This window comes from Arthrobacter crystallopoietes, assembly GCF_002849715.1.
Classification (GTDB): Bacteria; Actinomycetota; Actinomycetes; order Actinomycetales; family Micrococcaceae; genus Crystallibacter; species Crystallibacter crystallopoietes.
In genome coordinates, this window is sequence record NZ_CP018863.1 from 1927195 (window position 1) to 1984865 (window position 57671).

Consider the following 57671-nt stretch of genomic DNA (forward strand, 5'->3'; position numbering starts at 1 on the left):
CCGCATCACCGCCAAGACCGTGCAGGTCAAGGAGGGCGACCGGAAGAAGTTCGGACCGTTCGACCTGGAGTTCCTGGCCGTGAACCACTCCATTCCGGACGGCATGGCCGTGGCCATCCGCACCGGCGCCGGACTGGTGCTGGCCACGGGCGACTTCAAGATGGACCAGTTCCCGCTGGACGGCCGGATCACGGACCTGGCCGGCTTCGCGCGGCTGGGCGAGGAGGGCGTGGACCTGTTCCTGCCCGACTCCACCAACGCCGACGTCCCTGGTTTCCAGATTTCCGAGCAGGACCTGGCGCCGGCGATCGACGAGGTGTTCCGCACCGCTCCGCGCCGGATCATCGTCTCCAGCTTCGCGAGCCACATCCACCGCATCCAGCAGGTTATCGACGCCGCCCACTTGTACGGGCGGAAGGTGGCCTTTGTGGGCCGCTCGATGGTCCGCAACATGAAGACGGCCCGGGAGCTCGGCTACCTGAACGTGCCGCGCGGCATGTTGGTGGACTTCAAGGAACTGGACAAGATGGCGCCCACGAAGGCCGTGCTGATCTGCACCGGCTCGCAGGGCGAACCGATGGCGGCGCTGGCGCGCATGGCGAGCCAGGACCACATGATCGACCTGACCGAGGGCGACACCGTCCTGCTGGCCAGCTCGCTGATCCCGGGTAACGAGACCTCCATCTACCGGCTGATCAACGACCTGACCAAGCTCGGTGCCAACGTGGTGCACAAGGGCAACGCCAAGGTCCACGTCTCCGGCCACGCCAGCGCCGGCGAGCTGGTCTACTGCTACAACCTGGTGCGCCCGCGCAACGTAATGCCGGTGCACGGCGAGCACCGCCACCTGAAGGCCAACGCCGAGCTGGCTGTCCGCACGGGTGTGGACCCGAAGAAGGCCCTAGTGGTCGAGGACGGCACCACCATTGACTTGAAGGATGGCGTGGCCCGCGTGTCCGGTCAGGTCAAGGCGGACTACGTGTACGTGGAGAACATGATTGCCGGCGCCGCGACCGAGGAGTCGTTGCAGGACCGCATCCGGCTGGCCGAGGACGGCGCGGTTACCGTGTTGGCGATCGTCAATCCGGACACCGGGAAGCTGGAGGAGGACCCCGAGTTCTTCCCAGTCGGGTTTGCCCCGGCAGACGGCGAGCTGGACAAGGCCACCGGCATCATCGAGAAGACGCTAGCCGGAATCAAGGGCGACAGGACTGGCCCGGGCGCCGAAAAGGCGATCGCCGAGGCACTGTTGCGCTGGTCCGACCGCCAGCTGCGGCGCAAGCCCGTGGTCACCGTGGTGATCGTCGAGGCCTGATCTCTCAGAACATGTGAAAACGCCCGGCCGGGGTAACTCGGCCGGGCGTTTTTCGTGACGGGATGGCCGCCGGTCTGGACTACCTCTTGGAAGCCCGGTAGCCAGCCTTCTGCGCCGCCGACTGTGTGGAGAAGCAGATCTCGGGGGTCGTCCTGCTGTAGAACGCCCCGCTTGGGACGTGATAGATGCCGCTGGACTCGTTGCCCTTGATGGGAGCCCAGGATGGGCAAGTGGTACCCGAGGGAATCATCGAGGTCCGCTGCTTAACCCGGACGGATTTCTTGTAGGAACTTACAGACTTGTACTTACTGGTCGGAGTGACTTTGGCCCACCAAAGCCCTGTGCGCGAGGTCCGGACTTTCGTAGAGAATTGCCCCTTGTCGTTGCCTGTCACCGTTTTGACCTTGTACGCCTTGGCCGCGCCCGCGGGATCGAAATAGATCTCCACCCTCGGTTTCGCAGAGCGGATCCACTTGGTACCTGCCTTGCGCTGCACGCTTCCCTTAAGCGTGAAGTTCTGGCTCTTGTAAACGGACGTAGGGGCAGTAAAGCTGACGACCCGTGTTGCGGCCTTGGTCGCAGCTTCGGCTGGCGTGGCAACGAGGCTGACACCTCCGAAGGTCACTGCCATTGCTACAAAGAGCGCGCAGAGGCGCCTGAACTTATTCATTTTTCCCCCAACGGAAAGTTTGATGTAACGAACAATCAAAGGATAGCGGCAGCTGGCCCTGGATTGTGATGACAGTGATCCGGGCTGGCGCGACCAAGCGTTTCGCCCGCAGTTTCCACCTACCGCCGTTCGGACAGGCGCACGGCCAGCAGCCCGCCGACGCCGAAGGCCAGAGTTGCGGCGAGGACCAGGAGCAGCGGGGCAGACCAGCCGCCGGTGACCGAGTTCAGCCAACCGGCGAGGGGCGGTGCGCACGTGGCCGCCAGATACCCGCCGGACTGGATGCGGGCCGAGGCCGAAGCCGCCTCTTTGTCGCTGCGGGCGATGCGTGGGATGAGGGAGAAGATGGCGGTAAAGCCGCCGCCCTGGGCGATGCCGCCGATGATCGACCAGAGTACGTAGGCCTCCGGTGCGATGAGCAGCCCGATCGGCAGGGTGATCCAGCAGAGCCCGATCACCGCGACCGGAATCCACGTGCGGGTCCGGGCCGCCAGCAGCGGCACGCCGAACGCACCCGCGATGGCGGCAACTTGGAACAGCGAGGCCGTAGCACCTGAGGCAGCCAGGCCTAGTCCCCGCGTCTCGGACAGCAGCAGGGGCAGCCACGCGGTGGTGGCATAGTAGGCGGCGGACTGGCCGCAGAACGCCAGGATCAGCAGGCCGACAATCCGCCGGTTGTGGTTCCCGGCCATCGCCGCTCCGGGGCCGTCCGACGCTGGCTCCGCCGTCGTTCGCTTGGTTTGCGTCCCCTCGGTCATGGACTTCGCGGCAACCGCCCGGGCGCCGAACTGCCGCCGTCCCCACACCAGCCAGTAGGCCAGGCCCGCCGCGATCACCACGCCCCACGAAGCGATCGCCCACCGCCAGCCGAAGAGCGCCGCGAGCGGCGCGGTGCCGAGCAGGGTGGCCATCGAGCCGACGTTCATCGCGGCCGAGTACGCGCCGGTGACCGTCGAAACCTGCCGCCAGGACACGTCGCGCCGGATGATGACCGGCACCACGATATTGCCCAGCGTCATGGCGACGCCGATAAGCGCGGTGCCTGCCAGTACGACGACGGCGGGGCCGGCCGAGCGGATAATTGTTCCGGCCAGCACGCCGGCCAGGCACAGGACGACCGTTGCCTCCGGGCCGAAGCGGCGGATGGTGCGGGTAGCCAGCGGGGTGGCCAGGGCGAAGAGCAGCACCGGCAGCCCGGTGAGCAGGCCGGCGCCGATGGCGTTGAGGCCGGTGCCGGCCTGGATGTCGCCGATCACCGCCGTCGGGGCGATGATCGGGGCGCGCAGGCTCAGGGCCAGGACCACAATCCCGGTGATCACCCAGGGCAGGGCGGGGCGAGCGGCTGATGGGCGGTGCGTAGGAGTCTCCTTGGCGTTGGTTTGGGCGTGGGCGTCGGCGCCGCGGGCGGGACTGTCCGGGTCCATCAAAACCATATGCCACGCGGGACCGGGAACGTCTTCCCTGCCGCTGCGGACGGGGCTAGCCTCGAGTTGTGACCCCTGATGAACTGGCCAACCTGGCGCATCTGCGCCGCGCGCGGGACCTGATCGACCGGGACTACGCCCGGCCGCTCGATGTGCCGACGATGGCGGCCAAGGCGCTGATGTCGCCGGCCCATTTCTCCCGCCGGTTCAAGGCCGCCTACGGGGAGACGCCCTACAACTACCTGATGACGCGGCGGATCGAGCGGGCCATGGCATTGCTGCGTTCGGGCATGAGCGTCACCGACGCGTGCATGACGGTGGGGTGTACATCGCTGGGTTCGTTCAGCACACGCTTCACCGAAATGGTGGGGGAGAGCCCGAGTGCGTACCGCGCCCGCGAGCATGACGCGATGGAGTCGATGCCGCAATGCATCGCGAAACTGCTGACCCGGCCCCCGCGGTTCGGATCGAGCAGGATCGAAGAAGCGGCTGCCGCGGCACGGACGTAGCTTGGCTACATGACTATTTCACTGCAGTATTGCCAAATCACCGTCAACGATCCCGAGGAGTCCCTCCCGTTCTATCGCGATGGCCTGGGCCTGGAAGTCCGGAACGATGTGTCCGGCAACGGCTTCCGCTGGGTCACCCTCGGCAGCGGCGCGGAGCCCGCCGCCGAGATTGTGCTGTCCGCACCGCATGCCGGCCGTTCGCAGGCCGACGGCGACATCCTCCAGGAACTGCTGGTCAAGGGCGTCCTGCCGATCATCGTGTTCCGGACCGACAATCTGGACGCCGCCTTCGAGAAGCTGGTGGCTGCCGGGGCGGAGGTCCTGCAGGAGCCGATGGAGCAGCAGTGGGGGCCGCGCGACTGCGCGTTCCGGGACCCGTCCGGGAACACCGTGCGGATCACGCAGAACGCCTAACCTTCCCCCTCCGAAAGCGGCGGCTGTCCACCTGAGGTGGGCGGCCGCCGTCGTACTTTTCTTACGACGACGACGGCGGCGACGACGGCAGCGGCAGCGGGCGGAACGCTGGCAGTTCCAGCTGGCACGAGGTCAGGCGGGGAGGCCTAGCATTTGGGCGCTTGCTTCCCAGTGCCGGCGGACGAGGTTGTCGTCGGCGGCCTGCGGATTGGTGCGGCTGATGCGGCGGCGGTCGCTGTAGTAGCGGCCGGACTCCCAGTCGGTGCCGGGCGTGCCGGTGCAGAAGTAGGCGAGGTTGGCGCCGCCGCGCTCGGGGGTGATGAGGAAGCGGCTGAGGGCGGTCCGATAGACGTGGCGGAGGTAGCTGGTGGTTTCGGCCGCGAAGTTGGTGGCGACGTTTCCGGGGTGGAATGCCACCGCGGAGAGTCCCTGGGAGCTGTAGCGCTGATGCAGGCCGCGGGTGAAGAGGATGTTGGCGAGCTTGCTGTTGCCGTAGGCCTTGTTCGGCGTGAAACCGTTCCAGGTGTTCAGGTCGTCGATGTTGATCCGGCCGAAGAGTTTGGCCGCGATGCTTGAGGTGTTGACGATGCTGGCGCGGCTGTCGAGCAGGACATCGAGCAGCTCGTGCGTGAGCAGGAACGGCGCAAGGTGGTTGACCTGGAACGTCTTCTCGAACCCGTCGCTGGTGCGTTCGGGACCGGCGAAGAGGCCACCCGCGTTGTTGGCCAGGACGTCGATGCGCGGGTAGGCGGCTTTCAGGGTTTTCGCGAGGGTTCGGACCTGGTGGAGATCCTGGAAGTCGGCGGTGAACCAGTCGGCGCCTAGCGGCTCGGCGACGCCTTCGGTCTTCTCGGGTGACCGCCCGACGAGGACCACTTTGTCGCCTTGGGCATGCAGGATCTGGGCAGCGGCTGCTCCGATTCCGTCGCTCGCGCCGGTGATGACGATGGTCTTCGGTGCGGTCATGTGCGTTCTCCTTGGCAGAGGTGGCAAAGGCTGTCTCTCCTTAACCGTAAAGCCAAGCACCGCCGTCGTAATTCGGGGCAGAATGAAGCCACTAGCCGGAACCCGATCAGGAGGCGCAGGTGGAGGATAGCGAACGCAAGGTAGTCGTGGTGGGACAGGTGGCGCGGGACCTCGTGTTGTCCATCGACGACCTGCCGGAAGAAGGCGGCTCAGCCACGGTCCGCGAGCGGCGGGAAATGCTGGGCGGCAAGGGCGCAAACCAGGGCGTTGCCTGCCGTCAGCTCGGTGCGCGCGTGGAACTGGTCGGCGTGGTCGGGGATGACGCCGCAGGGCGGGAGGTTCTCGAGCAGGCCGCGGATGACGGGATTGGGGTCGCGGGTGTGGTGCGGCGCGCGGGCGCGCGGACTGCGCTGCTGCTGGACCTCGTGGGGCCGCCGGGCGCCCGGAGGCTGGTCGAGGACGTCGATGACCAGGTGCTGCTCAGCCCTGACGATGTGGAGGCGTGCCGGGAGTCGCTGCGCTCCGCCGACGCGGTCCTGGTCCAGCTCCAGCAACCGGGAGCCGCCGTGGCGGCCGCGCTCGACGCCTGCGGGGAGGATGCGCTGGTGGTCGCGGATGGGGCGCCGGCAGATGAGGAAACCCGCCGACGGGTACTCTCGCGAGCGGATGTGGTGCGGGCCGACTCCGCCGAGCTCGAGTCGCTTGTCGGCTGGGAACCCGATGGCGCGGCGGAAGTGGTCCGTGCGGCGCAGGAGCTTCTGGGCCAGGGTCCGCGCGTTGTCGCGCTGTCCGTTGCCGGCGGGAGAGGCGATGTTGTCGCCTGGCCCGGCGGCCACGTGGTCCTGCCGCTGTTAGGTGAGAAAGCTGTGGATCCGACCGGCGGCGGCGACTCCTTCGTTGCGGCGCTGGCAATGGCGCTGCTGGCCGGAGAGACACCCGAGCTTGCGGCGTGGTGGGCGGCCGTGGCGGCGTCGGACGTTGTCCGAAGGCCCGGCGGCCGTCCGGAACTCGAGGCGGACCGGCTGCGCACCGAGGCGCGACGTGCTTACGAGGAAGCTGCCGCCACGACGGGATAGCGTTGTTCCGTGGCTAACCAAACCTTCACTACGCATCCTTGGCAGGTCCGCGAAACCTCCCTCGATTCGGAATCCCTCGGGGTGGCGGAGTCCGTCTTCGCCCTAGCTAATGGCTATGTGGGATTCCGCGGAACTTTGGATGAAGGGCAGCCGAGTGCGTCGCGAGGCTTGTTCCTGGCCGGCGTCTACGAGTACCACCCGCTGTCCTATCCGGAAGGCGGCTACGGGCACCCCGAGCACGGCCAGATCATGATCGGGGTGGCCGACGGGACCGTGATCCGGCTCCTAGTGGACGGCGTGGCGTTGGATGTGCGCGAGGCGGCCGAGGGACAGCACGAGCGGGTGCTCGACCTGCGGGACGGCACGGTACGCCGCGAATTCGAGTGGCGCACTCCGAGCGGGGCCAGGATGCGGCTGGTTTCCACCCGGCTGGTGTCGCTGTCCCACCGCTCGGCGACGGCCATCCGCTATGAAGTGCAGGCCGTGGACCAGCCCGTGCAGGTGGCAATCCGCTCCGAACTCACGGTCAACGGCACGCCGCCGCCGGTGGACAACAGTGATCCCCGGGTGGACCAGGCATTGCGCCGTCCGTTTGAGCCCTGCCTGCGCGGTTCGCACGAAGCCGGAGGCCACCTGGTGCACCGCACGCGGGGGAGCGGAACCTGTGTGGCCGCCGCCGTCGAGCATGAACTTGTGCTGCCGGAGGGCGCCGACGTGCGCACCACGGACAGTGCGGACCAGATTGCCACGAGCGTTGCGGCCGAGCTACCGCCGGGCGGAACCGTCGGCTTCGTGAAGTATGTCAGCCACGCCTGGTCGCGGGAGGATCCAGCCGCGGACCTGCGGGACCAGGTTGCGGCGGGACTCGAGGGTGCGCGGCAGCTGGGCTGGGAGGGGCTGCTGGCAGAGCAGCGGCGCGTCCTCGACGACTTCTGGGAGACCGCGGACGTGGAGATCGACGGGGATCCGAAACTCCAACAGGCCCTGCGCTTCGATCTTTTCCAGCTGCTGCAGGCCTCCGCGTGCGTGAACGCGGCGCCGGTGGGCGCCAAGGGCCTGACAGGTTACGGCTACAGCGGGCACACCTTCTGGGACATCGACGGCTTCCTGATCCCTTCCATGTCCCTGCTGCGGCCCCAGGATGCAGCCCGGTTGCTCCGCTGGCGGTCGTCCGGACTGCCCCAGGCGCGCGAGCGGGCGCAGGTTCTGGGACTCGAAGGCGCCTCCTTCCCGTGGCGGACCATCGACGGCGGGGAAGCGTCCGCCTACTGGCCCGCCAGCACCGCCGCCGCGCATATCAACGCCGACGTCGCACGGGGCTTCACCTTTTGGGCGGATGCCACCGGGGGAAACCTTGAGGACGTCGGGGGACTGGGCGTTCTGGTGGAAACCGCCCGCGTCTGGGCGCGGATGCTGCATCACGACCACGCGGGGCGCTGCCACCTGTACGGGATGACCGGCCCGGACGAGTACACCGGCGTCGTCGATGACAACGTCTTCACCAACCTCATGGCCGCGCGGAACCTGCACTGGGCAGCCGACGCGTGCGACGGCGACCCGGCGGCGGCGCAACGGCTCCAGGTAACGACGGCGGAGCTGGGACTCTGGCGCGAGGCCGCGGACTCGATGTACATCCCGTACGACGAGGTTCTCGGGGTGCATCAGGCCAACGAGGGGTTCACCACCTACCGCGAATGGGACTTCGAGGACCGGCAGGACGCCTACCCGGTGCAGGACCATGCGCACTACGCGAAGATCTACCGGCGCCAGGTGATCAAGCAGGCAGACCTGGAGCTTGCCCTCTGGTGGTGTTCCGAGGCCTTCACGCCGGAGGAAACGGCCCGGAACGTGGACTACTACGAGGCACGGACCGTCCGCGACTCCTCGCTCTCGGCCGCAGCCCAGGCGGTGGTCTGCGCGCGTACTGGGCATCTTGACTTGGCGCTCGCCTACCTGCGTGAGGCTGCCTTGGTGGACCTGCGCGACCTGCAGCAGGACAGCGACCAGGGGCTGCACCTCGCGTCGCTGGCCGGAGCGTGGCTGGCGCTCGTCTGCGGTATGGGCGGGCTGCAGATCGAAGGCCGGGTCCCCCAGTTGGCACCGCGGCTGCCCGCGCGGCTCGGGCGCATCGCCTTCCGCTTCCAGTGGCGGGGCCACCGCCTGGGTGTGGAGACCACCGCCGAGGGCACAGTCATCCGGCTGCTCGACGAACTCCCCGCGACCACACGTCTTGAGACGGAGATCGTTGTGTCGATCGACGGCAAGGACTACAAGGTGGCATCCGGACAGCCCGCGGTAGCTCCGCTTTGTTCACCGGATCCGCTGCTTCCGACGCCGACCCAGCCTGTGGGACGGGCACCGGACGGAATGTAGGCGCCTGTTGCCAAGCCACGCACCGCCGTCGTAATTCCTGCAATAAGGTTGGTGCATGCCCGAGATGCCCGAAGTGCAGGGACTCGTTGACTTCCTGCGGCTGAAACTCCTTCCGCCTGGCGCCGCGCCGGCCACGATCGCGCAGGTGGAGGTGCTTTCCTTTTCGGTGCTGAAAACCGCGGACGTCCCGCTGGAGGCGCTCATCGCCGAGCCGCTGTCCGGCGTTGAGCGACGCGGCAAGTTCATTGTCCTCACCGCCGGTGGCGTGCATCTGGTGATGCATCTGGCCAAGGCCGGGTGGCTGCGCTGGTCGGATGCGCTGAAACCAGGGCCGCTGCGGCCCGGCAAGGGGCCGATGGCGCTGCGCGTGCGGTTCGCGGCCGAGACAGAAGAGAAGCCGGGGTTCGACCTGACGGAAGCCGGCACCAAGAAGTCGCTGGCTGTCTACGTGGTCAAGGATCCGCTCGACGTGCCCGGTATCGCGCGGCTGGGGCCGGACGCGCTCGACGTCGACCATACGGCTTTCGCGGAGATCGTCACCTCGCACCGTGGCCAGATTAAGGGCCTGCTGCGGGACCAGTCGGCGATCGCCGGCATCGGCAACGCGTACAGCGACGAGATCCTGCACGCAGCGCACCTGTCACCGTTCGCCAACGCCGCCAAGCTTGATCCCGACGAGGTGACGAGGCTGTTCGAGGCTATGCACGCGGTGCTGGCGCACGCGATTGCCAGCGCTTCGGGCCGCCCCGCGGCCGAACTGAAGGATTCGAAACGGAAAGCGATGCACGTGCACGCCCGCACCGGCGAAGCGTGCCCGGTGTGCGGGGACACGATCCGGGAAGTGTCCTTTGCAGATTCCTCGCTGCAGTACTGTCCTACCTGCCAGACCGGCGGGAAGCTGCTGGCTGACCGAAGGACGTCGAAGTTCCTCAAGTGAGCGGCAGCGCTGTCGGCGTCGTCTATCTGATCCAAGGTGCGCAAAGTCTCGTTGCTCAGGTATGGGCCTAGATTCCCACGGCGGACAGCGCGAACGCCCTCTGGAGTTGCTGGGCCGTGAGCAATGGCCTAATGCCGACCATGGAATTCTCCGAGTCGAGGTCCTTTGGTGTCCAAGGCCGACTCTGACTGGCATGAGTTTGCAGATCCGATTAGCACTTCCAATGCAGGGCGCCACGTTCGACGATCAGGTGGGGTCTGGATGAGCAGGCGTCGTCGACGACTGCATTCCGCTGCCCTGTTTGGCGAGACAGGAGGAAGCCGGCCCAAATCTGGCAGCACTATTGCACCGATCGATTGCCGAATACTTCATTCCGCCTAGCGCAATTGTGATACTGCGCACTGGATGTGATCGCTCGCGCACTGTCTCAGCCAGAGCCTTCTATGCCCCGTTGGTGCGGCCATATGGTTGCAAAGCACGGCGGATCAAAGCTGATCTGTGCCAGCCCTCGGCGCCCTCGCCAGAAGAAGGTGGCCGAAGGTGTCTCACTTCAAAGGCGATGGACACTGAAAGAACGGACAGGTAAATGACCAATCTCTCCCAGACAGACCCGAAACACGCCAGGCGTCTCCGCGGGGGCTTGATGATGGCCCTGGCAATGCCCGCAGTGCTCGCGCTCTCCGCCTGCGGCGGCGGAGGCTCGTCAAGCGCCGGCGGTAGCGCCGAAGCAGCAGGTACGCAAACCGAGGTGGCCTGCGGCGAAGTTCCGGTTGTCGAGCCCAATGATCCGGAGGGCCTGCTCAAGGACATGCCCGAGCAAGTGAGCGCAGCATTCAACGGCTGGCCCGACAAGGTAGAGGCCAGTGCTTGGGCGGATTTGGAATCAAAGGTGGCCGAGGGGCCGATCAACGTCGGGTATCTGCAACAGGACTCGGGAAGCCCGGTAGCAGCAGCCCTCGCCGCAGAGATCAGGCGTCAGGCCGAAGAGTCGAAGGCCGCAGGCGAGATTGCCGAACTGCTCGTCGAAACGCCCGGCGGCGCTGGTGGCGAAGTAACGGCCGCAGACCAGGTACGTGCCTTCGAGCAGTTGGTGCGAAAGGGCGCGGACATCATTATCGCCCAACCGCTGTCGGGCGAGGCTCTTGTGGGCGCTGTCAACGCGGCCGGCGAAAAGGGAGTGCCCACGGTGACCTTCACCGGTTACGTTGCCTCGCCGTACGCACTGAACATCAGCCCCAACGGCTTTGACGCCGTGGCCCAGCACGTGGCACGCGGCGCGGAAATGATCGGCGGCGAGGGCAACATGCTTATCGTCCAAGGCATCGAGGGCATGACCGTCAACACGACTTCGGTTGAAACGGCCATGAAGGTGGTTGAGCCCTGCGAGGGTATCGAGGTCGTAGGCAGCCCATCCGGCGAGTTCAGCGACCCCGGCGCAAAGTCGGCTGTAATGAGCTTCCTCGCCTCTCACCCTGGCGACATCGACCTCGTCTACCAAGTGGCTTCGATGGGAGCCGGAGTGTTTGCCGGATTTGCTGACTCTGGACGAGACCAGATGCCGTTGATCCTCGACAACCTCCCGACGGCGGCTTCGCTGGCGTGGTGGGAGCAAGGGCGCGCAGCCGGTTACGAGGGTCTTGCAATCCCGGGGACCGGAACCCAGTTCGGTGAAGCCCTTTGGGAAGTTGCCCTCCGCACAATGAAGGGCGAGGGCCCGAAGGTCAACCAGATCGCTCTGGAAACCCAGTTCATCACGGACGACAACATCGACGAGTACCTGGTGCCTGGCGCGACCACTACCTCCGCGGAGGAAACTGCAACGGTCGGTTCCCTACTTCCCGCGGAGTACCTCGATGGGTACTTCACCAGTCCCGGCAAGTAGGAACAGTCTCGGGGTGGGCCGCCGGCAGCTCCGGCCAAGGGCGGACCCCCCCCGGTCATCGGGGCGCAGTGCCCCAGAGAAGAAGAAAGAGAGCGAAAATGGACGCGAAACTCCGCGCTCCTGTAGCCCAAGCCAGCAGCCGCGACCCCAATCCCACACTGCTCGAGGTGCGATCACTGAGCAAACGCTTCGGGCCGACTATCGCGGTGCGTGAGGCATCATTCGATATCCGGGCGGGCGAGGTGCACGCCCTGGTCGGTGAAAACGGCTCGGGCAAGTCCACGCTCGTGAAGTTGCTCAGCGGCGTGCACACGCCGAACGCCGGCGAGGTAGTTGTTGACGGCAAGCGCTACCAGAGCTTCACCTCCCCACGGATGTCCCAGACTGCGGGGATCGTGACGGTGTTCCAGGAAGTGCTATCCGTGGGTAGCCGCACGGTGCTCGACAACCTGTGGCTCGGTGCCGATGGTTCGTTCACCACTATCGTGCGTAAAGGGGAGAAAATTGAGCGCGCCAAGAGGGTGCTCGACCAGCTGCTCGAACATCCGCCGCAGCTCGATACCCGGGTTGAGGATCTCTCGCTGAGCGACAGGCAGGTGTGCAGTATCGCGCGGGCGCTGCTGCGAAACCCTCGTGTCCTCATTCTGGACGAGGCGACGTCGGCGCTCGATTATGACAGCAGGTCGCGGCTCTTCCGTGTCGTTAAAAAATTGCGCGATGAGGGCGTCGGCATCATGCTCATTACGCACCGCATGGACGAGATTGAGGAAATCGGCGACCGGATCACGGTACTTCGTTCGGGCGCAACTGTGGGTACCGTTGACGACGAAAACTGGACGACTGATCAGTTGGTTTCGATGATGGCCGGCGACGACCACTTCGCGCCGACGGCCGCCCGCGTTGAGGGGCGCGAACACATACTGGACGCACCGGTTGTATTGGAAGTCCGCGGGCTAACACTTGCCCCTGGCCGCACACCCGTCAACACCCAGATCCGCGCCGGGGAACTTGTTGGCCTGGCCGGGCTCGAAGGGCAGGGCCAGGACGATTTCCTCAAATCACTGGCCGGTCTCGGCACAGCCGCCGGAGAAGTGGTGCGGAAGTACGAGGACCGTGGAGCGGCAATCTCGAACCACGAAACCGCCCACGCGGAGCGGATCGCCTATGTGCCCCGGGAGCGAAGGGGAGAGTCGCTGTTCGAATGGATGTCGATTCTGGACAACTTCTCCATACCAACGGTACGGGAGGACGTCAGGGGCGGATTCCTCAGCCCCCGCGCCGCCGCTGAACGGTTCAGTGACTATGTCTCCCGGCTGAGCATTAAGACCGGGAATACCTCGAACGCGATTACCACGCTCTCAGGAGGTAACCAGCAGAAGGTCATCATCGCCCGCTGGCTGGCCACAAAGCCTGACGTCCTGCTGTTGAACGACCCCACCCGCGGCATCGACATTAACGCCAAACGGGACCTTTACCGCCTGCTCGGCGAGCTGACCGCCGCGGGCATGGCCGTCGTGATGCTTTCCACGGAAGTTGATGAGCACATCGAGTTGATGGACCGGGTCCTCGTCTTCGACGATTTCGAATGCACCCGCGAATTCAGCCATGCAGAGGTGACCAGGCAGAAGCTGGTTGCCAGTTTCTTCGGAAAGGAGAGCCGCGATGAGCACGGTTCTAGATAGAAGCCGCAGTGGAACTGTCGTGCCAGCATCTCTGGGCGAGCGCGTACAGCTCTTCTTCCGGTTGCACCCCGCGGCGTTCGCAGCCATTATGGCTGCTGTGATGCTGGCGATAAACCTCGCCATGCAGCCGCAGTTCGGCCCGACACAGCAACTCGCCGCCTTTGCCCCGATGGCTCTCGCCGCCATGGCGACTGCGGCAGCAGTGGTCGGCGGCGGGATCGACCTCTCCATCAGTGCGCAGATGACGTTTTCATCGATCCTCCTGGTGGGGTACCTGACGCCTGCAGGGCTCGGCGGTTACATCGCCATTCCCATCCTGTTGGCGGCCGGGGCCATCCTTGGAACGCTTAACGGTCTGCTCGCCGTCGTTCTTCGACTTCCCCCGATCGTGGCCTCGCTGGCTTCGATGTTCATCCTCACCGGGATCAATCTCCGGATGGCCCCCACACCGGTGATCCTTTTTGACGGCTGGGTGTTGAACCTCGCCCGGCAGGTGTGGTTTATTCCCGGCGCGCTGCTGACCGTCGGCCTGCCACTCATCCTGTGGTCTGTTTTCGTGCGCTCAGCGTTCGGACGCAACCTCTACGCAGTCGGCGGCAATGATGCGACAGCCTTCTCTGCCGGGGTGAATGTCGGACTTATCCGCGTCACTTCATACGCGATCGGCGGTGTGATTGCCGCAATAGGCGGGATTGCACTGACCGCACTGGTTAGTTCTGCCGACGCATCAACCAGCTCCGCCTACGTCATCGGTGCCATTACAGCCATTGCGCTCGGCGGCATAATCATCACCGGCGGGCGGGGCGGCCTACTCGGCGCGGTAGCCGGTGCCGCTGTCATCTTCCTGGTCCAGAACATGCTCACACTGTTCAACGTGTCCCAGGTCTGGCTGAACCTCGTATTCGGGGCCCTGCTGTTGTTCGCTGTCATCACCGGCTCGATCATGGCCGCCCCGCGTAAGGAGAAGAAGCAATGAGTGCAATGACGGCAGACCCCGCCCGCGCTACGGATGACCGTCCCCGGACAGCCGAAGTCCTTACCCGCGCCCAAAGCCGCTTCCCGGTACTGCAAATTGCCATTACCGCGGCCGCTTTCCTGATCGGCGCGCTGACCTTGGACGGCTTCGCATCAGGCAACAGTGTGAAGTCGTTGCTGATCCTCGCGTCGCTCGTGGGTCTCGCGGGTATTGGCCAGACTCTGGCGATCCTCATCGGCGGTGTTGACCTGTCGGTGGCGAACTTCCTGGTTGTCGGGGCGGTGTTTGTAACGCAGCTCACCCAGATTTACGGCATCAGCTTTGCGTCCGCGCTGCTGCTGCTCATTCCGTTCACCGCCATCCTCGGTGGCTTTGTCGGATGGGTTTGTCACCGGTACAACGTGGAGCCGTTGGTCGTCACCCTGGCCATGGGCACCTTTGCCCTCGGACTCATGCAGATCCAGACGGAGGGCATGATCGCCGGCGGCGCCCCACAGTGGCTGATGGCACTGACCTCACTGCGTTCAACGACGTTCGGCCTGCCGTTCCCGCCCGTTGTAGCGATCTGGGCAGTGGTTACCATCGCTCTCGCAGTCTTCATCCACCGCACATCCGTGGGTCGGCGCATGCTGGCCGCGGGCGCGAACGGCAGGGCCGCTGGCCTGTCACTGATCAAGGTGCGGCGCATGTGGATTGTGGTGTTTGCCCTCAGCGCCGCCTTCGCCGGGCTTGCCGGCGTCGTGCTGGCGGCATTCTCCGGCACGGTAAATACCTCGATCGGCGGACCTTACCTATTCCAGAGCTTGGCCGCAGTCATCATCGGCGGCACGGTTTTCGGCGGACCAGGCGACTACACCCGCACGGTCATCGGCGCGCTGATGCTAACGGTCATCACAACGGTGCTGATCGGCCACGGCCTGGCGACCAGCGACCAGCAGATCCTGTACGGAGCCGTGATCCTAGTTGCGATGGCACTCTACGGCCGCGGACGGAAACTGAGCGACCGCATCTAACGCCCTGCGCAAGTCTTGGAGCCTGCACGGCTTCCGTGGAAATGAATCAATTAAGAGGAGAATGAAAATGCATCAGGCAGACCCCATCCAGTACTGGCAGGTACCCCATCTCGCAGCGCTCGACTATGACGCACTGCTGGATCTGTTCAAATCACTGGATTCCCCCGCGCCCGGAGAGGTCTCGGGCGAGTACGCCGGGATCGACTACCTCGGACAGACTGAAGAAACGTTCGAGGCGGCCCTCGGCCGGGTAAAGGCCGGCAACGGTGTGTTCTGGCTCGGCAAGGGTTTCCCCGGTGAAGAAGGCGATGGGGCCTCCGGCTACAACCGGCTGCGCCAGCCCGACGGGACAGTCGCACGGTGTGACCGGTTCGGGGTGCACCGCGGAACCTCGCCGATCGACGGCAAAGAAACATTGATGCTGAAGTATAGCGATTATGACAACGGGGCCGGAAGCATCGGCTTCCTCGATGAGATCCGTAAGGTAAACGACCGGCTGTTCCTGTGCACGGGCACCCCGGAGGAAGGAACAGCGAAACCGGGCTTCTTCTTCCTCGCCGGCCCTCCCGCCCCTTTCCGGGGCGTCGACGACCCCCAGTCCGAGCTCCTGCATGCCGGAGCTGAGGCCTGATGCGGGCCGTCATCGTTAATGCCGCCGGCGCCGGCTTCGCGGTAGAGGACATCGATCTGGCCGACCCGATGCCGAACGAAATCGTGGTTGAGGTCCGGGCCAGCGGACTTTGCCACAGCGACCTGTCGATTGCTGAGCAGGGCATGGGCTTTCCGATGCCGGCCTTGCTGGGACACGAAGTGGCCGGAGAAGTCGTCGAGGTCGGCGCGAGTGTGACCTCCACGAAGGTGGGCGACCGCGTGGTGATCTGCATGGTGGCAGGCTGCGGTGCCTGTCGCGAATGTAGGGCCGCCCGGCCCTACCGCTGCCAGCGCACAGCCAATCTGGAACGGAACCCGTCCCAGATGCCCCGGATCTCCCGCAACGGTGAGGCGCTGACACAGTTTATGGGCGTGGGCGGATTTGCCGAACGTATTCTCGTCCATGAGAACCTAGCGATCCCGCTCTCTGATGCCGTTCCCTACGACGTCGCCTGCTTGCTGGGCTGCGGAGTGGTTACGGGGGCGGGTGCCGCGATCAACACCGCCGGAATCCGGCCCGGGGACACGGTAGCTGTCCTCGGCTGCGGCGGCGTGGGGCTCAACACAATCCAAGGCGCGGCACTGGCCGGTGCCTCGCGGATAATCGCCGTGGACCTTCAGCCTGCGAAGCTGGATCTGGCAAAGAAGTTCGGGGCAACCGACGTCGTCAATGCCGGTGACGGCGACGCCGTCGAAGCCGTGCGGGAGCTCACCGGCGGGGGTGTCGATTTTGCGTTTGAGGTGATCGGCATGCAGCCCACCGCGGAGCAAGCTGTGCGGATGCTGGCGGTGGGCGGTAGCGCTTTGCTCATCGGCGTGCAAAAGCCCGGAAACCGGCTGGATCTGGATCTGTTTGGCGAGATTGTCCTGCCGCAGCGCCGCATCATCGGTGTCGCAATGGGATCCACCAACCCCCATCTGGACATCCCTATGTTCGCCGAGTTGTACCTGCAAGGCCGCTTTAACCTGGACGACCTGGTTTCGGACCGGATCACCCTCGGCGAAATCGACCGAAGCTACCAGCTCCTTGCCGGCGGCGCTGTCGCCCGGGCTGTCGTTACGAAGTTCTGACTTTCGGCGAGCCTTGTCTGGGCTCGCCAACCAGCTATCTGAAGGAAGCAAGTTACCGTGAAAGCTCTCGTATTGGATGAGATCGGATCAGCGTTCCGGCTCACTGACGTTGACATCGCAGCCCCCGTTGCCCAAGAAGTGCTTGTGGAGGTCAAAGCAAGCGGACTCTGTCACAGCGACCTGACCGCCAGCTCGCTGGGCGGCTGGCCGGTCCCAGCGATCCTGGGGCACGAGATCTCCGGCGTGGTCGCCGGGGTCGGCCCGAATGTTACCCGTTTTGCTGCGGGCGACCATGTTGTCGCCTCGTTACAGTCGCACTGCAACGACTGCGAAGCCTGCCTCCGAGATGACATCAACATGTGCACCAACCCCGGCTTCGTTGCGCGCGCCGAGGGGGAGGAACCGCGGTTGTCTCTCGACGGTGAACCCGTGACGGCGGTGGCCAATCTTGGCGGTTTTGCCGAACAGGTGTTGCTCCACGAGAACAACCTCGTCCGAATCGACCGGCCGATTCCGCATGAAGTGGCCAGCATCCTCGGATGCGGGGTGCTCGCTGGGGCCGGGGCAGTACTTAACGCCGCAGAAGTTCCCGAAGGTGCGACCGTAGCCGTCTTCGGGTGTGGCGGCCTGGGCCTGGCCGCCATTCAGGCCGCCCTCTTGGTCGGCGCTTCGCGCATCATCGCCGTTGATATTGCCGACGATAAACTCGAATACGCGAAGCGGTTTGGAGCCACCGACGTGGTGAACTCTGCAGCACAGGATCCCGCTGCTGCGATTAAAGAGTTGACCGACGGCGGCGCCGACTATGTTTTCGACTTCGTGGGCCGCCCCGAAGCGACGAAGCAGGCCTACGAGTCCGTGGGCCGGGCAGGCGAACTGGGTGTCATCGGCATTAACAAGCCGGGGGCTACCCTGCAGATCGATATCGGGCCGGAGTTTATCTGGAATCAGGTCCGGATTCGCCCAATCTTCAACGGGTCCACCAACTTCGTGCGAGACGTTCCCCGCTTCGTTGAGCTGTACAACGAGGGACGCTTCAAACTGGACGAGCTTGTTTCGCGGACGATCTCACTGGAAGAGGTGAACGACGCCTACGCAGAAATGACGAAGCACATCGGGCGCACGGTGGTGACATTCCCCTAACCGGACGAACGACAGTTCCAGGTGGGTTTGCGGGTCTAGGCCCTGCAAGCCCACCTGTTTTTTTTAGTTTGCGTAACCGTGCAGTTCATCCGATAGGGCGAGATAGTCCCATGGAATGAGATTTAACCATCTGACGAGACAGCATCAAATGTAATCTAACTCTCACTGTGCGATAGACGCAGGAAAGAGGGAGGATGCAGTGAACAATTCAGCGGTAGCAATGGCAGGGCCAGGGCTTGGTGTACAAACGACGGTCACGCGTACGATTGACGAGTTCGCGGACCTACTGCGCAATTCGGTCATGCCGCTGGCTGTGAAAAGCCGGCACAGCAGCGCCTTCGTCGGCCGTATGCGGGCAGCGGGACGGGGGCGGGTGTTCTGTTATGAGGTCACGGCACCGGAGCACACAATTGAACGCACTCCGGAACTCATCAAAGAAAGTGCCGTGGGGGAGTACTACAAGGTCAGTCTCATGCTGCAAGGGGAAAGCATGGTCATGCAGGATTCGCGAGAGGCTGTGCTGCGGCAGGGCGACATCGCCATCTACGATACGACCCGCCCCTATTCTTTGCTTTCAAGCGAGGGAGCGCGCACGGCCATTGTCATGTTCCCCAGGGAAATGATTGCTCTCCCACCGGAGCTGGTGGGGCAACTCACTGCGGTGCGCTTCGACCGGTCCCAAGGGTTGGCAGCCAGCGTGTCACCGTTCATGACCCAACTGATGATGCAGCTTGACCAGTTCGCGCGCCCAGGTGGTTCGAGGTTGCCGCACAACATTGTCGACTTGCTCGGGACGATGCTTGTTTCGGAACTTGATCTGGCACCCACAGAAACTTCGCACGGCAGCCAGTTGCTGCGTCAGATCATGAGCTACATCGAAGACAACCTGAGCGTCCCGGATCTTCGGCCGGGAACCATCGCCGCGGCTCATTTCATCTCACCGCGCTACCTGCAGATGCTCTTCCAGCGGAATGGCGTTACCGTGAGTTCCTGGATCCGCGAGCGGCGGCTCGAGCGCTGTCACCGGGATCTTGCCGACCCCTCCCATGCCAGCGATTCGGTGACTGCACTGGCGGCACGATGGGGCTTTCTTGAGCCAGCCCACTTCAGCCGTACCTACAAGAAACGGTTTGGAGTGAGCCCGCGCGAAACGCGAGTGGCTGTCAGCGAACGGATGGCAGCATAGAAGCAGACAAGGAGTGCGCGTGGTGCCAAGAACGATGTGGCATGGGGCAAGCCGTTGCGGGGCGTTCTCGGTACTGTGAAGATGACCACAAAACGTGACGGTCAGGACGCTTTCGCTCAAGGAGAGGGCGTGCGAGCGTCTACTCAGGGTGAGGAGCTGCAGTGAAGGTCAAGGGTTATGATCCCGTGGAGTTCGAGGCGGCTCCCGCCATCCTCCGTCCCACCGTTATGCACGGCGTCGCAGCGGAAGCTGGCACCCCCGTGGCGCCGCTGCTCTCGCGCGCAGTAGCGCTGCTCAGGTGCTTCACCCAAGCCGAGTACACACTCTCGGCGAAAGACCTCGTCGAGCGATCGGGAATCCCGCGTTCAACCGTCCACCGCCTCATTAGCGACATGGTCAACCTGGGCCTGTTGACCCGCACCACGGGCGGCCGTTACTGCGTGGGCTCCCTGGTGTGGGAACTCGCGCAGCACTCCTCGATTCAACTGCATCTGCGCCAAGCCGCGCAGGTCCACCTGACCCGTCTTTACGACGCCAGCGGCGAAAATATTTTTCTCGGCGTCATGACCACCGATGCTCCGGAAACGGCAGAGACCATGTACGTCGGCCATGTACGTGGGGCACAATCCGCGCGGACGAACGCTCAGGAGGGACGGGTCTTCCCACTCCTGACGACGGCGATGGGGGTGGCGTTGACGGCAGCCCAATCTCCAGAGTGGCGTGATCAGATACTCCGCAGGCTAGGGCCGCGCGAGATGCCCGCGTTCACCGGCGGAGCCGAGGGGGCGGGCGATGCACTGGATCAGTGGCATCGACGCGGGTACGTCGTGCAGGTCGGCGAAGGCAGCGTGGCAATAGCCGCACCGATTCTCTCGGGCGAGGGATACCCCACCGCAGCAGTTGAAATGGTGGTGGCTCCCGAACGCTGGGATGAAAGGCGACTGGCGCATCTGATCAAGTCCGCAGCCGGAGCGATCGGCCGCGATCTCCAGCGCCACGACTGACCCTGCAGCATTCACTGCAGGAAGAAACGTAGAACGGAAAACAACCGAAAGGAACAAGCATGGTAGAAACGAGTGTCATGGCGGCGCCGCTTATCGACGAGTCGGTGTTCGGGGGCAAAATCTACATTGACGGCGAATGGGTGGAAGGTGCCGGAGGAAGCATCGCTTCCGTCGCACCCGCGACAGGAGAGAGCATTGCCACCGTGGGGATGGCCGGGCCGGAGGATGTCCGGCGGGCAGCGGAGAGTGCTGCGCTTGCGCAGAGGGAATGGGCAGCCACACCACATCCGGCACGAGCCGCTGTACTGCGCCGCGCCGGACAGCTGTGGGAGGAGCATGCCGACGAGATCGGCAGTTGGAACATCCGCGAGGTAGGCGCAATTCCGCCACTCGCCGGATTCGCGCTGCATGTCTCTGCGGCAGAGTGCTATGAGGCCGCCGCACTGCCCTCGGCGCCGCTCGGATCGGTTCTTTCCAGCGAAGAGCCGCGCCTGTCCCTCGCCGAGCAGGTGCCGGTGGGAGTCGTTGGCGTGATATCGCCCTTCAACGTGCCGCTCATTCTTGGCATCCGCGCAGTTGCCCCGGCCCTTGCCTTGGGGAACGCTGTTCTGCTCAAGCCTGATCCGAGGACAGTGGTGACCGGCGGCGTCTCAATGGTTCGGATCTTTGAGGAGGCGGGACTACCCAAGGGGCTACTGCAGCTGCTTCCCGGTGGTGCAGATGTGGGCGAGGCACTCGTGTCCGACCCTCATGTCCGGGTGATCGCTTTCACCGGATCCACCCGTGCCGGACGTAGCGTCGGCGAGCTCGCGGGCAAACATCTCAAGCGCGCGCACTTGGAACTGGGCGGCAATTCCGCGTTCATCGTGCGGGAGGACGCAGACGTCGATCAAGCGGTCAACCTCGCGACGTGGGGCGCCTTTCTTCACCAAGGCCAAATCTGCATGACCGTCGGGCGGCACATTGTCCACGAGTCGCGGTTCGAGGAGTATGTGTCCAAGCTCGCCGCGAAGGCTGATTCGATGGTCGTTGGCGATCCGTCGGCCGGTCAGGTACATCTTGGGCCGCTCATCGACGAGGTGCAGCGTGACCGTGTGCATTCCCTGGTTCAGGACGCTGTGGCACAGGGCGCCAGGCTTGCGGCAGGTGGCACATACGACCGGCTTTTCTACCGGCCTACGGTGTTGGCAAACCCTCCGAAGGACGCTGAAGCTTACTGTGAGGAAGTTTTCGGACCGGTCGCTTCGGTTGTGTCCTACGCTGATGATGACGAGGTTGTTGAACTAGCCTCGGCCACCGAGTATGGCTTGTCCCTAGGCATCGTGAGTCGCGACGCGCTCGGTGCGCTTGAGCTTGCTCGTCGCATCCCGACTGGCATCGTTCACATCAACGATCAAACCGTGAACGACGAGGCGAACACGCCCTTCGGCGGCGTTGGCTCCTCCGGAACCGGTTCCCGGCACGGAGGAAAGCAGGCCAACATAGACGCATTCACTGAAACGCGGTGGATTACGATGCGTCGGGAACCGGGACAGTACCCGCTGTAGTGACCAGCACGGTGCGGGCCTTGATTCAGCGGCTCGCACCGTGCGCGGGCGGTCTACTGGGAAGATCATCCATCCTCCGAGCCGGGTCTAGGGATGATGCGGGACCTAGGCAGCACGGGCACCAAGCCTGGCCAGCCGCCGCAGGTCTTTGCCGAGCCTGTAAGCGTTACAATCCAATACTCGCCTCCCTCACATCCATGCTCGACCGCAGCAGAGGAAAGTTCTCCGCTGCTGCCAAGTGCTTGCCGTCGTCGGGCTTCAAGGTTCCCGTTTCCGCTTTCCACACTGCAGTGCACTATTTCCGGCATCGGCTGAGAAGAAGGCTCTTAGCGCTACCCCGTCACCTTCGGCCTTCGGCATTGTTCCATTGGCACCTGGTTGGAGCTGGAACAAAACCGGGGGAGTTGGAGGCGTGAAGCGGCCGATCGGTACCGCGGCCGTAGGCTGGAACCCGAGACGCGAATAACCGGGAGGGTGAAATGTCCGAGACGACGGTGTCCGAGGTGATGGCCGAGCTGGCCGCGCTGGAGGATCCGAAGATGCGCGAGGCGAACGAGAAGCGCGGCGACGACCACGGCGTGAATCTCAGCAAGCTTCGGGCGGTCGCGAAGCGGCTGAAGACGCAGCAGGACCTCGCCCGCGAGCTCTGGGCGACGGATAACACCGCGGCGCGGCTGCTGGCCCTGCTGATCTGCCAGCCAAAGGCCTTCGAGCAGGACGAGCTGGACGCGATGCTGCGCGAGTCGCGCGCCCCCAAGGTGCACGACTGGCTGGTGAACTATGTGGTCAAGAAGAGCCCGCACGCCGAGGAATTACGGTTGAAGTGGACCGCGGATGCGGATCCGGTGGTCGCCAGTGCCGGCTGGGCGCTGACCACCGAGCGGGTGGCGAAGAAGCCCGAGGGGCTTGACCTCGCAGGGCTGCTCGACACCATCAAAGCGGAGATGAAGGACGCGCCGGACCGCCTCCAGTGGGCAATGAACCACACGCTTGCTCAGATCGGGATTGAGCATCCGGAACACCGGGCCCGGGCGCTCGACATCGGCGAACGCTTGGAGGTACTCAAGGACTACCCGACGCCGCCGAACTGCACCTCGCCGTTCGCGCCGAGCTGGATCAACGAGATGGTGCGTCGGCAGACCGCCTGAGGTGACGGACGCACACAGGGCGGGCACCGCCGTCGTTAGTCAGCTGGCGGTGGCCCGCTCGGTGGAGCCGCGCACGATCAGCGAGCTCTCCAAAGTGAGCTGGGGCTGCTCGAGATCGCGGCCTTCGATCAGGCCGCGCAGCTGTTCGCCGGCCTTGAGGCCCAGGCGCGCGGCTGGCAGGTGGACGCTGGAGAGGCCGGGGTTGCTGGTGGCGGAGTAGGGCAGGTCGTCGAAGCCCGCGACGGCGAGTTCGTCCGGGATCCGCACGCCGGCCACGCGCGCTTCCTGCAGCACGCCGTACGCATGGGTGTCGGTGGCGCAGACGACGGCGGTGACGCCAGCCTGCTGCCACTGCGGCCAGGCGGCGGCAAACGCCTCGGCCGAAGCACCGACGTCGATCGTGGTGCTGATTTGGTGCGCCGGATCAACGGTCACGCCGCGCGCGGCAGCCTCCTCCAGGAAGGCCGTCCGGCGGATCGCGAACGTGGCCGTTCCGGTCACGCTGTCCAGGTAGGCGACGCGCCGGTGGCCTGAGCTGGCCAGATGCGCCGCGAGTTCGCGCGCGCCGTGGGCTACGTCGAGGTTGACGGAGGGGGCGTAGGCCTCCAGTCCGGGCGCGTCGAGCAGCACCATGGGGCCGGTGGTGGAGAGGTCTTCGAGGAACGCGGCATCGGGAGCATCCACCAGCAGGCCGGCCGGGCGCAGCGCGAGGATCCGCCGGATGTCGTCGGCGCGCGGGAATTCGCCGGCCTCGGTGACGGAGAGCAGCAGCTGGAAGTCCGCGCCGAGGGACTCGCGGACGCCGGCGATGACCTTCGCGAAGAACGGGTTGGAGATGTCCGGCGCCACCAGGACCACGATGGAACTGACGCCTCTCGCCAGCGAACTGCCAACGCTGTCCACCACATAGCCCAGCTCGGCGATGGCCTGCCGGACCCGGGAGATGTTGTCCTCGGAAACCCGGCCGCGCGTCTTGCCGTTGGCAACCAGGGAAACCGTCGCCGTGGAGACGCCGGCACGGGCCGCCACCATCGCCGCAGTCACCCGTGCACCGGGGCGCGACGGCTGCTTCAGAGGGCGCGAGGAATCCATTAGCCCATGATAAGCACGTTCAACTGCCACAAGGCATCAAACGCTTGACGCAGTTAACGTCAAGCGTTTGACGTTAACGCCAGAGAGGTGTCACACTTCCTGTGACTGAATCCCGCTGCGGCGGGCCCCGATGACGTGGAGAGAAAACATGGACGCCACTTCCGTGACCCCTGGACCGAAGAAGATCATCCTGGACTGCGATCCCGGGCACGACGACGCCGTGGCGCTGCTCCTGGCGCATGGTAACCCGGACATCGAGCTGCTCGCCGTGACCACCGTGGTCGGCAACCAGACCCTGGCCAAGGTCACCAAGAACGCCCTGGCCGTGGGCACCATCGCCGGCATCACCGGTGTCCCGTTCGCCGCCGGCTGCGACCGCCCGCTGGTGCGCACCATCGAAACCGCTCCGGACATCCACGGCGAATCCGGCATGGACGGCCCCGCGTAGCCCGAGTCCGCCATCGAGCTGGACCCGCGCCACGCCGTCGATCTCATCATCGACACGGTCATGGCGCACGAGCCCGGCACCGTGACCCTGGTCCCGACCGGCGGCCTCACCAACATCGCGATGGCCGCCCGCAAGGAGCCGCGCATCGTCGAGCGGGTCAAGGAAGTTGTCCTGATGGGCGGCGGCTACCACGTGGGCAACTGGTCCGCCGTCGCCGAATTCAACATCATCATCGACCCCGAAGCCGCGCACATTGTCTTCAACGAGAAGTGGCCCGTGGTCATGGTGGGGCTGGACCTCACGCACCAGGCGCTCGCCACCCCCGAGGTCGTCGCGCAGATCGAAGCCGTCGGCACCGGCCCGGCCCGCTTTGTCCGCGAGCTGATGGACTTCTTCGCGCAGACCTACAAGGACGCGCAGGGCTTCGACTTCCCGCCGGTCCACGACCCGTGCGCCGTCGCGTACGTCATCGATCCCACCGTCATGACCACCCGCAAGGTGCCCGTGGACATCGAACTGCAGGGCAAGCTGACCCTCGGCATGACCGTCGCCGACTTCCGCGCGCCCGCCCCGGCGGACTGCCACACGTCCGTGGCCGTGGACCTGGACCGCACCAAGTTCTGGAACCTCGTCACCGACGCGCTGGTCCGGATCGGCGAGGTGGACCTCGGCACCGCCAACCCAAGTACGACGGCGGCACCCGCCTCCGCAGCGCCCGTCACCACCGGGATGGCCGCGAAATGAGCGCCGTTCTCGACGAAACAAAGACCACCCGCGGCGGCACCACCGCACTGATGGTCGCCCTGCTGACGGCCTGCGTGGCCTTCCAGCTCAATGCCTCCATGCTCAGCCCCGCCCTGGTCACCATGGGCGAGGAGCTGCAGACCGACCAGGCCGCCATCGGCCTGTCCCAGACCTGGTTCTTCACCACGGCCGCGCTGTTCTCGCTGTTCCTGCCCCGGCTGAGCGACATCGTCGGCCGCAAGCGGATCCTCGTCGGCATGATGCTGCTGACCGCCGCCGGTTCCGTGATCGCCGCGCTGGCCCCGGACGTCACCTGGCTCTTCGTGGGCCGCATCATCCAGGGCGTCAGCGGCCCCACCGTGCCGCTGTGCCTGATCATGCTGCGCACCGCCGTGCCCAACCTGAAGACCTACGGCACGTTGATGGGCGTCATCCTCGCGGTCAACGGCGGGGTGGCCGGCGTGGATTCCTTCCTCGGCGGCTACATGGCCGAGCACTACGGCTTCCGCAGCATCTTCTGGTTCATGGTGCTCCTCGGCGTGATCGCCGCGGTCCTCGTCGCCGTGCTGACGCCCGAGAGCAAACCGCAGGCCGGAACGCGGATGGACTGGACCGGCGTCGTCTTCATCGTGGTCGCCGTCGGCGCCCTGCTAACCGCCCTGAACGAGGCCGCGAAGCTTGTGGGCGCGTTCTCGATGGGCACGCTGGTCCTCGCGCTGGTGCTGATCGCCGTGGCCGCCGCCGCGTTCGCCGCCTTCTGGGCCACTGAAAAGCGCACCAAGCAGCCGATGGTCGAGATTGTCCACCTGCGCCAGCGCTCCACCTGGGCCCCATTGCTGACCACGGTCCTGACCATGACCGGCATCTTCGCCGTGATCAACGGGATTGTCCCCGCCTACGTGCAGGCCGCCGCGCCAGGCTTCGCCATCGGCCCCACCGAAACCGCGCTGCTCATCCTGACCCCGTACGCGCTGCTGGGCTGGGTCTTCGGCCCGATCAGCGGACGCCTCGCACCGGTGCTGGGCTACACCAACGTGCTGCGCATCGGCATGATCGGCAGCATCGTCTCGCTGCTCATCATCGTGCTGTTCGGCCTGGACAGCCTGCCGCTGATGGTCGCCGGCACCGCGCTGCTCGGAATCATGTACGCCGGCACCGCGAACATCATGCTCAACGGGCTCGGCGTGGTGCTCTCGCCCCCGGGCAACCCCGGCTTCCTGCCCGGCATGAACGCCGGTGCCTTCAATCTCGGCGCCGGGCTGAGCTTCCTGGTGCTGCCGGCGGTGCTCGTGGGCACCTCGGCGCTGGGCGACCGCGGCTCCTACCTGACGGTGGTGGTGGTCGGCCTGGTCATCACGGTCGCGGCCTTCGGGGCCTCGCTGCTGATCCCCAAGCCCGTTGATGCAGAGGTGGAAAAGTGAATCCGGAAGCAGGACGCATCGTCGTCGTTGGTTCGCTGAACGCGGACTTGGCCATCTACACGGAGCGGCTGCCCAACCCGGGCGAGACCCTGCACGGCGAAGGCTTCGCGGTGAACCCGGGCGGCAAGAGCGCCAACCAGGCGGTGGCCGCGGGCCGGCTGGGCGGCAACGTCGCCCTGATCGGCGCGGTGGGCGAGGACTCCAACGGGGACATGCTGCTCGCCTCCGTGGCCGGGGGCCGGCGTGGACGTCTCCCGCGTGCGCCGTATCGCCGACGCGGAGACCGGCGTCGCCGTCATCACCGTCGACGCGCAGGGTGAGAACACCATCATCTACTCCGCCGGCGCCAACGCCACGGTCGCGTCGGCTGACATCGCGGCAGCGCAGGGTATTTTTTGACGGCGCCGCCGTGGTCTGTCTCTGCCTTGAAGCCGGGCTGGAGACGGTGGAAGCGGCAGCAAAAGCAGGGCACGACGCCGGTGCAACAGTGCTGCTCAACCTCTCGCCTTATGCGCCGGTACCGCAGAGCCTGGCCGAACTCAGCGACGTCCTGCTGGTCAACGCCCACGAGGCGTCGCTGTTCCTCGGCGGCGCCGACATGCCCGGCGCCGCCGCGGAACCGGCCCAGTGGGAGCCCGTGCGGCTGAAGTTCGCGGAGCATGGGCTGGAGCGGGCCGTGGTCACGCTCGGTGCGCACGGCTCCGTGGTGCTGGACTCGCGCGCCGGCGAAGGCAAGCGGATCACCCGGATTGCCCCAACCAAGGTCGACGCCGTGGACACCACCGGAGCTGGCGACGCCTTCACAGGCTCCCTCGCCGCACGGCTTGCCGCGGGGCAGGCCCTGGCCGAGGCGGCCGCCTTCGCCTCGGTCGCCGCCGCCCTCGCCGCCACCAAGAAGGGAACCCAGGCCGCGTATCCGCGGCTGGAAGAAGTAGAGCGCCTGCGGCTAGGCCGCTGACCCTGCCGGTCCCACACCCGCCATCCAACGGGTCCCGCGCCTGACGTTAGACCTCAGGCGCGGGTAGCGGCGCCTTCGAATTCAGCCAGCACTTGGACCTTGGCCGCGGAGGCCGAGGACGGGTCGAAGGTGTAGCCGATCCATTCCTTGGCCAGCCGCCGCGCCAGCTCCAGCCCGATGACCCGCTGGCCCATGGTCAGGATCTGGCAATCGTTCGAGAGGACGGAACGCTCCACGGAGAACGAATCGTGGGCGGTGGCGGCGCGGATCCCCTCGACCTTGTTGGCGGAGATGGCCACACCCAGGCCGGTCCCGCAGAAGAGAATCGCGCGGTCGGCCAGGCCGTCGCGGATCATCTCGCCCGCGGCGATGCCGATGTACGGGTACGCCTTGGTGAAGTCCTCGTCCGCGCGGTTGACGCCGATGTCGATGACCTCGCCTACGCGCGGGTCCTGCCGCAGGTCAGCCAGAACCTGGGCCTTGTAATCGACGCCGGCTTCGTCCGAGCCGAGAATCACTCGCAGTGTCATGGTTGTTCCTTAGTTAGCTGTGGAATGCGCTGCTGATGGCGCGGGTGCAGTAAAACGGCGTACGACGGCGGCACTCACCATGGCCAGGGAGGTGGCACCCGGGTCGGGGGTGCCGATGCTTTCTTCGGCCAGCGGCCGGGCGCGGCCCTTCCGCGGAGCCAAGGCAGCAGTTGCTTCGGCCGCCCCGACTGCTGCGCGGCAGGCCTGCTCCCAACCGGCGAACGCGCCGTTATTGTGTGCAGTTGCTTCTGTCAGGGTCCGGTGGAAGGGCAAGAGGGCATCCACCATCGTCTTGTCGCCCGGTTCCGCTTTACCGAGAATGAGGATGCGGTCGGTGAAGGACTTTACCGCGGCAACGAGCGCGGTGGGGGAGGGGGCCGCGGCGTCTCCGATGCTTTCGCCGAAGGCCCGCAGCCCCGCACCCCACAGGACGCCGGAGGTGCCGCCGGCCTTGGCCGCCCAGGAATCTCCGGCAGCGGTGAGAACGGTTCCGGCGCCGGCGCCGTTGTCGGCCGCCAGAACCGCGGCGTTGAAGGCGGCATCGATCCCGCGGACCATGCCCCGTCCGTGGTCGCCGTCGCCGGCCACGGCATCCATCTCACCCAGTCGGGCCTCGGCCTCGTGCAAAGTCAGTCGGGCTGTTTCCAGCGCCGCCACGCAATGCTGCGCAAACTCCCGGGATTCGGACGTGGAGTCCGGGACTACAGTGCGCTCGGGGTCGTCGGCCTCGGCAGCATCGGCCGTCTCGGCGCCGTCCACGGCGGCGGAAAGTGCGCCGCGTCGGTAGGCCGGCGTTTCGGCCGGAGCGGCCCACAGCAACTCGAGCTCTTCGTCCAGCCAGGTGACGGTCAGTGAAACGCCCGCCATGTCCAGGGATGTGACGAGCTCGCCCACCTCCGGAAGCACCAGCGTGCATCCGGCCTCGCGCAGCTGTGCGGCGACGGTCCGCCAGAGGACAAACAGCTCCTCGTGCTTGGTGGACCCCAACCCATTGAGGATGACGGCAATCCGGTTCCCACCGCCGTCGGGCTTCTCGGCAAGGACCCGCGCCACGAGTTCCTGCCCGAGCTCGGCAGCTGAAGGCAGTTCGGTGTCCAGCAGTCCGGGCTCGCCGTGGATGCCCAGTCCCAGTCCCATCTGCCGGTCCGGGATGGTGAACAGCGGGGCCTCCGCGCCCGGGAAGGTGCAGCCGCCGAAGGCAGTGCCGATGGTACGGGTCAGGCTGTTGGCCTTGCGGCCCAACCGGACCACGTCGTCGAACTCCGCTCCCGCTTCTGCGGCGGCTCCCATGATCTTGAAGACCGTGAAGTCGCCGGCGATGCCGCGTCGCTTGTCCGCCTCGACGGGCGGCGCTGAGGCAATGTCATCCGTGACCACAACGTTCGCAACCGGGATGCCTTCGGCCGCCAGTCTCTCGCTGGCGAGACCGAAGTTCATCACGTCCCCGGCGTAGTTGCCGTAGGTGAACACCACGCCTCCGCCGGACGCTGCCGCCCGGGCTACCGAATGCGCCTGCTGGGCGGACGGCGAGGTGAAAATGTTGCCGACCACGGCGCCGTCGGCAAAACCGCGGCCCACCAAACCTGCGAAGGCGGGGTAGTGGCCGGAGCCGCCGCCGGCAATAACGGCAACCTTCGGCTGGGCGGGACGGCGACGGCGGACAACACCGCCGTCGACCCGGCGGACCAGGTCGGCGTGGAGTTCGCAGAAACCTTGCAGCGCTTCTTCGGCGAAGACGGCCGGGTCATTGAAGATTCTGGTCATGAGGATTTCCTTTGGGGCGGGAGCGTCAGGGTCGGCTGCGGCGCGGCCTAGTACATGTGGCTGCCGCCGTTGATGTCGAAGGTGGAGCCTGTCAGGTAGGAGGCATCCTCGCTGGAGAGGAAGGTGATGACGGCGGCGACTTCCTCGGTGCTGCCGGTCCGTCCCAGCGGGATGTCGCGGGCGATCGCAGCTTCCAGCTCGGGGGTGGTGCCGACGCGGATGTTGGTGTCAACGGCACCGGGGGTGACGGCGTTGATGGTCACGCCGCTGTCCCCGAGCTCCCGGGCCAAGGCCTTGGTGAAGCCGAGGATCGCGGCTTTGGCCGAGGAGTAGGGGACCTTGCCGAAGACGCCGCCGCCGCGCTGGGCGGAGACCGAGGACATGTTCACGATCCGGCCCCACTTGTTCTCAAGCATTGCGGGCAGGAAGGCCTTGGTGACCAGGTAGGTGCCTGTGGCGTTGACGGCCATGACTTTGTTCCACAGCTCCAGGCTGGTCTCCAGGAACGGGACAGGGGAGGTGATGCCGGCGATGTTGGCCAGGGCGCCGACGGCGGGTAGATTGCCTGCCCGTACTTCCGCCTCCACCGCAGCCTGCGCTTTGGCTACGGAGTCTTCGCTGGTCACGTCGATCTCGTAGCCAAAGGAAGGAACGTTGAGTTCGTTGCCGATCTCGCGGGCAACCTTGGCGGATTTTTCGCCGTCGAGGTCCAGAACGACGACGGCCCAGCCTTCGCGGGCGTAGCGGCGCGCAGTGGCCATGCCGATGCCGCGGTCCGAGGTTGCTCCGGTGATGACAGCGGTGCGCTGGATGGTGGTCATGATGTCTCCTTGGGTGCTGTGTTGCAGGGTTAGATGAGGTTGGTGATGGTTGCCGCGGCGCGGGCCGCCGCGGCCGGTCGTTCGTCATGGGTGACGTCGCGGGTCTCGAGTTCGAGTGAAAAGTGGCCGGTGTAGCCCTTGTCCGCCAGTTTCTTCAGCCCGGAGGCGAAGTCGGCCTCGCCGTTGCCGATGCTGAGGTTGATGTCCCCCGGCACCGCATCGCGCAGATGGACGTGCGAGATCCGCTCATGGAAGCGGTTGATGAATTCCTCCGGGCTGCCACCGGACGCGACTATATGGCTGAAGTCCATGACCAGCCGCACATCGGTGCAGGCCAGCCGGTCGGTCAACTGCTGAGCGCGCTCAATGTCGTAGCAGAGCCGGAAGAGGTGCAAGGATTCCGTCCAAATTTCGACGCCGGCAGCAGCGGCCCGCGCGGCGGCTGCGGTAAGTTCGGCGGCCACCAGGTCAAGGTCGTCGTCGAGAGTGCCTACAGGGTTATGGGCGAGCGCGCCGCACGGCAGGACCAGGGCCTGCGCGTTGGTCTGCTCCGCGAGGGCGAGCAGCATGTCCAGGTGCCGCGTCCGCTCCGCGCGTTCCTGAGGACCGAGTGGCCGGTTGAGGTCGCCGATATCGCCGTTGATGGAACGGACCCGCAGCCCGGAAGCCGCCACGGTCTTGGCAACGTAGGCAACCGCGGACTCGTCGAGAACGTAGGGCACGTGGTCGCAGACACCGGGGAGTGCGCCGAGGTCGATCTCCATGAAACCGAGTCCGTCAATAGTCTCCAGCGCAGCCTGCAGGTCCAAGTGTCGGAAGCTGATGGTGGAACAACCCAAGCGGGGATGGAACGTCATTGATGGTCCCTTGTTGAAGTCGGAACGCCTCCGGCAGCTCTCCGCGGAAGCGGACCTGCGTCGAGAGGAGTGTGATGCGAACCACGGTAAGTGAGTTGACTGTCAACAGTCAACCTTTGAAATAAGTTTATGTTGACTGTTGACATAGCCGAGTGGTGCCGCTCACACTGATTGACGTATCCTGTTGACTGTCAACAGTGACGGTGACGGCCTCCCCCCGTCTCCGGCATCGCTTCGAAAGGTAATTCCATGGGCAACGAAGCTCTGACAATGCGCGGACCAGTTCACGGCACCAAAGACGCCAAGCGCGTCGCAATCGGCTCAGGTGTTGGCGCTGTTATTGAGACCTATGACTTCATCGGCTTCGGCACTGCCGCGGCCCTCTACTTCGGTACAGCTTTCTTCCCCAGCGCTGATCCGCTGACCGGCACGCTCGCCGCGTTCGCCACGCTCGGTGTCGGCTTTGCCGCCCGTCCGCTGGGTGGGATTATCGGCGGGCACCTCGGCGACAAACTGGGCCGCAAGCCGGTTCTAGTGGCCTCGCTCATCCTCATGGGCCTGGCGACTTTCGCCATCGGCCTGCTGCCTACCTATGCACAGGTCGGCCTGCTGGCTCCGGCCCTCCTCGTGGCCGTGCGCGTCATCCAGGGCCTAGCCTTCGGTGCCGAGTGGGGTGGGGCCATCCTGATGAGCTACGAGCATGCACCCTGGAAGCAGAAGGGGAAGTACACCGGCATCGTCCAGGCAGGATTCCCTGTCGGCTTGCTGCTGGCCAACCTGGTCTTCCTCTTCAGCGTCCATCTGGGCAACGAGTGGGCCTGGCGCGTTCCGTTCCTGGCCAGCATCGTGCTGGTGGCCGTCGGTCTGATCATCCGCTCCAAGGTTCCCGAGTCGCCGGTCTTTGAAGATGTGAAAGACAAGGGCGACATCGTTAAGTCCCCCATCGTGGAGGTCATCCGCACCGACTGGCGCAACATTGTGCGCGGGTTCGGCCTGCGCATTGCTGAGACCGCCGGCTACGCCGTCTCCATCACCTACATGATTTCCTACCTGCACAGCTCCGAGCTCGCCAACAAGACCGAGACCTTGACTGCCCTGTGCATCGCTTCCGCCGTGGGCATCTTCGCCACCATGGCCTGGGGCAAGCTCACGGATGTGGTCGGACGCCGTCCCGTTTACATCGTTTCCTGCGCCTTCGCCGTAGTGTTCGGCATCCCGATGTTCCTGATGGTCAACACAGGTATGTTCCTGTTTGTCATCGCCACAGTGGTGATCGCCTACGCCGTTTGCCAGAACTCCCTGGCCGGCGCCCAGGGTGCCTGGTTCCCGGAGCTATTCCAGGCCAAGACCCGCTCCTCCGGTGCCTCGCTGGCGTACCAGTTCTCGGCCATGGTCTCCGGCTTCACCCCGTTCATCACCACACTGCTGTTCGTGGCACTCGGGTGGATGGGTCCGGCGCTGCTATTCAGCGCTTACGGAGCCATCGGTCTATGGGCCGCGCTGGCGACCAAGGAAACCTGGGGCAAGCGGGAGCGCCGCTTGGCGGACGAGGCCGCAGCCACTGCCAGTCCGGCCAAAGTAAGCGCCTGATCTTCACCCAACCGGCACCCGGGTGGGGCATGCCGCCCCACCCGGTGTCCCGCCGTCGTACTTTTACGTTAGGAATCCACGTTGACACTGACATCGAGCATCCAGAGTCCGGAGGCCACGGCCGCCCGCACCGAACGGGTCGAGGCCGCCGCCTACCGGATCCGGCACTATGCCCTGAACATGGGGGAGGTGCAGGGGCAGGGCTACGTCGGCCAGGCGCTGGGCGCCGCGGAGATGTTTGCCGTGGTGTACGCCGACCAGCTGCGCTACCGGGCCGAGGACCCGGAGTGGGAAGCCCGCGACCGGTTCCTGCTCTCCACCGGGCACTACGCCATCGGCCACTACGCCGCGCTCGCCGAGGCAGGCATCGTGCCGGTGGCGGAGTTGGACAGCTACGGCTCGGATGATTCTCGACTGCCGATGTCCGGTATGTCCACCTACACACCCGGGATGGAGATCTCCGGCGGGTCGCTCGGACACGGGCTGACAATCGCCGTTGGGACCGCCCTGGGCCTGCGCTACCAGGGGTCGGAAGCCCGAGTGTACAACTTCCTTTCCGACGGCGAGCTGGACGAAGGCTCCACGTGGGAGGCTGCGATGGGCGCGCACCACCACCAGCTGGGCAACCTGACCGCGATGGTGGACATCAACGCCCTGCAGGCGGACGGCAAGACCGACACCGTGCTGCGGACCGAGCCGGTTGCGGACAAATGGGCCGCCTGCGGCTGGTTTGTCCAACGGGTGGACGGCAACGACATGGGGGCGCTGCTCGCCGCCTTCGACGCTGCGGCAGCGCAGGCAGCGCCCGAGGGCAGGCCCTCGGTCATCCTGTGCGACACCAAGGTCGGCCGCGGCGTGCCGCTGCTGGAGAACCGTGAAAAGGCGCACTTCATGCGCATCGAGGAACACGAATGGCAGATCTGCCGCGAGCAGTTGACCGCCGGGTACGAAGGAGAAACCAAGTGAGCACCACCGTCGCAACCACAGCCAAGCCACGGTTGAAGACCTCGGCGATGATCGCCTCCTTCGCGGACCCAGGCCAGAAGACCGCCCCCGCACCGTTCGGCCACGCGCTGGTAAAGGCCGCGCAGGAGAACGACAAGATCGTGGGCCTGACTGCGGACTTGGGCAAGTACACGGACATGCACATCTTCGCGCAGGCCTACCCGGAGCGGTTCTTCCAGATGGGCATGGCCGAGCAGCTGCTCTTCGGTGCCGCCGCCGGCATGGCCCAGACCGGCCTTATCCCGTTCGCCTCCACCTACTCGGTCTTCGCCGCCCGGCGCGCCTACGACTTCCTCTGCCTGGACGCTGCCGAACCCAACTTGAACGTCAACATCGTGGGCGGCCTGCCCGGCCTGACCACCGGCTACGGTCCGTCGCACCAGGCCACTGAGGATATGGCGATCTTCCGCGGCATGCCCAACCTGACGATCGTGGATCCGTGCGACTCGGTCGACATCGAGCAGGCCGTGCCGCAGCTGGCCGCCAGCGAAGGACCCACCTATCTGCGCCTGCTGCGTGGCAACGTGCCCACGGTGCTGGACGAGTACGGCTACACCTTCGAACTGGGCAAGGCCAAGGTGCTGCGCGACGGCGCCGACGTCGTCTTAGTTTCCAGCGGGCTGATGACCATGCGCGCGCTGCAGGCCGCCAAAGACCTGGCGGTACACAATGTGGACGTTGCCGTGGTGCACACCCCGACCATTAAACCGTTCGACGCCGAAACCGTCCTGACAGAAATCAATACCGACAGGCTGATCGTCACGCTGGAAAACCACACCGTGATCGGCGGTCTCTTCGAAACCGTCGCCGCCGAGGTGGTTAAGGCGGGACTGGGCAAACGGATTGTCCCCATTGCGCTGCCGGACGAGTTCCTGCACGCCGGCGCACTGCCCACCCTGCATGAGCGCTACGGACTGTCCTTGGACCGCATCATCAACACGGTTCTCAGCGAACTTGAGGTGTGATGAGTGCCGTCAGACCCGGGACGGCCGTAAGATCGACTGTTAACAGAACTACTGTCAACAGTCGGTCCCGACCGCACCTTAGGAAGTTGAACCCCATGGCTGCCGAATCGATGTCGCTGCTCGGGTTGGAAAAAACCAGCCTTCGGCAGCAGGCCCTTGCCGCGCTGCGTCGAGCCATCACCACCGGAGAGCTCGCGCCGGGCACCCACCTGGTGGAGACCGAGCTGTCCGAGATGCTGCAGATCAGCCGGGGCACGCTCCGCGAGGCGATGCGCGAACTGCAGCAGGAAGGCCTGATCTCCGCCGGTGCGCGTGGCAGACTCTCGGTCCGGCATTTGGACGCCAAGGAGATCCGCGACATTTTTTCCGTCCGCGCCGCACTGGAGTCACTGGCCGCCCGTGAACTTTGCGCACTTGAGGACCGTGCCAGCGTTATCAAGGAACTCCGGGCGGCCGTCGATGAAATGGCGGCGGCTGCCGAAGACGGGCTGGAGGGGCGGATTGAAGCGGACCTGAACTTCCACCGGACGATGTGCCGGCTCACGGGCAACGAAACGCTCCTGCACTCCTGGCGCTCACTAGAGGGCAATATCCGCATGTCCATCATGTTCGCGGGGCTGGAACGCGCCGTACAGAACATGGACGTCAAGAGACACAGCGACATCGTCGACGCCCTCGAAACGGGCGACGAGGCCAAGGCAACCGAGACGATCGGCGCGCATATGGAAGGCGCAGCAAGCGTCCTGGTTGGCTAGTCCCGCCAAAGCGCATTCCAACGCACGACGCCGGCCGTTCAGTCCGTACTTACGGAACCGAACGGCCGGCGTTTTATTGCGCTGCGCCTGAAAGCGCTCCGGCCTAGGCCTTCTTGAGCTGGCGGGCCCGCAGGAGCGGGGCGAAGAACTCGCCCAGCTCAGCAGTCGCCGTCAGCGGCAGGATGTTGGCCACGTACTGGTCCGGCCGGACCACCACGACGACGCCGCCGCGGTCGAGGCCGCGCGCTTCGAAGATGTCCTCATCCTTGGCAACGCCGAAGACCTTCTCGAGGTTGGTCAGCTGGAACGGTCCGACCTGGGGCTTGAATACATCGGGCACCGCATTGATGTCGACGTTTTCGTGCTTCTGCTGGTAGATGACCTTCACATCGAACCAGGCGTCGAGATCCGCGCCCTCCGGGGTGGCTGCCAGCGGCGAGTCCGGGGCGTTCTTCAGCCACTCGGCGAAGTCGGCGACGGGCGAGGCTGCGCCGGCCTGCGCCTGGTCGGCGAAGACATAGATGCGCCAGCGGCCGTCGGCGGTGGCCAGGTGGCCGAGGTGGAGCGGGTTCGTGTCGCAGACGCGCGAGACCTTGGCGGACTTGAAACGCTTGCCGAGGGGGAACCCGGTGGCGAGGTCCTGGTGCGCGTTCTCGCCGGTCAGGATCGAGGGGGCGTACTCGGTCATGAAGCCCGCGGGGAACTCCGCGGTGCGGACGTAGAAGTCCTCGAGCTCGGACGGGGAGCTGAACTCTTCGGGCTTCTTCGCCATCAACGTCGACCATTCCTTGTCGAAGTCGATGAGGTTCTTGGCCACAACCTGGCGCTCGGCCGAGTAGGTGGACAGCAGGCTCTCCGGAGCGCGGCCTTCCAGCACATGCCCGAGCTTCCACGCGAGGTTGAAGCCGTCCTGCATGGACACGTTCATGCCCTGGCCGGCCTTGGCGCTGTGCGTGTGGCAGGCATCGCCGGTGATGAAGACGCGCGGGGTACGGGTGCCGAGGTCCTCAAGTCGCACGTCGTCGAACCGGTCGGTGAGGCGGTGGCCCACTTCGTAGACGCTGTGCCAGGCGACGTTCTTCACGTCGAGCGTGTAGGGAGTCAGGATCTCGTTGGCCTTCGCGATGATCTGCTCGATGGAGGTCTTGCGGACCGCACCCTTGTCATTCTCGGGCACGACGCCGAGATCGACGTACATGCGGAAGAGGTAGCCGCCTTCGCGCGGGATCAGCAGGATGGAACCGCCGTCATGCGACTGGATGGCGCACTTGGTGCGGATGTCCGGGAAGTCCGTGTTCGCCAGGACGTCCATGACGCCCCAGGCGTGGTTGGCCGCGTCACCGGCGAGGGTGCAGCCGATGGAGGCGCGGACCTTGCTGCGGGCGCCGTCGCAGCCGACAACGTACTTGGCGTGCACGACGCGCTCCTGGCCTTCATCCGGTCCGGCGCTGCGTACCAGGGTGACCTTAACGGGGTAGTCGCCCTCGTCGGTGACCTCCAAGGTGCTGAACGCCCAGCCGAAGTCGGGCTTCAGGCGTGCCGGGGAGTTGTGGGCAAACTCGGCGAAGTAGTCCAGCACGCGGGCCTGGTTGACGATCAGGTGCCGGAATTCGCTGACGCCGTGCTCGTCGTCGAGGGCGCGGCCGCCGCGGACGATGTGCTTGGGGTTCTCGGTGTCCGGGCGCCAGAAGTTCATCTCCGTGAGCCAGTAAGCCTCGGCGGTGATCTCCTCGGCGAAGCCGAAGGCCTGGAAAGTCTCGACGCTGCGGGCCTGGATGCCGTCCGCCTGGCCAAGCTCCAGCCGTCCGCCGCGGCGTTCGACCAGGCGCGTGTTTATGTCGGGGAACTGGGCGAGCTGGGCGGCAGTGAGCATGCCGGCCGGCCCGGAACCCACGATGAGGACGTCGATCTCGTCAGGGAGTTCCTCGGGGCGATCGATGCCGACGCCGGCAGCCGGCTGGACTTTCGGGTCACCTGAAACGTAACCGTGGTGGTGGAACTGCACGGGCTTTCCTCACTTCGTTGTGCCGTTGTCGGCCTGGGTGTGTTCGATAATAGAACGTAGCGCTCGATAATCGAATAGCTTTCGGTGTAAATACTGTAAGGCAAACATGACGCAGGTAACAACTACTGTTTCGTGAACAGGGGGAATGTGGGTATGTTCGCGGCTCGCCTGGCTCGGCGGGGAGGCCTGGGAAAGGCGGCCGCGGCGTTCTGCAGGGCAGAAATTGCTGGGCCTGGAAACGGTGCACGTCTTACGTTCAAGGGCAGGTAATACCCTTACGACGACGCAGGAGAACCATGCAGTTTTATCTAGACGGTTACCGGCCCGGCGACCCCGAATTCCGGCCGGCTGCCCCAGGCAATGAGGGCCGCAGCGACCAGCTTCCGGAGGAAGTGGACGTTCTGGTGGTCGGAACCGGCCCGGCCGGAGCGGTGCTGGCCGCCCAGCTATCGGAGTTCCCGGGCGTTAAGACCATGGTGGTCGAGCGCCGCGGTGGTCCGCTCGAGCTCGGGCAGGCCGACGGCGTCGCTTGCCGCACGGTGGAAATGTTCAACGCGTTCGGTCTGGCCGAGAAGCTGGTCCGTGAGGCGTACTGGGTCAACGAAACGGTGTTCTGGCGGCCCGGCGAGCAGGACCGGAGCCGGATTGTGCGCAGCGGCCGGGTGCAGGATGTGGCCGACGGGCTCTCCGAGTACCCGCACGTCATCGTCAACCAGGCCCGCATGCAGGACTACCTGCTCGAGCACATGGCCAAGTCGCCCAGCCGGCTGGAACCGCACTACGGACTGGAGGTGACCGACGTCGTCGTTAGTCCCGGTGGTGAGTACCCGGTGCGGGCGACCATGCTGCGGACCAACAACGACGGCGGGACCTAGGAAGTCACGGTCCGCGCCAAATACGTGGTCGGCTGCGACGGCGCGCGCAGTGCCGTGCGGAAGTCGATCGGCGTGGAGCTTAAGGGCGATGCGCGTAACCACGCGTGGGGCGTGATGGATGTCCTCGCCGTCACGGACTTTCCTGACGTCCGGTTCAAGGCCGCCATCCAGTCCGCCAGCGGCGGCAACATCCTGCTGATTCCGCGCGAGGGCGGCTACCTGGTCCGGCTGTATGTGGATCTGGGCGATGTAGAGCCGGGGGACCGCGAGGCCCGCAAGCGGTTCACCCAGGAGAAGATCATCGAAACTGCGCAGAACGTCCTGCACCCGTACACGCTGGAGGTGAAGGACACCGCCTGGTGGTCCGTGTACGAGGTGGGCCAGCGGATCGCCGACAGGTTCGACGACGTGCTCCCCGAGGAGCGCGGTACCCGCACCCCGCGCGTCTTCATTGCCGGGGACGCCTGCCACACGCACAGCGCCAAGGCCGGCCAGGGGATGAACGTGTCCATGCAGGACGGCTTCAACCTGGGTTGGAAGCTCGCCGCGGTGCTTGAGGGGCGCAGCCCGGAGTCGCTGCTGGACACGTACACCGAGGAGCGCCAGGCCGTGGCGCAGGAACTCATCGACTTCGACCTGCTGTGGTCCTCGGCCATGGGGGCGAAGCCGAAGGATCCGGACAACCCCGACGACCAGGGGATGGACCCGGCCGAGGTGCAGCGGATCTTCACCGAGGGCGGCCGCTTTACCGCCGGGTTCGCCACCGATTACCAGCCGTCCATGATCACCGGCGAGGACTCCTACGAGTACCTGGCGAAGGGCTTCCTGATCGGCGAGCGGTTCCACTCGGCCCCGGTCATCCGCCTGGCGGATGCCAAGCCGCTGGGGCTGGGTCACGTGGCGCAGGCCGACGGCCGCTGGCGGACCTACGCCTTCGCTGACTCCGCCGCTCCGCAGGATCCGGAGTCACGCTTCGCCGGGCTGTTCCGGTTCCTCGCCGAGTCGGAGGACTCGCCGGTTCGCCGCTTCACCCCGGCCGGAGCCGACTCTGACTCAGTGTTCGACATCCGCGCCGTCTTCCAGCAGGGACACCGGGACCTCGACGTCAGCGTCATGCCCGAGCTGCTGCTGCCGAAGAAGGGTCCGTTCGGGCTGACCGACTACGAAAAGATCTTCACCCCGGACCTGAAGTCCGGCGAGGATATCTTCGACCTGCGCGGCATCGACCGCGAGCAGGGGGCCGTGGTGGTGGTCCGTCCGGACCAGTACGTGGCGCACGTCCTGCCGCTGGACGCCCACCAGGAACTGGCGTCCTTCTTCGCGGGAGTTATGCGCGGATAACGCAGCGGACGGGACTGCTGCTTGAACTTGCGTGGAACGAGCGTGCGGGGGCGGACTCAAACATGCAGGGCGGGCCGGTAGATGAGCTCTTGGATGTTGCCGTCGAGCGTCCGGCTCTCGATCAGTTCGAGGTCGAAGTCGGCCGCACCCTGGAAGATCGGCTCCAGTCCGGTCTGACCGGTGATCACCGGGAAGAGCGTCACCTGGACACGGTCGACCAAGCCTGCGGCCATTAGCGCCCGGTTCATCGACAAGCTGCCGTGGGAGCGCAACGGCACCTTGGACTCTTCCTTGAGCCGGGCGACGACGTCGACGGCGTCACCGCTCACCACGGTGGCGTTCGGCCAGTCGAGGGGAGCCTCCAGCGTTGTCGACACCACGGTTGCCGGCAGGCTCCTCATCCGTGTGACCCATGGATCACGCACCTCGGACTCCTCGGTGCTCGAGGCCAGCATCCGCGCGAACGCCCGGTACGTGTTGGCGCCGAAGACCATCCGCTGCTCCGCGTCATACACGGCGAGGCGGTGGTCGAGCAGCTCCGGGCCTTGCTTGCCCCAGTAACCGGTCCAGTTGCCGCCGGCGGCGCCGAAGCCATCGAGGCTGGAAAAGACATCGAACGTGTAGGTGGCGGTCATGATGTTCTCCTCGAATTGGTTGCTTCTTATTGTGGTCCAAAACCAGGCTTAGCCAGCGAATGCCTCCCTCAGCTTCACGCTCACGGCACGCGCGGCCGGAGCCAGCACCGACAGGACAGGCTCCACGGCGAAACCTCCGGAGGGAACGACGACGGCGAGGGATGCTACCGCTTGGCCATACGGGCCCAGTACAGGCACGGCGACCGCCGTCGAATCCTGGTGGATGTAGCCGCGGGTGACCGCGTGGCCTTCCTGCCTGACTTTGGCCAGCCGGTTCTTGAAGTCTGCGTTGCTGTCCTGCGGTTCAAGGGCGAAGCGCGGCCGGGGGAGGGCCAGCAATCGGTTGAGTTCCTCGGGGCTGGCGCTGGCCGCGAGCACCAGCCCGCTGGAGGTGGCGTACCAAGGGATGCGGCCGCCAACCGCGGTGAAGTTGATGGCCGATTCGGGCGCCGACAGGCGTTCGACGTAGAGCACTTCGCCGCCCTGGAGGATGCCCAGTTGGGCATGCTGCTGCAGGCGGTCCCGGACCTGCTCCAAATAGGGAAACGCTGTTTCGCGCAACCCGAAGACGCCGGGTGCACGGACGGCGACCTCCCACAGCCTGACACCCAGGATGAGTTCGCGGCCACGGCGCTCAAGCAGGCCCAGCTCCACGAGTTCGGCAACGATCCCGTGTGCGGTAGCCATCGGCAGGTCGGCACGCGCTGCAATCTGCGTCAGCGTAAGTTCGTTGCGGGACGGATCGAACGCTTCCAACACTCGGACCGCGCGGGAGAGCGCGGACTTCCCGCCCGAAGATCTGGCCATGGTTTTCCTTCTTGTTCGTTTGATGCGAATTATTCGCCAACATCGTCGTGACTCACATCATACTTTCGGAAGAGATCGTTCCCTTCCGAAAGGCCGGACATGACCATCACCCCTGCGACGACGTCGCTGGACCTGCCCAGTGTTGATTGGCTGGATCCGGCCGAGCTGGCCCGCGATCCGTACCCCAGTTATGAGCGCTTGCGGCAGGAGGCGCCGGTCGCATGGTCGCCCGCGGTCAAGAAGGTCCTCATCTCAACGTTCGAGGGATGCTCTTTCGGTGAGCAGCATCCCGAGATCTTCTCCTCCAGCATCGCCGGCGGAACACTGGTCCGGGCCATAGGCGGTCGGCCGCTGATCCGCAAGGACGATCCGGAGCACGCGGCGGAGCGGGCGCCGATGAACCGGGCGTTGCGGCCCAAGCAGATCATGGAGGTCTGGACGGAGCGGTTTGAAGCCAACGCCCGGCAGTACCTCGAGCGCATGATCTCTTCCGGCAATGGGGCCGCGGATCTGAACACCGACTACGCCGTCCCCGTGGCCGCGAAGAACCTGTGCGACATGGTGGGCATGCCCCAGGTGGACCCGCTGGATCTGGCCCGTTGGTCCACCGACTTCATTGCCGGAACCGGAAACGTGCTGGACCGGCAGGACATCTGGGACAGGTGCGAACGTTCCCGCCAGGAATGCGATGCCGCGCTGGACGAAACCATTGCCCGCCTGCGCCGTCAGCCGGATCCCTCGATCACCTCCATGCTGCTCGAAGGCGGGATGGACGAGGAACAGGTCCGCAACAACGTCAAGCTCACCATCTCCGGCGGCATGAACGAACCGCAGCACATGATCACCAACATGGTGTGGCTGCTCGAAAGCGCCCCGGAGCAGAAGGCGGAGGTGCTGGCACAGCCCGAGCTGTGGAAGCAGGTCTTCACCGAGGCGGTGCGCTACTTCTCGCCGATCGGGATGATCACCCGCCAGACAACGTCCGACGTCGAACTCCAGGGTGTCACTATCCCGGGCGGTACACAGATCGGCATGATTCTGGCATCCGCCAACCGGGACGCCGGCCGGTTCCAGAACCCCGATGACTTCGACATCAACCGGGCCGGCGGAACCAACCTGGCCTTCGGCAGCGGAGTGCATCAGTGCGCCGGAAAATGGGCCGCACAGAAAGCCATCGGCGAGATCGCGGTGCCGATGCTGTACCGGGAGCTGCCGGGACTCCGCCGGGACCAGGAGCGCGCAGAGACCTGGGGCGGCTGGGTCTTCCGCGGCATGACCAGTCTCCCTGTCATTTGGTAATCAACCCTCCCTATCCGAAGGACGATGATGTCTTCACCAACCATCCGCGACCGTCGTCGTGTCATCTTTTCCAGCTATCTGGGCACCACGATCGAGTTCTACGACTTCCTGCTCTACGCGACCGCTTCCGCCGTTGTCTTCGGGCCGGTCTTCTTCTCCGGGCTTGAACCGTGGGCCGGCGTCGTTGCCGCCTATGGAACCTTCGCGGCCGGCTACGTCGCCCGTCCGCTGGGCGGAATTGTGTTCGGGCACTTCGGCGACCGCGTGGGCCGCAAGAAGCTGCTGGTCCTCTCCATGCTCATCATGGGACTGGCCTCCACCGCCATCGGCCTGGTGCCGAGCCCGGACCTGATCGGCGCCTGGGCCGCTGTGCTGCTGGTGCTGCTGCGCGTGATCCAGGGAATCGCGATCGGCGGCGAGTGGGGCGGCGCCGCGTTGATGGCGTTGGAGCATGCTGATCCGAAGACCCGCGGCTTTGCGGCGTCGTTCACCAACGCCGGGGCGCCGACCGGCTCCGTCCTTGGACTGCTGGTTATGAGCGCCTTCTCGGCCCTGCCGCAGGAAGCATTCCTGTCCTGGGGCTGGCGGGTGCCGTTCCTGCTCTCCTTCGTGCTGCTGCTCGTTGGCCTGTATGTCCGCTCCCGGGTTTCGGAGAGCCCGGTCTTCGAGCAGGCCATGGCCAAGCTGGACGAGAAAGCCGCCCTCGCCAAGGACACCCGGCGGACCGTCCCGTTGCTGCAGGTGCTGCGCCGCCCAGGCCTGCTCGTGACGGTCATTCTCGCCGCCACCTCCGCGTTCGCGCTGCAGACCCTGCTCTCCACCTTCGCCATTTCCTACACTGTGGCCACCGGCGTGCCGCGCTCCCAGGTCATGCTGGCCTTCGCCGGCGCCGGAATCATCAGCATCGCCACCACCTTGCTGATGGGCAAGCTCTCGGACCGGCTGGGACGCAAACCGCTGATGATCGCGGGCAACATCCTCTTCATCCTCGTCCTGCCCGCCGTCTTCGGACTGCTGTCCAGTGGGAACCTCGGACTGATCTTCCTCGCCTTCACCCTGGGCATCGTGACGCAGACCGTCCTCTACGGACCGATGGCGGCCTTCATCGCAGAGCGGTTCGGCACCTCGTCCCGCTACACCGGCGCTTCCATGGGCTACCAGATCGCCACGCTCCTGGGCGCAGGCTTCACCCCGATCGTGCTGGCCAACCTGTACGTCGGCGGGGAGTCCACCCTCCCGGTCATCATCTACCTGTCCGTCATCGCCCTGGTCAGCCTGGTTACCGTGGCCTTCATGCCCGAGTCGAACCGCCGGAGCCTGTCCGAGGACGAGGCAACCAGCCCGGATCATTCCGGCACCGTAGAGCCCGCGCAGCGCTGAGAGTAGAGGAGAAAATCATGGCAAAAGTTACCTTCAACCACGGTGACGGTTCGGTTGATGTGCTCGACGTCGACCCGGGCACTTCGCTGATGCGCGCGGCCGTGACCAACGGCGTCGCCGGCATCGTCGGTGAATGCGGCGGCCAGGCGATGTGCGCCACCTGCCACGTCTACGTCCGCCCCGAGTATCTGGACGGCTTGCCTGAGGTAAGCGCCGACGAGGACGAGATGCTGGAGTGCACCGCCGAACCGCGTGACGACTCCCGGTCCCGGCTGGGCTGCCAGATCCAGGTAGGGCCGGAGCTGGAAGAAATTGCCGTCGACGTGCCGGACAACCAGACCTGACCCTCGCATAAGTAAGGAGAGGGAACGACGACGGCGAGCGCCCACCTAGGTGAGCGCTCGCCGTCGTACTTTCGCTGCCATTGTCTTTCAGCCGGCCAGCAGGTCCGCGAGCGGGCCGCTGGGCAGATGGATCCATCCTTCCTGGCGGGCAGCTTCGAGGTGTTCGTCGCCCGGTTGAAGCGTTGCTCCAATGCGGGTGGCGCGGGTTGTCAGCGATGCGATGAGGGAATCCAGCAGGTCATCGGACGCAACCAAGGCATCCCGATGCGGTCCGAGTTTGAGCCACGGTGCCATGTCTTCCAGCTGGTTCAGAATGAGGTGACGGACTTCTGATTCGGGCGTTCCCTTGCCCTTGTACTTCCGCGCTTCGATGTGCCACAGCTTGAGCGAAGCCGCCGGATAAACCTCCATGAGCCGGCCGGATCCATCAAGAGGTTGGTAGCCGTGTTCCTTGGCGATCTTGGCCTGGATGACCGCGCAGCGCATAGCGGGATGGGCCAGGCGGTCCGCCGAAACGCTCAACGGAATCAGGCCGGTGATGCTCGTGACGAACCTGTCGCAGTCCCGATAGGCCAGCAGGCGGCGGCCAGCGATGCCGTCGTGCTGGAGTACGGCATCCGCGTCGCGGTTCAGGTGGCCGCTGAGAAAAGGCCGCAACGCTTGCGGCCAGCCGACCGGGCAATCAATCCCGGTGGCATCCGCGCCCGCGAAGAGGGCGACGATATCCTCGTCGGTAACGCCGAGGGACAAATGGGTCAGCCGTGCGGCATCCGGCGTCCAGTCGAGGACGGCAGCCGCGGTTTTCTTCGGGTCTGCGGCAAGATCGATGCCGAGGGTCTTCATGCACCTACTCTATTGGTGGCCCGTTGAAGAAGTTCGGGCCGGGGTGATGGATCCACAGCCAGGGGGAGGACGCTTGAGTGAGTGACGCCGCTGAGTTCGTGGACGCCGCGCTCCAGCGTGAATCGTCGTGGGAACGGGCCGAGGCTTGGGAAGCGCAGCTGGGCAACGGCCTGAGTTACTACGGGGCGTCGGTCGGGGCGGTGCGCGGAACGATCCGCGACGCCGGCCGGCGGTACCCGAAGCTGTCGCACGACGAGATCACCGCGCTGAGCTCCGAGCTGTGGGCGGTGCCGGTGTTTGAGCGCCGCCTTGCCGCCGTCGTTCTGCTGCAATCCAACCTCCGCCTGCTGGACAATTCCGACCTGACGCGGTTGGAGGGCTTTGTGCGCTCGGCGCGATTGCGTGCCCTGGTCGATCCGCTGGCCGTGGACGTCGTCGGGCCCATGGTCGAGAGGCTGGACGCCCCGCTACGTGTCCGCGCGGACGCGGTGTTGGACCGCTGGGCGGAGGACGACGACGTGTGGTTGCGTCGCGCCGTCGTGCTCTCGCCGCTGCGGGCGCTCCGGAAAGGAGGAGGTGACTGGGACAGGTTCGTCCGGCGCGCGAAGATCCTGCTGGAACAGTCCGAGGGTGCCGGGGCGGAGGGCGACGTCGTCCGCGAAGCTGTCGCCCTGGTGCTGGCCGAGGTGGCGAAAACCCGGCCGGAGCTGCAGCTGCCGCCGTAGCCGCTTGCCGCGGTACTCCAGCCTGGGCAGGGTCACATTTTTGGTGGAACCGAAGCGGCAGCGGGTATAAGATCAGGCCTCATCGGGCCGGAAGGCCGGCCCGTCCCGGTGCTTCGGCCGGGGGCAGGCCGAAAGATTGCCGGGCTGAGCAGGAAGGCCAGCCATGGAGCACGTTCGGGCCCTTGAGCAGTCGATGAACCCCTACCCCCACTACGAAGCGATGCGCGAAACCGCGCCGGTCTTCCACGATGAGCAGACCGGCATGTGGCAAGTTTTCAAGTACGACGACGTCCACCGCGTCCTGTCCGAGCACGCCACGTTTTCCTCCCAACGGCCCGATGATGATCAGTCGGAAACGGGCCGCCTGTTCGCGGCCAGCCTGATCAACACCGATCCGCCACGGCACCGGCAGTTGCGCTCGCTGGTCAGCCAGGCGTTCACGCCCAAGGCGGTGGATGCGCTGGCCCCGCGCATCGCGGAGATAACCGAGGAACTGCTGGACGCGTTCGCCCCGGCTGGCACGGCCGATCTGGTCAAGGAGCTCGCTTACCCGCTGCCGGTAATCGTGATCGCGGAACTGATGGGCATACCGGCCGAAGACCGAGACCGTTTCAAGCTGTGGTCAGACGCGATCGTCAGCACGGTCACGGGTGATCAGGGGGAATCCGGGCATGCACTCCACGGTGAGATGATCGAATATTTCCTGAGCATGATCGAACAGCGACGGCGAACCCCGGGACACGACCTGATCAGCGCATTGCTGGCTGCCGAGATCGACGGGCAGCAACTGACCGTTCCCGAACTGCTCGGCTTCTGCGCCCTGCTGCTGGTGGCCGGCAACGAAACGACCACCAACCTGATCGGCAATGCTGTGCTGACCTTCACCGAACATCCCGGCACTGTCGAGCGGCTGCTGGCCGAACCGGAACTGCTGCCGCACGCGATCGAGGAAGTGCTGCGCTACCGCTCTCCGGTCCAGGCCATGTATCGGGCAGCTGCCGCCGAGACCATGCTGGGGGACCAGAGCATTCCGGCAGGCTCGGTGCTCATCGCCTGGATCGGTTCGGCAAACCGCGACCCGCGGCAGTTCGAAAGGGCTGAAGAGTACGACGTCGACCGACCGCCATTCCACCACCTCGCCTTCGGCCAAGGCGTCCACTTTTGCCTCGGCGCACCACTTGCCCGGCTGGAGGCGCGAATCGCCCTGCAGGCCGTGCTCGCCCGTTTGCCTGGAATCAGCGTGTTGGCGGAGCCACCGCTGGAACGGGTGGACAGCACTATCGTGTTCGGCCCGAAGCAGCTCCCGGTCACCTGGCAGCAGGCGTGAGCGCCAGACGAACACTCGACAAACTTGCGATGTTGTCCGTGTCGAGGTCGTTCCGGCGGCCCGGCGACGCCTGCTGCTGTCCCACTATTTTTTCTTGAGGGTCAGTTCGATGATTTCGAGAATGTACGGCGCGATCACGTTTCGGGAAATGCGAAGGTCGACGACGAGGGTGCCGCGTGCACCTTCGTCCACCCAGTGCTGGACAGCGTCGAGGTCGTCCATGGTATGGGCCACGAGGCCGGTGGCACCGAAGCCTTCAGCCAGCTTGGCGAAATCCACTTGATCGATTTCCATGATCTTCTGGTCCAGGCCCTGGGATCCGTACTGGTGGATCTCCGCACCATAACAGGCGTCGTTGAAGACGAGAACGACGGCGCTCTTGGCAGTGCGGACAAGGGAATCCAAGTCAGGAAGTCCCATGAGTCCACCGCCGTCTCCGGTGGCAACTATGGTGGTGGCGTCGGGACGGGCGAGTGCGGCGCCGGGGGCCGAGGGCAGGCCGAGGCCTATGGACTGGTACTGGGTGCCGACCATGGTGAGGCTGTCGGGTGCCGGCAAATCGAAGTAGTAACTGGTCCAGCCAATGAAATGTCCTCCGTCCGAGACGATCTGCCGATTGGCCGGGAGGATGCGGTTCAGGTGCTCCATGGCTGTCCGAGGGTCGAGACGTCCGTCGGGGGCCTGGCCCGTGCCGGGGTCGCGGCTGAAATTCAGTCGGGAGCCGCGGGCATCTTCGGCGATTCCTTCCCAAGGGCGCGCGGGTGGAGTGTGGTTGGTGAGTAGTTCGAGCAGCACAGAGGCGGCTTCGCTGGCGTCGCCGCGGATGTAAACGTCGACCATGGGGTTGGTCTTTTCGGGAAGCACATCGATCTGGATAAGCGTGGCTTCGGGGGAGAACTGTGTTCCGAATGCGGTGGTGAATTGGTTCAGTCCGACGCCGACGGCGAGCACGACGTCGGCCTGCCTTATAAGTTTGGAGGTGTCCTCCGATGCGAAGCCGCCGCAGACACCGAGGTCGAAGCCCCGGCCGGCGAAGGTTCCCCGGGCAGGGGCTGACGTAGTAGTCAACGCGCCGATGCGATCGGCAAGTCCACCCAGATACGCGGCCGCATCTCGGGCGCCGCGCCCGGCGAGGATCAGCGGCCGATGGGCGCCGGAGAGCAAGCCTGCCGCTTTCGCGATGGCCCGCTGGTCCAGCGGTTCAGCGCTGACAGTCGACGGCGCCGTTGAGGGTGTGTGCTCGTCGGCTGCTGGCGCTGCGGCGGTGTCATAAGGAATGAAGAGGACCACGGGAAGGCGTTCGGCTTGGGCCAGACGGAAGGCTTCGCGTGTGGTTGCTGCTGGTGTCTTCGTGTCGACGGTCAAGGTGCGTGCGCCGACTCCTTGGGCGAGGGCGACCTGGTCGACGTCCCATGGCCGGGGCCCGGTAGTGGGTTCTCCACCGACGACAAACACTAGCGGGGTGCGCGAACAGACCGCCTCGGCGAGCGGTGTCAGGGCATTGGTGTAACCGGGACCATAAGTGGTTGTGGCGACTGCGATGCGCCGGCTGACCCGATAGTAGGCATCGGCGGAGGCAACGGTTGCCGCCTCATGGCGCAGCCCGGTCATGCGGACCCGGCCGCCCCGCGCCAGGGCATCGGTGAAGTAGGCGTTGCCGTTACCCATGAGGGCGAATACTTCGGTGGTGTGTTCGACGACAGCGCCGGCGACGGCTTCGGAGACAGTAATCATGAATCAGTCCTTGAAAGTCAGAGGTTTGTTTAGACGGTCCCGCCACAGGCCGTTATGGCGTCGGCAGCTATTCCGGCGACAACGTCCAGATGGCGCCGGACGGCCGCGCGGGCAGCCGTGGAGTCTCGGGCGACTACTGCGTCCGCCAACTCGATCAGGTTGCCATGGTCCAGCATTTCGGTCCGCGCCCCCTCCGGCAGGATGCTGAACCACAGTGCGGCCGTGGACAGCTCTTCATATGCCCCCAACAGTTGTACGGAGGGAGAGAGCCCGATCAATCGGCGATGGAAGAGCCTGACTGCATCCAGGTATCCGGCTAGGTCCGCCGATGCCTGGGTGCCGACAACGGCGGTGAGAGCTGCCCTCGCCACCCGGAGCTCCTCGATCTGCTCCTCGCGTGCGTGCGGCAGGTACGTGTCTATTACGCCGGCTTCGATTGCCGCTTGGGCGGCGAAGAAGCCCTGCGCGAGTTCGGCGGTGATGGGGGCGACCAGCACCGAACCGTCCGCGGTTCGCGTGACAAGCCCTTCGGATTCGAGCCGCACCATTCCTTGCCGAATGTACTCCGGCCGGCTGCGCAACTGCTCCGCCAGCACCTGGGGGTCCAATGGGGCCGATAAGGGCGTCTTCCGTTGGAGGACGTGCTGCCGCAGCGACTTGTATGCTTTCTCGACCGCGCCGTGCTCAAAGCGTCCGAAGGTCCCCCGATAGTAGGTCAGTGGTTCTCCGGGAAACGCGGCAGCGTCGACGACCTCGCCCATGAACACCGTGTGGGTTCCGCCTACAGTCGTTTCAGCCACGCGGCAGGCGATGGTAGCCAGAGACCCCTCGATCAGCGGTACACCGTTCCCTGCCGGGGCCCAGGGGATGCCGGCGAACTTGTCGGTGCCTTTGCGGGCGAACGCCGAGGCGGTGTCCCCCTGGTCCTGGGCGAGGATGTTTACGCCGAAAACTCCCGACGCCGCAATCTGATCGTGCGTGGCGCTGGACCGGTTGAGACAAACCAGCATCATTGGAGGGTCCATCGAGAGGGAAGCCACCGCCGATGCCGTGGTTCCGGTTGGAAGCCCCTCGTTCGTCGTCGTGATGACCGTAACTCCGGTGGCGAAGTGTCCCGCCACATCCCGGAACAAGGTCTGGTCAACCAGCTGTTGAGGACTTTCTCCAGCCTGCAGATCGGTGGTTTTCATAGTGTTTCTCCTGAAGTAGCGGGTCCGGCGCGAGCGCCGCTTGGAAAGACAGTAGCAAGGTCACAAACATTTGTTAATGAAAAACTATTGCCTTGGTCACATTCCATCCGTAATGTAACACTCGTTACTGAGACGGTCGATGGACCGTGATTCTCCGCATTCTTCTGATTCAAAGGTCAGGTACAGCAATGACAGTTAGTTACCTCTCTCCGGTGGGGATGCTCGGTGGCGGTTTCACGCCCGAGTATTTCGAGACCGCCGTACGGGAGCGTCCCTTGGATTTTGTGGCTGTCGATTCCGGTTCTACCGACGGCGGCGCCAACAATCTCGGTGAAGACAAGTTCTTCTTCTCCCGTGACGCGGTCAAGCGCGATCTTCGGCTGCTCCTGATCGAGACCCGGCGCAAGGACATTCCGCTGCTGGTTGGATCCTGCGGCGGGTCAGGCGGAAACTGGAATCTCAATTGGATGTGGGAGATCGTCGAGGAAGTGGCCCGGGAAGAGGGGCTGAGCTTCACCGCTGCCCTGATTCCCGCTGAACCCGACAGGGAGGTCTTGATCGGGAAACTCCGCGACGGCCGCATCCGGGAGCTCGATCCCGCACCTGAGATCACGGAAGACACCTTCCGGGACACCCACCGTATTGTGGCGATGATGGGCGCCGAACCATTTCAGAAGGCGTTGGAAGGCGGCGCCGACGTCGTCCTTGCCGGCCGCGCCAGCGACGCAGCCCTAATGGCCGCAATCCCCTTGATGAAGGGCGTCGACGCCGGTCTGGCGTGGCATGCTGCGAAGATCGCCGAATGCGGCGGGGCAGCCGTCACCCAGATGACAAAGCCCGAAGGGATGATCTGCACTTTCGACGACGACTACTTCATCCTGGAGCCAGTCAGCCCCGAACAGCAGTGCACCCCCACAAGCGTCGCATCCCACGCCCTCTATGAGACGGCGAACCCCGTAGAAATGCAGGAGCCCGGCGGCACGATGCTGCTGGACGGGGTCAGGTATGAGGCCCACACCGACCGGAGCGTCAAGGTCAGTGGCAGCCGGTTCCAGCCGGCCGATGCGTATACCGTCAAGCTTGAGGGAGCCGCCCTCCAGGGCTATCGGTCTGCCGTTATCGGCGGTGTCACCGACCCGGTGATCCTGCGCAACTTTGACGAGTGGTTCGAAAATGCAAAAGCCGGAGCGGACTACACCATGCGCCGGGCGCTCGGAGACGAGCGGGCCGATCTATGCAAGACAACATTCCGCATCTATGGCCGCAACGGCGTCCTGGGAGACAGGGAAACACGCAAGTTCGACAACGACCACGAGATCGGCATCTTCATGGTCACCGTCGCGCCGACCCAGGAACTGGCCAACAGCGCCATGGCCACCATCAGCCACACCATTCTGCACTTCCCGGTGCCGCAGTGGCATGGATTGGTATCCAACCTGGCGTTCCCCGAGGCGCCGCACGAAATCGAACTTGGCCCGTCCTATTCCTTCGTTCTGAACCATGTGGTCGAACTGGACGACCCGCTGGAGTTTTACGACATCGAATTCAAGGAGGTATGACCATGGCGACCCTTGGTTCCCTGGCAAAACTCATCCGGAGCAAGAACGCCGGACCGTGGAAGCTGACCGTTGACGTGATGCTTCCCGACACCGAAACCTACGACCGCGTCGTGTCCTCCGGGATCATCGATCAGGCCACCATCAGCAGGTTGTTTGGGATGGATCCGGACAAGGTGGAGATCTACAACTACGCCCCGGCCAAAGCCATCAAGATCAGCTTTCCCAGGTTCCGTCCCAACGGCCATCCCGAGGACACGGACCTCTTCGGCGGCCAGCAATTCGCTCCGCTTGTGGACCTTGAGGTCCCACCTGTGCATTCCATCCCATAACAATCCACAATTCGCTCCCGCAACGACGCGGGTTTTTCAGGAAGGTCCACCATGCACCGCACGAAGTCACGCATTTTTGCCATTCCCGCTGCCCTGGCCGCCCTCGCGCTGGCCGGTTGCGGCGGAAGCACATCTTCATCTTCTGAAACTGCCGCCGCGGCGCCGGAAGGCGAAATGACCGCCGTTACCATCAGCATTCCGCCGTCGTCCTTTGCCACACCCATGTATCTGGGCGTTGAGGAAGGAATCTTCGAGAAGCATGGGTTCGACGTCACCCTCCAGCCGGGCACGTCCATGGCTGAAATGATGCCGCTGCTGATGAATGGCCAGGCGCAGTACATCTTTGCCGACCTGCACAACACCATCATCGCCACGGAAGAAGGCATGCCGATCGCGGTCGGCGCACCCAACGGCGTCAACGCCGAATCCGAACCTGACGGCAAGGGCTTCGCGAACCTGATGGTTGCCGAGGACTCGGGTATCAATGGACTGAAAGACCTTGAGGGCAAGAAGATCGGGACAAACAGCATCAATGGGCAGGCGCAGCTTGACACCACGACCTACCTTGAGTCCAAAGGTGTAGACACCTCGGGCATCGAATGGATTGCCGTTCCAACACAGCAGGCGGTGGCCGGCCTCAAGCAGGGCCAGTACGACGCCATCACCATCGCTGAGCCCGGCGGCACCGCCGCCATGCAAGGCGGCGGCGTAAAAATGATCGGCTCCGCGGACGCGGCAATGCCCGGTGCCCCGATGTTCGTACTCGCTGCGCAGGAGTCCTACCTGCAGGAGGACCCGGAGCGTGCCCAGCGTTTCCAAGAGGCCATGATCGAGGCCAACACCATGGCCAACAACGATCGCGCCGCCGTCGAGGAAACGCTGGCTTCCTTCATGGAACTCCCCAAGGAAATTATCGGGGAAACGGTGCTTCCCAACTTCTCCGAGGTACCTTTCGAACCGGCCGCAGCTGAACCGGTTATCGAGCGGCTGAAGGTAAACGGCATCCTGCCGAAGGACAGCGCACCCGACCTCGAGGCGCTATTCCCCGTGAAGTAATCCCGCGCTACCCGGAGGAGCGAATATGACTCACCAAGCAACGCCACTAGCCGCATCGGGACAGCAGGTCTCCGTCCCGGTGCGGGCGCGTCCGGCCCGCAGGACCTGGGGGCGGGAACTGGCCTCGCAGGTCGGCGCAGTGATCGCCGCATTGGTTCTCTGGCACATGTTTTCACTGACCGATATTGCCCAAAAGGCGGCCATGCCCGCACCCCTGGAGAGTTTCGTACGCTTCGCCGAACTGCTCGTTACGGCCTCCTTCTGGACCACCATCGGCTCGACACTGTTCAGTTGGTCGGTAGCGTTGCTGCTCAGCCTGGTCATCGGCATTCCGTTGGGGATGCTGATCGGCCGGTCCCGGCGGGCGGCAGACAGCGGCAAATTCCTGATTGATTTTCTGCGGACTATCCCGTCCCTAGCTATCATCCCTCTGGCCCTTCTCCTGCTGGGGCCTTCGAACGGCATGGTGGTCATGGTCGCGACGTTCACGGCCGTGTGGCCGGTCCTCATTCAGGCGATGTACTCAGCCGAGCACTCCGACCCTGTGCTGTCGCGCGTGGCACAGTCCTTCCGGCTCACGCTGGGGGACCGGATCCGCTACGTGCTGGCACCGGAGTTCCTGGCATTCTTCTGGCCGGGAGTGCGGATGGCCGTCACTGCCTCGCTGCTCGTGACGGTGGGTGCCGAACTAATCGGCGGCGCGCCCGGGATCGGACGCGCGATCCAGGATTCCCTGCTGGTCAACGAACAGGTCACGATGTTCGCCTACGTAATCGCCGCCGCGTTGATAGGCCTCGCCATCAACGCCGTCCTGATGCTCCTGCAGCGCAAGCTGCTGTGGTGGCACCCCTCTATGCGAAAGGAGCAGTGAAGCGTGGCACTCCAATCACCACAGGCCGTGGCTGCCCGCCGTTCGCAGCGCAGGCCCTGGTGGCAATCGCTGCTCTGGCAGGCTTGGCTCCCCTTGGTCGTTCTGGCCGTCATCTGGGTGCTCAGTGCACAAAGCACCTCGTTCTACTTCCCGCCCGCCGAGGAGGTGTTCAAGAAGACGTCGCAGATATGGTTCCCGGACGGGCTGGTGACTGAACTGGGGCCAAGCCTCGCGCGCCTTGCCCTAGGCTTCGTGATTGCTGTCCTCCTAGGTATCCTCCTGGGGGTTCTGCTGGGCCTGGCGAAGCCCGCAGAGGTGGCGGTTCGGCCTCTGACGGAAACGGCGCGAGCCATACCCGGTGTGGCTCTGCTGCCCATCGCCATGATGTTCTTCGGTACCGGCGAGTCGATGAAGCTCGTGATGATCGTCTTTATCTCGATGTGGCCAATCGTGCTCAACACCATCGAGGGAGTCAGATCCGTCGACCCGGCCCTGCGCAGCGTCATGGCCTCGTTCCGGATCACGCCGATGGACCGTTTCCGCAATGTTTACCTGCCTGCGGCGATGCCGCAGATCTTCTCCGGAGCACGTATTGCACTGGCGATCGCGGTGGCAGTCATGGTTGCCGTCGAGATGTACGGCACCCCCGGCGGCATCGGCTACTTCATCCGCAACGCGCAACAGACGTTCCGGATCGTCGACATGTGGACAGGTCTCGTCATCCTTGGCCTGTTCGGATACCTACTTAATGTTGTCTTCCGCTTGCTGGAGGGCCGCGTCCTGCGCTGGCACAAGCGCATGGTGAAGCACGTTCAAGGAGAGTCATGACCACCACCACGAATACCGATGCCCGGGGCGGACAACCGATCCTGGAGATCGATGGGTTCTCCTTCGCCTATGGGGAGACTCAGATCCTTCAGGACATCAACTTCACTGCAGCGTCCGGCGAATTCGTCTGCATTGTCGGCCCTTCAGGCGCCGGCAAGACGACGCTGCTGCAGTGCCTCGCCGGGCTCCGTCGGCCGACGGCCGGGCAGATACGATTCAAGGGCGCCGAAATCACCAGCCCTCCAGCAGGGCTGGCCGTTGTCTTCCAGGACTACTCCCGCTCGCTGATGCCGTGGCTCAGCGCTAAAGAGAACATCGCCCTGCCGCTGAAGAGCGCGGGAATCGGGAAGCGGGAGCGCGAGGCGAAAGCAGTGGCCGCGCTTGAGGAGGTCGGCCTCGCCGCCGCCGCAGACCTGTACCCCTGGGAGCTGTCCGGGGGCATGCAGCAGCGCGTGGCGATCGCCCGCGCTTTGGCCTACGAACCCGCTCTCGTCATTATGGACGAGCCGTTTGCCTCGGTCGATGCCCAGACCCGCGCCGATCTCGAAGACCTAACACTGCGGATCAAAGAACACCGTGGAATCACCGTCATCCTGGTGACGCACGACATCGACGAGGCCGTTTACCTCTCTGACCGCGTGCTGGCCCTATCCGGGCGTCCTGCAAAGGTGGCCGACATCGTCGAGATCGACCTCGGAAGCCAGCGCGACCAGATCACGACCAAGGAACGCCACGAGTTCGCCGGACTCCGTTCACGGCTCTACCGGCTCATCCGGCGGACCGAGCAGCAGGAAACTGTCACCCTCCTGCCCGAAGCCCACTAGTAACTGCGAAGGATCACCATGGAAACCATTCCCACACTCATCGGCGGCAAGTTCGTTACCGCGAAGAGCGGCCAGTACATTGATTCCATCAGCCCCTCCACCGGCGAGGTCCTCGGACGCATCCCGCGCCTGGACAAGGAAGACGTCGACGCCGCCGTCGAATCCTCGGCGGAGGCCGCCAGGTCCTGGCGCAGGACCCGCGTACAGGAACGCATCACCCTGGTCCATGCGCTGGCCGACCGACTCGAGGAACGTGGCGAGGAATTGGCGCAGTTGGATGCGAAGGACAACGGCACTCCCATCTGGGTCATGCGCCGTATTGTCACCATGGCAAGCACCTTCATGCGCTACCAAGCCAACCTCGCAACCGAGGTCCACGGCGAAACCGTCCCGGACGAGTACGACCACCTGAATCTGTCCATCCACGAGCCCTTTGGCGTCACCGCCAGAATCGTTCCCTTCAATCACCCGCTGATGAACGCCACGGTGAAGATCGCTCCTGCCCTCGTGACGGGAAATACGGTGCTGCTCAAACCGTCGGAGCACACCTCGCTCTCGACTCTGGAGCTGGCGAAGGACTTTAACGACATTTTCCCGGCCGGCGTGGTCAACGTGATCACGGGTTTCGCGAACGAGGCCGGCAACGCGATCATCGACCACCCGCAGGTGCGCCGCATCGCCTTCATTGGGGGAGCCGCAGGCGGCCGGGCAATCCAGGAGCGCGCAGCCCGGGCCGGGGTCAAGAACGTGACGCTGGAGCTCGGCGGCAAGAACCCGCTCGTGGTCTTCCCCGATGCCGATCTCGACGTGGCCGCAGAGGCCGCGGTCACGGGTATGAACTTCGGCTGGCAGGGCGAGTCTTGCGCGTCGACTTCGCGACTGATGGTCCATGAATCAATCCATGACGAGTTCGTGGCGCGCGTGGCCGCAAAAATCGAGGCTCTCCGCCCGGGCGATCCGCTCGATGAGACCGTCGACACCGGAGCCATTGCAAGCCGTCCCCAGTTCGAGAAAGTGCTCAGCTACATCGAACTCGGTAAGAAAGAGGGCCGGCTCGTAGCCGGTGGTGGACGGGCGAATGTGGCAACCCTTGAGCAGGGCCTGTTTGTGCGGCCCACGATGTTCGACGGGATCGAACCCGGTGCACGCATCGCCCAGGAAGAAATTTTCGGTCCGGTCCTGGTGGCCATCAAGTTCAAGGACTACAACGATGCCGTCCGCATCGCCAACGGCATCGAATACGGTCTGACAGCCAGCGTGTTCACCAACGACTACGGAACAGCCCAGCGCTTCGCCCGCGACGTCGAGGCGGGCTACGTCTGGGTCAACACCGTTTCCCGCCTGTTGCCGGGCACGCCCTATGGGGGCATCAAGAACAGTGGCATTGGCCGCGAAGGCCATCTCGACGAGCTCTACTCCTTCACCACCACCAAAAACATCACCTTCAAGTTCTAGCTTCTGAGACACGTAGAAAGGGCAACACGATATGGAATACCGCGAATTCGGACGAACCGGCTGGAAAGTCTCGTCACTGATGATGGGCACGATGCAGTTCGGCGGTGACTGGGGAGACCAGGACGACAAGGACTCCGTCCGCACGCTCCACGCAGCGCTCGACAACGGCATCAACTTCTTTGACACGGCTGACATGTACGGCTTCGGCCACGCCGAGGAAATGGTCGGTGAGGCAGTCAGGGGTAGGCGCGACAAAGTCTACATTGCCACCAAATTCGGCTATCAATGGCAGGAATACCGCGAAGAA

At 65.0% G+C, this 57671-nt stretch carries 52 protein-coding genes and 2 pseudogenes (2 of these 54 only partly in view); 40 read left to right on the forward strand and 14 right to left on the reverse strand.

Annotated elements, in window-relative coordinates:
- Window positions 1–1315 carry the 3' portion of a ribonuclease J gene (locus AC20117_RS09140; RefSeq protein ID WP_074699994.1) on the forward strand. 380 nt of this gene lie to the left of the window's left edge, so only the last 1315 of its 1695 coding nucleotides appear in the window; its start codon lies beyond the left edge, outside the window; the stop codon is at window positions 1313–1315.
- Between the two features lie 79 nt (window positions 1316–1394).
- Here the strand turns inward: AC20117_RS09140 and AC20117_RS09145 are convergent, their stop codons facing one another.
- Window positions 1395–1985 carry a sunset domain-containing protein gene (locus AC20117_RS09145; protein ID WP_074699993.1) on the reverse strand — a complete coding sequence of 197 codons (591 nt, stop codon included), beginning with the start codon at window positions 1983–1985 and terminating at the stop codon, window positions 1395–1397.
- Window positions 1986–2104: 119 nt separating this feature from the next.
- A complete protein-coding gene (locus AC20117_RS09150; protein WP_083339936.1) occupies window positions 2105–3409 on the reverse strand; it encodes an MFS transporter in 1305 nt (434 codons plus the stop codon).
- Window positions 3410–3477: 68 nt separating this feature from the next.
- Here AC20117_RS09150 and AC20117_RS09155 point away from each other — a divergent pair, with 68 nt between their 5' ends.
- Window positions 3478–3918, forward strand: a complete 441-nt coding sequence (locus tag AC20117_RS09155; protein ID WP_074699992.1) for a helix-turn-helix transcriptional regulator — start codon at window positions 3478–3480, stop codon at window positions 3916–3918.
- Between the two features lie 9 nt (window positions 3919–3927).
- Complete coding sequence (locus AC20117_RS09160) at window positions 3928–4332, forward strand: VOC family protein (RefSeq protein WP_074699991.1); 405 nt, start codon at window positions 3928–3930, stop codon at window positions 4330–4332.
- Between the two features lie 132 nt (window positions 4333–4464).
- Here the strand turns inward: AC20117_RS09160 and AC20117_RS09165 are convergent, their stop codons facing one another.
- Window positions 4465–5298 (reverse strand): SDR family NAD(P)-dependent oxidoreductase, encoded by an 834-nt coding sequence (locus AC20117_RS09165; protein ID WP_101632573.1) that lies wholly within the window; start codon window positions 5296–5298, stop codon window positions 4465–4467.
- A 119-nt stretch (window positions 5299–5417) separates the two neighbouring features.
- Between AC20117_RS09165 and AC20117_RS09170 the strand changes: the two genes are divergently transcribed.
- The 14 genes from AC20117_RS09170 to AC20117_RS09235 all read left to right on the forward strand — a co-directional run bounded on the left by AC20117_RS09170 (window position 5418) and on the right by AC20117_RS09235 (window position 22987).
- Entirely contained in the window at window positions 5418–6374 is a 957-nt protein-coding gene (locus tag AC20117_RS09170; RefSeq protein WP_074699990.1) for a PfkB family carbohydrate kinase, read from the forward strand.
- Window positions 6375–6383: 9 nt separating this feature from the next.
- Window positions 6384–8747 (forward strand): glycoside hydrolase family 65 protein, encoded by a 2364-nt coding sequence (locus AC20117_RS09175; protein WP_074699989.1) that lies wholly within the window; start codon window positions 6384–6386, stop codon window positions 8745–8747.
- Window positions 8748–8802: 55 nt separating this feature from the next.
- Window positions 8803–9684 carry a DNA-formamidopyrimidine glycosylase family protein gene (locus tag AC20117_RS09180; protein WP_074699988.1) on the forward strand — a complete coding sequence of 294 codons (882 nt, stop codon included), beginning with the start codon at window positions 8803–8805 and terminating at the stop codon, window positions 9682–9684.
- A 586-nt stretch (window positions 9685–10270) separates the two neighbouring features.
- Window positions 10271–11566 carry a substrate-binding domain-containing protein gene (locus AC20117_RS09185; RefSeq protein ID WP_083339643.1) on the forward strand — a complete coding sequence of 432 codons (1296 nt, stop codon included), beginning with the start codon at window positions 10271–10273 and terminating at the stop codon, window positions 11564–11566.
- 98 nt (window positions 11567–11664) lie between these two features.
- Complete coding sequence (locus AC20117_RS09190) at window positions 11665–13248, forward strand: sugar ABC transporter ATP-binding protein (RefSeq protein ID WP_074699986.1); 1584 nt, start codon at window positions 11665–11667, stop codon at window positions 13246–13248.
- 19 nt (window positions 13249–13267) lie between these two features.
- Window positions 13268–14224, forward strand: coding sequence for an ABC transporter permease (locus AC20117_RS09195; RefSeq protein ID WP_074699985.1), 957 nt, complete (start codon window positions 13268–13270; stop codon window positions 14222–14224).
- Window positions 14221–15237: an ABC transporter permease gene (locus tag AC20117_RS09200; RefSeq protein WP_083339641.1), complete on the forward strand. Its 1017-nt coding sequence runs from the start codon at window positions 14221–14223 to the stop codon at window positions 15235–15237. Before AC20117_RS09195 ends, AC20117_RS09200 begins: the two co-directional genes overlap by 4 nt.
- Window positions 15238–15304: 67 nt before the next feature.
- Entirely contained in the window at window positions 15305–15868 is a 564-nt protein-coding gene (locus AC20117_RS09205; protein WP_074699984.1) for a hypothetical protein, read from the forward strand.
- Window positions 15868–16959 carry a zinc-binding dehydrogenase gene (locus tag AC20117_RS09210; protein WP_074699983.1) on the forward strand — a complete coding sequence of 364 codons (1092 nt, stop codon included), beginning with the start codon at window positions 15868–15870 and terminating at the stop codon, window positions 16957–16959. The genes AC20117_RS09205 and AC20117_RS09210 overlap by 1 nt, the downstream gene beginning before the upstream one ends.
- A gap of 72 nt (window positions 16960–17031) precedes the next feature.
- The gene (locus AC20117_RS09215) at window positions 17032–18102 is read left to right on the forward strand and encodes a zinc-binding dehydrogenase (protein ID WP_158300449.1); all 1071 of its coding nucleotides are present in this window, start codon (window positions 17032–17034) and stop codon (window positions 18100–18102) included.
- A gap of 199 nt (window positions 18103–18301) precedes the next feature.
- On the forward strand, window positions 18302–19288 hold the full coding sequence (locus AC20117_RS09220) for an AraC-like ligand-binding domain-containing protein (RefSeq protein WP_211482289.1): 987 nt from the start codon (window positions 18302–18304) through the stop codon (window positions 19286–19288).
- Between the two features lie 161 nt (window positions 19289–19449).
- Window positions 19450–20292, forward strand: a complete 843-nt coding sequence (locus AC20117_RS09225; protein WP_074699980.1) for an IclR family transcriptional regulator — start codon at window positions 19450–19452, stop codon at window positions 20290–20292.
- A 59-nt stretch (window positions 20293–20351) separates the two neighbouring features.
- Window positions 20352–21839 carry a benzaldehyde dehydrogenase gene (locus AC20117_RS09230; RefSeq protein ID WP_083339640.1) on the forward strand — a complete coding sequence of 496 codons (1488 nt, stop codon included), beginning with the start codon at window positions 20352–20354 and terminating at the stop codon, window positions 21837–21839.
- A 479-nt stretch (window positions 21840–22318) separates the two neighbouring features.
- On the forward strand, window positions 22319–22987 hold the full coding sequence (locus AC20117_RS09235; protein ID WP_074699979.1) for a DNA alkylation repair protein: 669 nt from the start codon (window positions 22319–22321) through the stop codon (window positions 22985–22987).
- A 39-nt stretch (window positions 22988–23026) separates the two neighbouring features.
- Here the strand turns inward: AC20117_RS09235 and AC20117_RS09240 are convergent, their stop codons facing one another.
- Window positions 23027–24019: a LacI family DNA-binding transcriptional regulator gene (locus tag AC20117_RS09240; RefSeq protein WP_101632574.1), complete on the reverse strand. Its 993-nt coding sequence runs from the start codon at window positions 24017–24019 to the stop codon at window positions 23027–23029.
- Between the two features lie 208 nt (window positions 24020–24227).
- Between AC20117_RS09240 and uriH the strand changes: the two are divergent.
- From uriH to AC20117_RS24305, 5 genes and pseudogenes are all read left to right on the forward strand, one after another.
- Window positions 24228–25271, forward strand: a pseudogene (gene uriH / locus AC20117_RS09245) (uridine-preferring nucleoside hydrolase UriH).
- The gene (gene uriT, locus AC20117_RS09250; RefSeq protein ID WP_074699977.1) at window positions 25268–26692 is read left to right on the forward strand and encodes a uridine transporter UriT; all 1425 of its coding nucleotides are present in this window, start codon (window positions 25268–25270) and stop codon (window positions 26690–26692) included. Before uriH ends, uriT begins: the two are co-directional and overlap by 4 nt.
- A complete protein-coding gene (locus tag AC20117_RS24295) occupies window positions 26689–27012 on the forward strand; it encodes a PfkB family carbohydrate kinase (protein ID WP_418202243.1) in 324 nt (107 codons plus the stop codon). The genes uriT and AC20117_RS24295 overlap by 4 nt, the downstream gene beginning before the upstream one ends.
- A complete protein-coding gene (locus AC20117_RS24300) occupies window positions 26951–27091 on the forward strand; it encodes a hypothetical protein (RefSeq protein ID WP_418202244.1) in 141 nt (46 codons plus the stop codon). The genes AC20117_RS24295 and AC20117_RS24300 overlap by 62 nt, the downstream gene beginning before the upstream one ends.
- Window positions 27092–27101: 10 nt before the next feature.
- Entirely contained in the window at window positions 27102–27650 is a 549-nt protein-coding gene (locus AC20117_RS24305) for a PfkB family carbohydrate kinase (RefSeq protein WP_418202245.1), read from the forward strand.
- A gap of 53 nt (window positions 27651–27703) precedes the next feature.
- On the opposite strand, the gene AC20117_RS09260 is transcribed toward AC20117_RS24305, so the two are convergent.
- The 4 genes from AC20117_RS09260 to AC20117_RS09275 are packed head-to-tail and all read right to left on the reverse strand — an operon-like array spanning window position 27704 to window position 31622.
- Window positions 27704–28180, reverse strand: a complete 477-nt coding sequence (locus tag AC20117_RS09260; protein ID WP_074699976.1) for a ribose-5-phosphate isomerase — start codon at window positions 28178–28180, stop codon at window positions 27704–27706.
- Between the two features lie 9 nt (window positions 28181–28189).
- Window positions 28190–29944, reverse strand: coding sequence for a dihydroxyacetone kinase family protein (locus AC20117_RS09265; protein WP_074699975.1), 1755 nt, complete (start codon window positions 29942–29944; stop codon window positions 28190–28192).
- A gap of 47 nt (window positions 29945–29991) precedes the next feature.
- Entirely contained in the window at window positions 29992–30765 is a 774-nt protein-coding gene (locus tag AC20117_RS09270; RefSeq protein ID WP_074699974.1) for an SDR family NAD(P)-dependent oxidoreductase, read from the reverse strand.
- 29 nt (window positions 30766–30794) lie between these two features.
- Window positions 30795–31622 (reverse strand): sugar phosphate isomerase/epimerase family protein, encoded by an 828-nt coding sequence (locus AC20117_RS09275; protein WP_074699973.1) that lies wholly within the window; start codon window positions 31620–31622, stop codon window positions 30795–30797.
- A gap of 249 nt (window positions 31623–31871) precedes the next feature.
- Between AC20117_RS09275 and AC20117_RS09280 the strand changes: the two genes are divergently transcribed.
- From AC20117_RS09280 to AC20117_RS09295, 4 genes are all read left to right on the forward strand, one after another.
- Complete coding sequence (locus AC20117_RS09280) at window positions 31872–33212, forward strand: MFS transporter (protein WP_074699972.1); 1341 nt, start codon at window positions 31872–31874, stop codon at window positions 33210–33212.
- An 81-nt stretch (window positions 33213–33293) separates the two neighbouring features.
- A complete protein-coding gene (locus tag AC20117_RS09285; protein ID WP_074699971.1) occupies window positions 33294–34178 on the forward strand; it encodes a transketolase in 885 nt (294 codons plus the stop codon).
- Between the two features lie 47 nt (window positions 34179–34225).
- Window positions 34226–35182, forward strand: coding sequence for a transketolase family protein (locus AC20117_RS09290; RefSeq protein WP_074703101.1), 957 nt, complete (start codon window positions 34226–34228; stop codon window positions 35180–35182).
- Window positions 35183–35277: 95 nt separating this feature from the next.
- Window positions 35278–35937: a GntR family transcriptional regulator gene (locus tag AC20117_RS09295; protein WP_074699970.1), complete on the forward strand. Its 660-nt coding sequence runs from the start codon at window positions 35278–35280 to the stop codon at window positions 35935–35937.
- Between the two features lie 103 nt (window positions 35938–36040).
- Here the strand turns inward: AC20117_RS09295 and AC20117_RS09300 are convergent, their stop codons facing one another.
- Window positions 36041–37942 carry an FAD-binding monooxygenase gene (locus AC20117_RS09300; protein ID WP_074699969.1) on the reverse strand — a complete coding sequence of 634 codons (1902 nt, stop codon included), beginning with the start codon at window positions 37940–37942 and terminating at the stop codon, window positions 36041–36043.
- A 296-nt stretch (window positions 37943–38238) separates the two neighbouring features.
- Here AC20117_RS09300 and AC20117_RS09305 point away from each other — a divergent pair.
- Window positions 38239–40158 (forward strand): annotated as a pseudogene (locus tag AC20117_RS09305) (FAD-binding monooxygenase).
- Between the two features lie 56 nt (window positions 40159–40214).
- Here AC20117_RS09305 and AC20117_RS09310 read toward each other — a convergent pair.
- A complete protein-coding gene (locus AC20117_RS09310; RefSeq protein WP_074699968.1) occupies window positions 40215–40793 on the reverse strand; it encodes a dihydrofolate reductase family protein in 579 nt (192 codons plus the stop codon).
- Between the two features lie 48 nt (window positions 40794–40841).
- Window positions 40842–41600 (reverse strand): IclR family transcriptional regulator, encoded by a 759-nt coding sequence (locus AC20117_RS09315; RefSeq protein WP_074699967.1) that lies wholly within the window; start codon window positions 41598–41600, stop codon window positions 40842–40844.
- Window positions 41601–41699: 99 nt separating this feature from the next.
- On the opposite strand from AC20117_RS09315, the gene AC20117_RS09320 reads away from it, so the two are divergent.
- Genes AC20117_RS09320 through AC20117_RS09330 form a run of 3 tightly spaced genes read left to right on the forward strand, consistent with a single transcriptional unit; the run spans window position 41700 to window position 44623 of the window.
- Window positions 41700–42899, forward strand: a complete 1200-nt coding sequence (locus AC20117_RS09320) for a cytochrome P450 (RefSeq protein WP_074699966.1) — start codon at window positions 41700–41702, stop codon at window positions 42897–42899.
- 24 nt (window positions 42900–42923) lie between these two features.
- A complete protein-coding gene (locus tag AC20117_RS09325) occupies window positions 42924–44279 on the forward strand; it encodes an MFS transporter (protein ID WP_083339638.1) in 1356 nt (451 codons plus the stop codon).
- A gap of 17 nt (window positions 44280–44296) precedes the next feature.
- Complete coding sequence (locus tag AC20117_RS09330; RefSeq protein WP_074699964.1) at window positions 44297–44623, forward strand: 2Fe-2S iron-sulfur cluster-binding protein; 327 nt, start codon at window positions 44297–44299, stop codon at window positions 44621–44623.
- Window positions 44624–44710: 87 nt separating this feature from the next.
- On the opposite strand, the gene AC20117_RS09335 is transcribed toward AC20117_RS09330, so the two are convergent.
- Window positions 44711–45466: a DUF429 domain-containing protein gene (locus tag AC20117_RS09335; RefSeq protein WP_074699963.1), complete on the reverse strand. Its 756-nt coding sequence runs from the start codon at window positions 45464–45466 to the stop codon at window positions 44711–44713.
- A gap of 77 nt (window positions 45467–45543) precedes the next feature.
- On the opposite strand from AC20117_RS09335, the gene AC20117_RS09340 reads away from it, so the two are divergent.
- Both AC20117_RS09340 and AC20117_RS09345 read left to right on the forward strand, forming a co-directional pair.
- Window positions 45544–46191 (forward strand): DNA alkylation repair protein, encoded by a 648-nt coding sequence (locus tag AC20117_RS09340; protein ID WP_074699962.1) that lies wholly within the window; start codon window positions 45544–45546, stop codon window positions 46189–46191.
- 163 nt (window positions 46192–46354) lie between these two features.
- Window positions 46355–47518, forward strand: a complete 1164-nt coding sequence (locus tag AC20117_RS09345; RefSeq protein ID WP_074699961.1) for a cytochrome P450 — start codon at window positions 46355–46357, stop codon at window positions 47516–47518.
- A gap of 84 nt (window positions 47519–47602) precedes the next feature.
- Here AC20117_RS09345 and AC20117_RS09350 read toward each other — a convergent pair whose 3' ends face one another.
- Both AC20117_RS09350 and AC20117_RS09355 read right to left on the reverse strand, forming a co-directional pair.
- Window positions 47603–49252, reverse strand: a complete 1650-nt coding sequence (locus AC20117_RS09350) for a thiamine pyrophosphate-binding protein (RefSeq protein WP_074699960.1) — start codon at window positions 49250–49252, stop codon at window positions 47603–47605.
- A 29-nt stretch (window positions 49253–49281) separates the two neighbouring features.
- Window positions 49282–50442, reverse strand: a complete 1161-nt coding sequence (locus AC20117_RS09355) for a flavin reductase (protein WP_074699959.1) — start codon at window positions 50440–50442, stop codon at window positions 49282–49284.
- A gap of 188 nt (window positions 50443–50630) precedes the next feature.
- Here AC20117_RS09355 and AC20117_RS09360 point away from each other — a divergent pair, with 188 nt between their 5' ends.
- The 8 genes in view from AC20117_RS09360 to AC20117_RS09395 are tightly spaced (at most 51 nt apart) and all read left to right on the forward strand, a layout consistent with a single transcriptional unit that may run on beyond the window.
- Window positions 50631–52001: an acyclic terpene utilization AtuA family protein gene (locus tag AC20117_RS09360; protein ID WP_074699958.1), complete on the forward strand. Its 1371-nt coding sequence runs from the start codon at window positions 50631–50633 to the stop codon at window positions 51999–52001.
- Complete coding sequence (locus tag AC20117_RS23275; protein ID WP_074699957.1) at window positions 51998–52330, forward strand: DUF4387 domain-containing protein; 333 nt, start codon at window positions 51998–52000, stop codon at window positions 52328–52330. Before AC20117_RS09360 ends, AC20117_RS23275 begins: the two co-directional genes overlap by 4 nt.
- A 51-nt stretch (window positions 52331–52381) precedes the next feature.
- Window positions 52382–53386 (forward strand): ABC transporter substrate-binding protein, encoded by a 1005-nt coding sequence (locus tag AC20117_RS09370; RefSeq protein ID WP_074699956.1) that lies wholly within the window; start codon window positions 52382–52384, stop codon window positions 53384–53386.
- 25 nt (window positions 53387–53411) lie between these two features.
- Window positions 53412–54257 carry an ABC transporter permease gene (locus AC20117_RS09375; RefSeq protein ID WP_074699955.1) on the forward strand — a complete coding sequence of 282 codons (846 nt, stop codon included), beginning with the start codon at window positions 53412–53414 and terminating at the stop codon, window positions 54255–54257.
- Between the two features lie 3 nt (window positions 54258–54260).
- Entirely contained in the window at window positions 54261–55085 is an 825-nt protein-coding gene (locus tag AC20117_RS09380; RefSeq protein ID WP_211482288.1) for an ABC transporter permease, read from the forward strand.
- Window positions 55082–55909, forward strand: a complete 828-nt coding sequence (locus AC20117_RS09385; protein WP_074699953.1) for an ABC transporter ATP-binding protein — start codon at window positions 55082–55084, stop codon at window positions 55907–55909. The genes AC20117_RS09380 and AC20117_RS09385 overlap by 4 nt, the downstream gene beginning before the upstream one ends.
- A gap of 18 nt (window positions 55910–55927) precedes the next feature.
- Window positions 55928–57364, forward strand: a complete 1437-nt coding sequence (locus AC20117_RS09390) for an aldehyde dehydrogenase family protein (RefSeq protein ID WP_074699952.1) — start codon at window positions 55928–55930, stop codon at window positions 57362–57364.
- Window positions 57365–57395: 31 nt separating this feature from the next.
- Window positions 57396–57671, forward strand: the 5' end (the start) of a protein-coding gene (locus tag AC20117_RS09395) for an aldo/keto reductase (protein ID WP_074699951.1). Its footprint extends 717 nt past the window's final position; only the first 276 of its 993 coding nucleotides appear in the window; the start codon lies at window positions 57396–57398; its stop codon lies off the right edge, out of view.

Coding starts and splice junctions, on each gene's coding strand:
- AC20117_RS09375 (WP_074699955.1), top strand. CDS start 53,412: ATGACTCACCAAGCAACGCCACTAGCCGCATCGGGACAGCAGGTCTCC.
- AC20117_RS09315 (WP_074699967.1), bottom strand. CDS start 41,600: ATGGCCAGATCTTCGGGCGGGAAGTCCGCGCTCTCCCGCGCGGTCCGA.
- AC20117_RS09275 (WP_074699973.1), bottom strand. CDS start 31,622: ATGACGTTCCATCCCCGCTTGGGTTGTTCCACCATCAGCTTCCGACAC.
- AC20117_RS09310 (WP_074699968.1), bottom strand. CDS start 40,793: ATGACCGCCACCTACACGTTCGATGTCTTTTCCAGCCTCGATGGCTTC.
- AC20117_RS09150 (WP_083339936.1), bottom strand. CDS start 3,409: ATGGACCCGGACAGTCCCGCCCGCGGCGCCGACGCCCACGCCCAAACC.
- AC20117_RS09205 (WP_074699984.1), top strand. CDS start 15,305: ATGCATCAGGCAGACCCCATCCAGTACTGGCAGGTACCCCATCTCGCA.
- AC20117_RS09260 (WP_074699976.1), bottom strand. CDS start 28,180: ATGACACTGCGAGTGATTCTCGGCTCGGACGAAGCCGGCGTCGATTAC.
- AC20117_RS09385 (WP_074699953.1), top strand. CDS start 55,082: ATGACCACCACCACGAATACCGATGCCCGGGGCGGACAACCGATCCTG.
- AC20117_RS09335 (WP_074699963.1), bottom strand. CDS start 45,466: ATGAAGACCCTCGGCATCGATCTTGCCGCAGACCCGAAGAAAACCGCG.
- AC20117_RS09355 (WP_074699959.1), bottom strand. CDS start 50,442: ATGAAAACCACCGATCTGCAGGCTGGAGAAAGTCCTCAACAGCTGGTT.
- AC20117_RS09230 (WP_083339640.1), top strand. CDS start 20,352: ATGGTAGAAACGAGTGTCATGGCGGCGCCGCTTATCGACGAGTCGGTG.
- AC20117_RS23275 (WP_074699957.1), top strand. CDS start 51,998: ATGACCATGGCGACCCTTGGTTCCCTGGCAAAACTCATCCGGAGCAAG.
- AC20117_RS09265 (WP_074699975.1), bottom strand. CDS start 29,944: ATGACCAGAATCTTCAATGACCCGGCCGTCTTCGCCGAAGAAGCGCTG.
- AC20117_RS09295 (WP_074699970.1), top strand. CDS start 35,278: ATGGCTGCCGAATCGATGTCGCTGCTCGGGTTGGAAAAAACCAGCCTT.
- AC20117_RS09145 (WP_074699993.1), bottom strand. CDS start 1,985: ATGAATAAGTTCAGGCGCCTCTGCGCGCTCTTTGTAGCAATGGCAGTG.
- AC20117_RS09235 (WP_074699979.1), top strand. CDS start 22,319: ATGTCCGAGACGACGGTGTCCGAGGTGATGGCCGAGCTGGCCGCGCTG.
- AC20117_RS09190 (WP_074699986.1), top strand. CDS start 11,665: ATGGACGCGAAACTCCGCGCTCCTGTAGCCCAAGCCAGCAGCCGCGAC.
- AC20117_RS09185 (WP_083339643.1), top strand. CDS start 10,271: ATGACCAATCTCTCCCAGACAGACCCGAAACACGCCAGGCGTCTCCGC.
- AC20117_RS09330 (WP_074699964.1), top strand. CDS start 44,297: ATGGCAAAAGTTACCTTCAACCACGGTGACGGTTCGGTTGATGTGCTC.
- AC20117_RS09270 (WP_074699974.1), bottom strand. CDS start 30,765: ATGACCACCATCCAGCGCACCGCTGTCATCACCGGAGCAACCTCGGAC.
- AC20117_RS09165 (WP_101632573.1), bottom strand. CDS start 5,298: ATGACCGCACCGAAGACCATCGTCATCACCGGCGCGAGCGACGGAATC.
- AC20117_RS09200 (WP_083339641.1), top strand. CDS start 14,221: ATGAGTGCAATGACGGCAGACCCCGCCCGCGCTACGGATGACCGTCCC.
- AC20117_RS09370 (WP_074699956.1), top strand. CDS start 52,382: ATGCACCGCACGAAGTCACGCATTTTTGCCATTCCCGCTGCCCTGGCC.
- AC20117_RS09345 (WP_074699961.1), top strand. CDS start 46,355: ATGGAGCACGTTCGGGCCCTTGAGCAGTCGATGAACCCCTACCCCCAC.
- AC20117_RS09325 (WP_083339638.1), top strand. CDS start 42,924: ATGATGTCTTCACCAACCATCCGCGACCGTCGTCGTGTCATCTTTTCC.
- AC20117_RS09210 (WP_074699983.1), top strand. CDS start 15,868: ATGCGGGCCGTCATCGTTAATGCCGCCGGCGCCGGCTTCGCGGTAGAG.
- AC20117_RS09350 (WP_074699960.1), bottom strand. CDS start 49,252: ATGATTACTGTCTCCGAAGCCGTCGCCGGCGCTGTCGTCGAACACACC.
- uriT (WP_074699977.1), top strand. CDS start 25,268: ATGAGCGCCGTTCTCGACGAAACAAAGACCACCCGCGGCGGCACCACC.
- AC20117_RS09280 (WP_074699972.1), top strand. CDS start 31,872: ATGGGCAACGAAGCTCTGACAATGCGCGGACCAGTTCACGGCACCAAA.
- AC20117_RS09240 (WP_101632574.1), bottom strand. CDS start 24,019: ATGGTGGCGGCCCGTGCCGGCGTCTCCACGGCGACGGTTTCCCTGGTT.
- AC20117_RS09290 (WP_074703101.1), top strand. CDS start 34,226: ATGATCGCCTCCTTCGCGGACCCAGGCCAGAAGACCGCCCCCGCACCG.
- AC20117_RS09360 (WP_074699958.1), top strand. CDS start 50,631: ATGACAGTTAGTTACCTCTCTCCGGTGGGGATGCTCGGTGGCGGTTTC.
- AC20117_RS09320 (WP_074699966.1), top strand. CDS start 41,700: ATGACCATCACCCCTGCGACGACGTCGCTGGACCTGCCCAGTGTTGAT.
- AC20117_RS09160 (WP_074699991.1), top strand. CDS start 3,928: ATGACTATTTCACTGCAGTATTGCCAAATCACCGTCAACGATCCCGAG.
- AC20117_RS09390 (WP_074699952.1), top strand. CDS start 55,928: ATGGAAACCATTCCCACACTCATCGGCGGCAAGTTCGTTACCGCGAAG.
- AC20117_RS09180 (WP_074699988.1), top strand. CDS start 8,803: ATGCCCGAGATGCCCGAAGTGCAGGGACTCGTTGACTTCCTGCGGCTG.